General features: G+C 72.1%; 60 protein-coding genes and 1 pseudogene (2 of these 61 running past the window's edge). 32 read left to right on the forward strand and 29 right to left on the reverse strand.

Annotated features, from left to right (window positions below):
• A protein-coding gene (locus tag ACIBO8_RS07195) for a TlpA family protein disulfide reductase (protein ID WP_396114229.1) crosses the window boundary here: on the forward strand, positions 1-210 show its 3' portion. Its footprint begins 246 nt before the window's first position; 210 of the gene's 456 nt are visible here — the last part of the coding sequence; its start codon lies beyond the left edge, outside the window; the stop codon is at positions 208-210.
• Positions 211-285: 75 nt separating this feature from the next.
• Positions 286-702, forward strand: coding sequence for a DUF4395 domain-containing protein (locus ACIBO8_RS07200; protein WP_396114230.1), 417 nt, complete (start codon positions 286-288; stop codon positions 700-702).
• A gap of 163 nt (positions 703-865) precedes the next feature.
• Here the strand turns inward: ACIBO8_RS07200 and ACIBO8_RS07205 are convergent, their stop codons facing one another.
• Both ACIBO8_RS07205 and ACIBO8_RS07210 read right to left on the reverse strand, forming a co-directional pair.
• Complete coding sequence (locus ACIBO8_RS07205) at positions 866-1,534, reverse strand: response regulator (protein ID WP_023359837.1); 669 nt, start codon at positions 1,532-1,534, stop codon at positions 866-868.
• A gap of 7 nt (positions 1,535-1,541) precedes the next feature.
• On the reverse strand, positions 1,542-3,233 hold the full coding sequence (locus ACIBO8_RS07210; protein ID WP_396114231.1) for a GAF domain-containing sensor histidine kinase: 1,692 nt from the start codon (positions 3,231-3,233) through the stop codon (positions 1,542-1,544).
• A gap of 96 nt (positions 3,234-3,329) precedes the next feature.
• On the opposite strand from ACIBO8_RS07210, the gene ACIBO8_RS07215 reads away from it, so the two are divergent.
• From ACIBO8_RS07215 to ACIBO8_RS07250, 8 genes are read left to right on the forward strand one after another with little or no spacing between them, the layout of a single operon-like run.
• A complete protein-coding gene (locus tag ACIBO8_RS07215) occupies positions 3,330-3,782 on the forward strand; it encodes an SRPBCC family protein (protein ID WP_396114232.1) in 453 nt (150 codons plus the stop codon).
• A gap of 37 nt (positions 3,783-3,819) precedes the next feature.
• The gene (locus tag ACIBO8_RS07220; protein ID WP_396114233.1) at positions 3,820-4,695 is read left to right on the forward strand and encodes a hypothetical protein; all 876 of its coding nucleotides are present in this window, start codon (positions 3,820-3,822) and stop codon (positions 4,693-4,695) included.
• Between the two features lie 22 nt (positions 4,696-4,717).
• Positions 4,718-5,668, forward strand: coding sequence for an ROK family glucokinase (locus ACIBO8_RS07225; protein ID WP_396114234.1), 951 nt, complete (start codon positions 4,718-4,720; stop codon positions 5,666-5,668).
• 10 nt (positions 5,669-5,678) lie between these two features.
• Positions 5,679-6,362: an endonuclease/exonuclease/phosphatase family protein gene (locus ACIBO8_RS07230; RefSeq protein WP_396114235.1), complete on the forward strand. Its 684-nt coding sequence runs from the start codon at positions 5,679-5,681 to the stop codon at positions 6,360-6,362.
• A gap of 27 nt (positions 6,363-6,389) precedes the next feature.
• Positions 6,390-7,736, forward strand: a complete 1,347-nt coding sequence (locus tag ACIBO8_RS07235) for a flavin-containing monooxygenase (protein WP_396114236.1) — start codon at positions 6,390-6,392, stop codon at positions 7,734-7,736.
• Positions 7,733-8,509, forward strand: a complete 777-nt coding sequence (locus tag ACIBO8_RS07240) for an alpha/beta hydrolase (protein WP_396114237.1) — start codon at positions 7,733-7,735, stop codon at positions 8,507-8,509. The genes ACIBO8_RS07235 and ACIBO8_RS07240 overlap by 4 nt, the downstream gene beginning before the upstream one ends.
• Positions 8,510-8,554: 45 nt before the next feature.
• Positions 8,555-10,300, forward strand: a complete 1,746-nt coding sequence (locus ACIBO8_RS07245) for a hypothetical protein (protein WP_396114238.1) — start codon at positions 8,555-8,557, stop codon at positions 10,298-10,300.
• Positions 10,301-10,343: 43 nt separating this feature from the next.
• Positions 10,344-11,009, forward strand: a complete 666-nt coding sequence (locus ACIBO8_RS07250; protein WP_396114239.1) for a response regulator transcription factor — start codon at positions 10,344-10,346, stop codon at positions 11,007-11,009.
• On the opposite strand, the gene ACIBO8_RS07255 is transcribed toward ACIBO8_RS07250, so the two are convergent.
• On the reverse strand, positions 10,998-12,452 hold the full coding sequence (locus tag ACIBO8_RS07255) for a trehalose-6-phosphate synthase (RefSeq protein WP_396114240.1): 1,455 nt from the start codon (positions 12,450-12,452) through the stop codon (positions 10,998-11,000). The genes ACIBO8_RS07250 and ACIBO8_RS07255 overlap by 12 nt on opposite strands.
• A gap of 69 nt (positions 12,453-12,521) precedes the next feature.
• Entirely contained in the window at positions 12,522-13,355 is an 834-nt protein-coding gene (locus tag ACIBO8_RS07260) for a DUF308 domain-containing protein (protein WP_396114241.1), read from the reverse strand.
• Positions 13,356-13,504: 149 nt separating this feature from the next.
• Here ACIBO8_RS07260 and ACIBO8_RS07265 point away from each other — a divergent pair, with 149 nt between their 5' ends.
• Both ACIBO8_RS07265 and ACIBO8_RS07270 read left to right on the forward strand, forming a co-directional pair.
• The gene (locus tag ACIBO8_RS07265; protein ID WP_396114242.1) at positions 13,505-14,227 is read left to right on the forward strand and encodes a lysophospholipid acyltransferase family protein; all 723 of its coding nucleotides are present in this window, start codon (positions 13,505-13,507) and stop codon (positions 14,225-14,227) included.
• A gap of 28 nt (positions 14,228-14,255) precedes the next feature.
• Positions 14,256-14,666, forward strand: coding sequence for a ChaB family protein (locus ACIBO8_RS07270; RefSeq protein ID WP_396114243.1), 411 nt, complete (start codon positions 14,256-14,258; stop codon positions 14,664-14,666).
• 12 nt (positions 14,667-14,678) lie between these two features.
• Here the strand turns inward: ACIBO8_RS07270 and ACIBO8_RS07275 are convergent, their stop codons facing one another.
• The 3 genes from ACIBO8_RS07275 to ACIBO8_RS07285 are packed head-to-tail and all read right to left on the reverse strand — an operon-like array spanning position 14,679 to position 16,265.
• The gene (locus tag ACIBO8_RS07275) at positions 14,679-14,906 is read right to left on the reverse strand and encodes a PLD nuclease N-terminal domain-containing protein (RefSeq protein ID WP_396114244.1); all 228 of its coding nucleotides are present in this window, start codon (positions 14,904-14,906) and stop codon (positions 14,679-14,681) included.
• A gap of 5 nt (positions 14,907-14,911) precedes the next feature.
• Complete coding sequence (locus tag ACIBO8_RS07280; RefSeq protein WP_396114245.1) at positions 14,912-15,418, reverse strand: polyadenylate-specific 3'-exoribonuclease AS; 507 nt, start codon at positions 15,416-15,418, stop codon at positions 14,912-14,914.
• A 16-nt stretch (positions 15,419-15,434) separates the two neighbouring features.
• Entirely contained in the window at positions 15,435-16,265 is an 831-nt protein-coding gene (locus ACIBO8_RS07285; protein ID WP_396114246.1) for a phosphotransferase enzyme family protein, read from the reverse strand.
• Positions 16,266-16,637: 372 nt separating this feature from the next.
• Here ACIBO8_RS07285 and ACIBO8_RS07290 point away from each other — a divergent pair, with 372 nt between their 5' ends.
• From ACIBO8_RS07290 to proC, 4 genes are all read left to right on the forward strand, one after another.
• A complete protein-coding gene (locus ACIBO8_RS07290) occupies positions 16,638-17,330 on the forward strand; it encodes a Crp/Fnr family transcriptional regulator (RefSeq protein ID WP_015620001.1) in 693 nt (230 codons plus the stop codon).
• 67 nt (positions 17,331-17,397) lie between these two features.
• Entirely contained in the window at positions 17,398-17,898 is a 501-nt protein-coding gene (locus ACIBO8_RS07295; protein WP_396114247.1) for a pyridoxamine 5'-phosphate oxidase family protein, read from the forward strand.
• A 138-nt stretch (positions 17,899-18,036) separates the two neighbouring features.
• Positions 18,037-19,065, forward strand: coding sequence for a 6-phosphofructokinase (locus tag ACIBO8_RS07300; protein ID WP_396114248.1), 1,029 nt, complete (start codon positions 18,037-18,039; stop codon positions 19,063-19,065).
• Positions 19,066-19,128: 63 nt separating this feature from the next.
• The gene (proC, locus tag ACIBO8_RS07305; RefSeq protein WP_396114249.1) at positions 19,129-19,935 is read left to right on the forward strand and encodes a pyrroline-5-carboxylate reductase; all 807 of its coding nucleotides are present in this window, start codon (positions 19,129-19,131) and stop codon (positions 19,933-19,935) included.
• Positions 19,936-19,938: 3 nt separating this feature from the next.
• Here the strand turns inward: proC and ACIBO8_RS07310 are convergent, their stop codons facing one another.
• Both ACIBO8_RS07310 and ACIBO8_RS07315 read right to left on the reverse strand, forming a co-directional pair.
• A complete protein-coding gene (locus tag ACIBO8_RS07310) occupies positions 19,939-20,616 on the reverse strand; it encodes a DUF429 domain-containing protein (protein ID WP_396114250.1) in 678 nt (225 codons plus the stop codon).
• A 7-nt stretch (positions 20,617-20,623) separates the two neighbouring features.
• Entirely contained in the window at positions 20,624-21,094 is a 471-nt protein-coding gene (locus ACIBO8_RS07315) for a glutathione peroxidase (RefSeq protein WP_396114251.1), read from the reverse strand.
• A 170-nt stretch (positions 21,095-21,264) separates the two neighbouring features.
• Here ACIBO8_RS07315 and ACIBO8_RS07320 point away from each other — a divergent pair, with 170 nt between their 5' ends.
• The 4 genes from ACIBO8_RS07320 (at position 21,265) to ACIBO8_RS07335 (ending at position 25,695) form a co-directional block, all read left to right on the forward strand.
• On the forward strand, positions 21,265-22,740 hold the full coding sequence (locus ACIBO8_RS07320; protein WP_396114252.1) for a glycosyl hydrolase family 18 protein: 1,476 nt from the start codon (positions 21,265-21,267) through the stop codon (positions 22,738-22,740).
• A gap of 75 nt (positions 22,741-22,815) precedes the next feature.
• Positions 22,816-24,222: a class II 3-deoxy-7-phosphoheptulonate synthase gene (locus ACIBO8_RS07325; RefSeq protein ID WP_396114253.1), complete on the forward strand. Its 1,407-nt coding sequence runs from the start codon at positions 22,816-22,818 to the stop codon at positions 24,220-24,222.
• Positions 24,215-25,240 carry a threonine aldolase family protein gene (locus tag ACIBO8_RS07330; RefSeq protein WP_396114254.1) on the forward strand — a complete coding sequence of 342 codons (1,026 nt, stop codon included), beginning with the start codon at positions 24,215-24,217 and terminating at the stop codon, positions 25,238-25,240. The genes ACIBO8_RS07325 and ACIBO8_RS07330 overlap by 8 nt, the downstream gene beginning before the upstream one ends.
• Positions 25,241-25,305: 65 nt before the next feature.
• A complete protein-coding gene (locus ACIBO8_RS07335) occupies positions 25,306-25,695 on the forward strand; it encodes a DUF3224 domain-containing protein (protein ID WP_396114255.1) in 390 nt (129 codons plus the stop codon).
• Here the strand turns inward: ACIBO8_RS07335 and ACIBO8_RS07340 are convergent.
• The 3 genes from ACIBO8_RS07340 to ACIBO8_RS07350 all read right to left on the reverse strand — a co-directional run bounded on the left by ACIBO8_RS07340 (position 25,682) and on the right by ACIBO8_RS07350 (position 29,480).
• Entirely contained in the window at positions 25,682-26,533 is an 852-nt protein-coding gene (locus ACIBO8_RS07340) for a deoxyribonuclease IV (protein ID WP_396114741.1), read from the reverse strand. The two genes, ACIBO8_RS07335 and ACIBO8_RS07340, sit on opposite strands and share 14 nt — an antisense overlap.
• A gap of 53 nt (positions 26,534-26,586) precedes the next feature.
• On the reverse strand, positions 26,587-28,542 hold the full coding sequence (gene pknB, locus ACIBO8_RS07345; protein ID WP_396114256.1) for a Stk1 family PASTA domain-containing Ser/Thr kinase: 1,956 nt from the start codon (positions 28,540-28,542) through the stop codon (positions 26,587-26,589).
• A 152-nt stretch (positions 28,543-28,694) separates the two neighbouring features.
• Positions 28,695-29,480: a hypothetical protein gene (locus tag ACIBO8_RS07350; RefSeq protein WP_396114257.1), complete on the reverse strand. Its 786-nt coding sequence runs from the start codon at positions 29,478-29,480 to the stop codon at positions 28,695-28,697.
• A 96-nt stretch (positions 29,481-29,576) separates the two neighbouring features.
• Here ACIBO8_RS07350 and ACIBO8_RS07355 point away from each other — a divergent pair, with 96 nt between their 5' ends.
• From ACIBO8_RS07355 to ACIBO8_RS07370, 4 genes are read left to right on the forward strand one after another with little or no spacing between them, the layout of a single operon-like run.
• Entirely contained in the window at positions 29,577-29,939 is a 363-nt protein-coding gene (locus ACIBO8_RS07355; protein WP_396114258.1) for an Rv2175c family DNA-binding protein, read from the forward strand.
• 5 nt (positions 29,940-29,944) lie between these two features.
• Positions 29,945-30,277, forward strand: coding sequence for a lycopene cyclase domain-containing protein (locus tag ACIBO8_RS07360; RefSeq protein ID WP_396114259.1), 333 nt, complete (start codon positions 29,945-29,947; stop codon positions 30,275-30,277).
• A complete protein-coding gene (locus ACIBO8_RS07365) occupies positions 30,274-30,654 on the forward strand; it encodes a lycopene cyclase domain-containing protein (RefSeq protein ID WP_396114260.1) in 381 nt (126 codons plus the stop codon). The genes ACIBO8_RS07360 and ACIBO8_RS07365 overlap by 4 nt, the downstream gene beginning before the upstream one ends.
• A complete protein-coding gene (locus tag ACIBO8_RS07370; RefSeq protein WP_396114261.1) occupies positions 30,654-31,496 on the forward strand; it encodes a hypothetical protein in 843 nt (280 codons plus the stop codon). The genes ACIBO8_RS07365 and ACIBO8_RS07370 overlap by 1 nt, the downstream gene beginning before the upstream one ends.
• Here the strand turns inward: ACIBO8_RS07370 and ACIBO8_RS07375 are convergent.
• Positions 31,455-32,510, reverse strand: a complete 1,056-nt coding sequence (locus ACIBO8_RS07375; protein ID WP_396114742.1) for a polyprenyl synthetase family protein — start codon at positions 32,508-32,510, stop codon at positions 31,455-31,457. The genes ACIBO8_RS07370 and ACIBO8_RS07375 overlap by 42 nt on opposite strands.
• A 65-nt stretch (positions 32,511-32,575) precedes the next feature.
• On the opposite strand from ACIBO8_RS07375, the gene metF reads away from it, so the two are divergent.
• The 5 genes from metF to ACIBO8_RS07400 all read left to right on the forward strand — a co-directional run bounded on the left by metF (position 32,576) and on the right by ACIBO8_RS07400 (position 36,588).
• Positions 32,576-33,502, forward strand: coding sequence for a methylenetetrahydrofolate reductase [NAD(P)H] (metF, locus tag ACIBO8_RS07380; RefSeq protein WP_396114262.1), 927 nt, complete (start codon positions 32,576-32,578; stop codon positions 33,500-33,502).
• A 3-nt stretch (positions 33,503-33,505) separates the two neighbouring features.
• Complete coding sequence (locus ACIBO8_RS07385) at positions 33,506-34,156, forward strand: CDP-alcohol phosphatidyltransferase family protein (protein ID WP_396114263.1); 651 nt, start codon at positions 33,506-33,508, stop codon at positions 34,154-34,156.
• 214 nt (positions 34,157-34,370) lie between these two features.
• Positions 34,371-34,814, forward strand: a complete 444-nt coding sequence (locus ACIBO8_RS07390; protein WP_396114264.1) for an HNH endonuclease — start codon at positions 34,371-34,373, stop codon at positions 34,812-34,814.
• Positions 34,815-34,888: 74 nt separating this feature from the next.
• Positions 34,889-35,368, forward strand: a complete 480-nt coding sequence (locus ACIBO8_RS07395) for a hypothetical protein (protein ID WP_396114265.1) — start codon at positions 34,889-34,891, stop codon at positions 35,366-35,368.
• 41 nt (positions 35,369-35,409) lie between these two features.
• The gene (locus tag ACIBO8_RS07400) at positions 35,410-36,588 is read left to right on the forward strand and encodes an MFS transporter (protein WP_396114266.1); all 1,179 of its coding nucleotides are present in this window, start codon (positions 35,410-35,412) and stop codon (positions 36,586-36,588) included.
• On the opposite strand, the gene ACIBO8_RS07405 is transcribed toward ACIBO8_RS07400, so the two are convergent.
• The 7 genes and pseudogenes from ACIBO8_RS07405 to ACIBO8_RS07435 all read right to left on the reverse strand — a co-directional run bounded on the left by ACIBO8_RS07405 (position 36,533) and on the right by ACIBO8_RS07435 (position 41,840).
• A complete protein-coding gene (locus ACIBO8_RS07405) occupies positions 36,533-37,123 on the reverse strand; it encodes a cadmium resistance transporter (RefSeq protein WP_396114267.1) in 591 nt (196 codons plus the stop codon). The two genes, ACIBO8_RS07400 and ACIBO8_RS07405, sit on opposite strands and share 56 nt — an antisense overlap.
• Positions 37,116-37,769 (reverse strand): uridine kinase, encoded by a 654-nt coding sequence (locus ACIBO8_RS07410; protein ID WP_396114268.1) that lies wholly within the window; start codon positions 37,767-37,769, stop codon positions 37,116-37,118. The genes ACIBO8_RS07405 and ACIBO8_RS07410 overlap by 8 nt, the downstream gene beginning before the upstream one ends.
• Entirely contained in the window at positions 37,766-38,083 is a 318-nt protein-coding gene (locus ACIBO8_RS07415) for a helix-turn-helix domain-containing protein (RefSeq protein ID WP_396114269.1), read from the reverse strand. The genes ACIBO8_RS07410 and ACIBO8_RS07415 overlap by 4 nt, the downstream gene beginning before the upstream one ends.
• Positions 38,080-38,444 (reverse strand): annotated as a pseudogene (locus tag ACIBO8_RS07420) (type II toxin-antitoxin system RelE/ParE family toxin). Before ACIBO8_RS07420 ends, ACIBO8_RS07415 begins: the two are co-directional and overlap by 4 nt.
• An 81-nt stretch (positions 38,445-38,525) precedes the next feature.
• The gene (locus ACIBO8_RS07425; RefSeq protein ID WP_396114270.1) at positions 38,526-39,269 is read right to left on the reverse strand and encodes a succinate dehydrogenase/fumarate reductase iron-sulfur subunit; all 744 of its coding nucleotides are present in this window, start codon (positions 39,267-39,269) and stop codon (positions 38,526-38,528) included.
• Positions 39,269-41,206, reverse strand: coding sequence for a fumarate reductase/succinate dehydrogenase flavoprotein subunit (locus ACIBO8_RS07430; protein ID WP_396114271.1), 1,938 nt, complete (start codon positions 41,204-41,206; stop codon positions 39,269-39,271). Before ACIBO8_RS07430 ends, ACIBO8_RS07425 begins: the two co-directional genes overlap by 1 nt.
• Position 41,207: 1 nt before the next feature.
• Complete coding sequence (locus ACIBO8_RS07435; protein WP_396114743.1) at positions 41,208-41,840, reverse strand: succinate dehydrogenase cytochrome b subunit; 633 nt, start codon at positions 41,838-41,840, stop codon at positions 41,208-41,210.
• A gap of 200 nt (positions 41,841-42,040) precedes the next feature.
• Here ACIBO8_RS07435 and ACIBO8_RS07440 point away from each other — a divergent pair, with 200 nt between their 5' ends.
• Both ACIBO8_RS07440 and ACIBO8_RS07445 read left to right on the forward strand, forming a co-directional pair.
• Positions 42,041-42,964 carry a LysR family transcriptional regulator gene (locus ACIBO8_RS07440; RefSeq protein WP_396114272.1) on the forward strand — a complete coding sequence of 308 codons (924 nt, stop codon included), beginning with the start codon at positions 42,041-42,043 and terminating at the stop codon, positions 42,962-42,964.
• Positions 42,965-43,039: 75 nt separating this feature from the next.
• Positions 43,040-44,383 (forward strand): phosphatidylserine/phosphatidylglycerophosphate/cardiolipin synthase family protein, encoded by a 1,344-nt coding sequence (locus ACIBO8_RS07445; protein WP_396114273.1) that lies wholly within the window; start codon positions 43,040-43,042, stop codon positions 44,381-44,383.
• A gap of 61 nt (positions 44,384-44,444) precedes the next feature.
• On the opposite strand, the gene ACIBO8_RS07450 is transcribed toward ACIBO8_RS07445, so the two are convergent.
• The 8 genes from ACIBO8_RS07450 to ACIBO8_RS07485 are packed head-to-tail and all read right to left on the reverse strand — an operon-like array spanning position 44,445 to position 51,816.
• Positions 44,445-45,884: a phytoene desaturase family protein gene (locus tag ACIBO8_RS07450; RefSeq protein WP_396114274.1), complete on the reverse strand. Its 1,440-nt coding sequence runs from the start codon at positions 45,882-45,884 to the stop codon at positions 44,445-44,447.
• The gene (locus tag ACIBO8_RS07455; protein ID WP_396114275.1) at positions 45,881-46,975 is read right to left on the reverse strand and encodes a glycosyltransferase; all 1,095 of its coding nucleotides are present in this window, start codon (positions 46,973-46,975) and stop codon (positions 45,881-45,883) included. The genes ACIBO8_RS07450 and ACIBO8_RS07455 overlap by 4 nt, the downstream gene beginning before the upstream one ends.
• A complete protein-coding gene (locus tag ACIBO8_RS07460) occupies positions 46,972-47,715 on the reverse strand; it encodes a carotenoid biosynthesis protein (protein ID WP_396114276.1) in 744 nt (247 codons plus the stop codon). The genes ACIBO8_RS07455 and ACIBO8_RS07460 overlap by 4 nt, the downstream gene beginning before the upstream one ends.
• A 55-nt stretch (positions 47,716-47,770) precedes the next feature.
• On the reverse strand, positions 47,771-48,352 hold the full coding sequence (locus tag ACIBO8_RS07465) for a GNAT family N-acetyltransferase (RefSeq protein ID WP_396114277.1): 582 nt from the start codon (positions 48,350-48,352) through the stop codon (positions 47,771-47,773).
• A complete protein-coding gene (locus tag ACIBO8_RS07470; protein ID WP_396114278.1) occupies positions 48,349-49,059 on the reverse strand; it encodes a monooxygenase in 711 nt (236 codons plus the stop codon). Before ACIBO8_RS07470 ends, ACIBO8_RS07465 begins: the two co-directional genes overlap by 4 nt.
• 9 nt (positions 49,060-49,068) lie before the next feature.
• A complete protein-coding gene (locus ACIBO8_RS07475) occupies positions 49,069-50,508 on the reverse strand; it encodes a glycosyltransferase family 39 protein (protein WP_396114279.1) in 1,440 nt (479 codons plus the stop codon).
• Positions 50,509-50,522: 14 nt separating this feature from the next.
• Positions 50,523-50,987 carry a YbaK/EbsC family protein gene (locus ACIBO8_RS07480; RefSeq protein WP_396114280.1) on the reverse strand — a complete coding sequence of 155 codons (465 nt, stop codon included), beginning with the start codon at positions 50,985-50,987 and terminating at the stop codon, positions 50,523-50,525.
• A 19-nt stretch (positions 50,988-51,006) separates the two neighbouring features.
• Positions 51,007-51,816, reverse strand: a complete 810-nt coding sequence (locus ACIBO8_RS07485) for an SDR family NAD(P)-dependent oxidoreductase (RefSeq protein WP_396114281.1) — start codon at positions 51,814-51,816, stop codon at positions 51,007-51,009.
• A 60-nt stretch (positions 51,817-51,876) separates the two neighbouring features.
• Here ACIBO8_RS07485 and ACIBO8_RS07490 point away from each other — a divergent pair, with 60 nt between their 5' ends.
• Entirely contained in the window at positions 51,877-53,841 is a 1,965-nt protein-coding gene (locus ACIBO8_RS07490) for an amino acid transporter (protein WP_396114282.1), read from the forward strand.
• Here ACIBO8_RS07490 and ACIBO8_RS07495 read toward each other — a convergent pair.
• A protein-coding gene (locus ACIBO8_RS07495; protein ID WP_396114283.1) for an MDR family MFS transporter crosses the window boundary here: on the reverse strand, positions 53,786-54,324 show its 3' end. The gene runs 1,033 nt beyond the window's last position; 539 of the gene's 1,572 nt are visible here — the last part of the coding sequence; its start codon lies off the right edge, out of view; it ends in the stop codon at positions 53,786-53,788. The genes ACIBO8_RS07490 and ACIBO8_RS07495 overlap by 56 nt on opposite strands.

The raw sequence follows: 54,324 nt of genomic DNA on the forward strand, positions 1-54,324 counted from the left end.
AGCGGCGAGGTGGCCGCGATGCTCCCCGGAGTGCAGCACGTCGAGATCGACGCGGAGAGCCACCTCGACGCCGTACGCGCCCTCGGGATCTGGAAGACACCGACGCTGCTCGTGCTCGACGAGGAAGGCCGGGTGGCGAAGCGGGCGACGGGCGTTCCCGCCAAGCCTCAGCTCATCGCCGCGCTCGGCGACGTCCTGCCGGCGCGCTGACCAGGGAATCCGCACTTGGCCGCCGGTGATGCACGACACCGTGGCGAGCGGGCCGCGGCGTGCCACAGTCCAAGGATGCAGCTCGACCCCCGCGGCCCGCGCTTCGCCGCAGCGCTGACCAGCGTCGTCCTCGTCGCCGTCCTGGCGACCGGTTGGGGCTGGCTCGCGCTCGCGCAGGCCGTCGTCTTCGCCGTCACCGCCGCCGACCCCCGCCGGGGGCCGTACCCGCTGATCTACCGTGCGCTGGTGGCCCCGCGCATCGGACCGCCCGCCGAGCGCGAGGAGGCCGCGCCGGTGCGCTTCGCCCAGCTGGTCGGCTTCGCCTTCCTGGCGGTCGCGTCGGCCGGCTACCTGAGCGGCGCGGCGACCCTCGGCCTGATCTTCACGGCCTTCGGTCTGCTCGCGGCCTTCCTGAACGCCGCCTTCGGCCTGTGCCTGGGCTGCGAGGCGTACCTCGCGTCCCGCCGCCTGGCCGCCCGCCGCGCCGCTTGACCGGGCGCTACTGCGCTTCGGTCGACGCGGAACGGGGCGAGTCAGAAATGTTGATTCCAGAAACGCCGAAATTGCCAGTTCGGTGACGGTAAGACGGAAAGCGCCCGCCGGAAAGACGACCGCCCGCCACCCCGGGTGGGGCGACGGGCGGGAGCGAGGACGCTCAGAACTTCGGCGCGTCCGGCGCTTCGAGCAGCCCGAGCCGCAGCGCCGTCATCAGCGCCTGGGCGCGGTTCGCCGCTCCGAGCTTCTCGTAGAGCTTCGAGATGTGGGTCTTCGCCGTGGACTCCGACACGAACAGCTGCTTGGCGATGCCCGCCACGCTCATCCCGTCGGCGAGCAGGCGCAACACCTGTCCCTCCCGCGGCGAGAGCTGCGGCCCGGACGGCGCGAGGCGCCGCTTCATCGCCTCGGCCAGGTCCGCCGCGGTGAAGGCGCTGGGGGCCGACGCCGCGTGCCGGGCGGCCGCCACCACCTCGTCTGCCGGGGCCGTCTTGGGCACGAATGCGCTGGCCCCGGCCTCCAGGGCGCCGAAGAGCTGGTCGTCGCCCGCGTACATGGTGAGGACCACGATGCCCATGTTGGCGTTGTTCTTGCGCAGCGCGCGGGTCGCCTCGAGGCCGCTGCCGTCGGGCAGGCGCAGGTCCATGATGACCACGTCGGGCTGCAGCGCGCCGGCCTGGCGGACGGCCTCGGCGGCCGTGGCGGCCTCGCCGACCACCTCGAACTGCCGGTCCCGCTCGAACGCGTGCCGCAGCCCCTTACGGATCAGGTCGTGATCGTCGACGAGGAGCACCTTGGTGCGGGTCGTCGGCATCGGACTGGTCGACATGCTCGGGTTACTCCCCTTCTGGTGCGGAAACGCTATCCCGCACGCTATCGCGCCGAGCGGAGGTTCCGAGCACTACCGCAACGGTTGTCCCGCTGGGGTGTCGTGGTCTGATCTCCAGCCGGCCTCGGATACGTTCCGCCCTCTCGGCCATGATCGCAAGGCCGTAGCGCCCGTCCGGGCGGTCGTCGGCAAAGCCCTTGCCGTCGTCGGAGACCTCGATCTCCGCGTACGGCGGGTCGACGGTGCACGTGACCCACAGGTTGGACGCGCCGGCGTGTTTACGGGCGTTGGTGATCGCCTCCTGGGCGATGCGGAGCAGCTCCGCCTCGGTCGCCGCGGGGAGGCGGGCGGTCGATTCGTCGAAGGTGAAGTGCACCCGCAGGCCCGCGGACGTGCCGAGGGTGCGGGCGTACTCGGCGATCGCCGCCGCGAGGCCGCCGTTGCGGTCCACCTCGGAGCGCAGCTCGAACAGGCTCAGCCGCAGCTCGGTGATGACCCGGGTGACCTCGCCGCGCAGGGTGCGCAGCTCCTCGGCGGTCTCGTCGGCGCCCTCCGGCAGGGTCGCCTGGGCGTTGTCGATGCCGTACCCGACCATCACGAGCTCCTGCGCGACGCCGTCGTGGATCTCGCGGGCCAGGCGCTGGCGTTCCTCATTGGTCGCCAGCGAACGCACCTCGTCGAAGAGCAGGGCGGCCTCCAGCCGCAGCGCCGCCGGGCCGGTCACCTCGGTCACCCTGGCGATCACCGCCGACGGGTACGCGTTGGGCACGTCGGCCTCCAGGATCACGAGCCCGATCGTGCGTACGCCCGCGACCAGCGGCACGACCAGCGACGAGGCCTCGCCGCCCTGGTGCGAGCGGGCCTGGGAGCGTGACGCGGTCTGCGGCTGCTGGGTGGCCCACGCGTCCGCGATCGCCGAGTCGGCGTCGAGCGTGACCTCCCAGTCGACCCGGTCGGCGCCGGTCTGGGCGAGCACGACGAGGCGCCCGCCGCCGCTGGCCGAGAGCACGGCCGCGCGGTGCCCGGGCGCGACCACGCGCAGCTCCTCGAGGAGGTGCTCGGAGATGCCGCCGGGGTCGAGAGTGGCGCCCGGCAGCGACCGGGCGACGCTGCGCAGCTGGGTGAGCAGGCGGGTGGCCTCCGCGTACGGCTGGGGCTTGTTCTGGGCGGGAGCCATCAGCTGCCGCATGGTGTCGGCGGCGAAAGTGACGATCGCGCCGAGCACGAGCCACTGACCCCCGGCGGCGAGGTAGCCCGGCTGGGTGATGATCGACTCCCCGTCCTCCGCGGCCACGCCGCCGATGACCATCGCCACGGCCGCGACGCCGAGCAGCGCGGCGCCCTCGGTCGGACGCCGGCGCAGCGCCGCGGTCAGCAGCGGTACGGCCAGGTAAGGCAGCACCGCCTCCGCGCCGAACCCGGCCTGGACGGTCCCGGAGATGTTCGCCGCGGCCGCGACCGACCCGGCGGCCAGCCCGGTGACGGCGACCTCGGCGAACCGGCCCAGCGGCGCGGCGATCCGGTGGTCCTGCGCGAACAGCGCGGGCAGGGCCGCGACCAGCAGCAACGCGATCCAGCGCAGCTCCCCGGCGTCCTGCGTGGCGATCAGGGTGAGCGCCGCGACGAGCGCGAGCATGACGAGGCGGGCGGCCACCGCGAGCGGGTGGACGCGCACGGGAGCGCTGGCTGAGGCGGGCACGTGACGGATCGTAGCCGGAGCCCCGGGAATCGGCCCATCGTCCGACGCGGCGGGGAGTCGTCCGGTTCCGGCCCGCCAGGGGGTAGCCTGCCAGCCATGGCGGACACCTCGACGCAGTCGATCCAGGTCCAGGCGCCCCTCGACCAGGTCGCCGCGGTGATCTGCGACTTCCCCCGCTATCCCGAGTGGGCGGACGCGATGAAACGGGTCGAGGTCGTCGAGGAGTACGAGGACGGCTATGCGGCCCAGGTCCGATTCGTCCTCGACGCCGGACCGCTCGCCGACGACTACACGCTGGAATACGCATATGCCGACGACCTGTCGCGCATCGAGTGGCATCTGGTGGCACCGTCGAAGATGCAGAAGACGCTGAACGGCGCGTACGACCTCACCGACGCGGGCGACGGCACGACGACGGTGACGTACACGCTCGAGGTGGAGCTCAACATCGGCATGCTCGGCATGTTCAAGCGCAAGGCCGAGAAAATGATCATGGACACGGCGCTGAAGGAGCTGAAGCGCCGGGTCGAGAGCCTCGCCCGCGCGTGACGGCCGTTCGCGCCACGGCGTGGGAAGGGCTCGGACGATGACAGGCACCACGGGATCGGCACGCCAGGAGGCGGAACGGCTCGTCGCCGCCCTGCTCGCGATGGCGTCGCAAGGACGCGGAGAAGGCGGCCTCGGCGACATGCTCACCGGAGTCGCGGGTCAATTCTTCTCCGGTACGGGGTCACAGCAGCACAAGAGCAGCACCGGCTGGGCGACCGGCACGGCCGAGTGCTGCGTGTGCCCGATCTGCCGGGCCATAGCCGCCCTGCGCGATCCGACGCCGGAGACCGCCGAACGCCTGGCCACCGGCGCGGGAGACCTCGCCGCCGGAGTGGCCAGCATGATGCGGGCCTTCTCGACGATCGCGGGCGCCTCCGGCTCGCGCCCGAAGCCGAAGACCGCGCCGCGTCCCGAGCCGACCCCCGACCAGGCCTGGTCCACCGCCACCCGGGCGGGAGAAGGACCGGTCGCCCCGGCGCAACCGGACGAGACCGCCGACCCGTGGGGAGCCGCGACCCGCAGCCCGGCCCCGACCCGAGGTCCGGCCGGTGCCGGGCACGAAGCCGGGGCGCGTGCCGGAGGGCGGGCCGCCGCGGAGGCCGCGTCCACGGGAGGCCGCCGGCCCGCCGCTGCGTCCGGCGGCCCTCTGTCGCGTACCGAAAAAGCGGACTCCGTAAATGGCGGCCCTCTGCCGCGTGCCGAAGAATCGGATGTGGCAAAGCACACCCGCCGCCGAGACGCGGATCCTTGGGCCGCAGCCGTCGCGAACTACGCGAAGGAGGATTCGCCGGGCGAAACCGGCGTGGTGGGATCCCGCAGCGTAGATCATGATGTGTCGGCACGAGGGACACCGGCCGCGGCCGAGGACCACGGCAGCCGGCCGGGCGACGACGCCCCCGGCGACGTGGTGTGACACAACAGAGGGGACGGGCAGCGTGACGCTGACCATCGGAGTCGACGTGGGCGGCACGAAGGTGGCCGGCGGGGTGGTGGACGACCAGGGTGCCGTCATCGCGCAGACGCGGCGGGAGACCCCGGCGGACGACCCGGCCGGCACGCGCGACACCATCGTGGCGGTCGCCGCCGAGCTTGCGGCCCGGCACCCCGAGGCGAAGGCGATCGGCATCGGCGCGGCCGCGTGGATCGACGCGGCCGGCGCGACGGTGCTCTTCGCACCCAATCTGGCCTGGCGGGACGAGCCGGTGCGCGACTACGTCGCCAAGGCGGTCGGGCTGCCGACCGTGCTCGAGAACGACGCCAACGTGGCCGCCTGGGCCGAGTTCCGTTTCGGCGCCGCGCGGCAGGCCGACGACTCCATGGTGATGATCACCGTGGGGACCGGGATCGGCGGCGGCATCGTGCTCAACGGCGCCCTGTGGCGCGGCGCCAACGGCACCGCCGGCGAGCTCGGCCACATCCAGTCCGTCAACGGCGGCCATCCCTGCGGCTGCGGCCGGCTGGGCTGCCTCGAGCAGTACGCGAGCGGCAACGCGCTGGTCCGCTTCGCCCGCGCGGGCGCGCGGCAGGAACCGGAGCGCGCCCGGCAGCTGCTGGAGCTGGCCGGCGGCGACCCGGATCAGGTCAGCGGCCGGATGATCACCGAGGCGGCGCAGGCCGGCGACGGCGTCGCCCGCGACGCGTTCGCGCAGATCGGCTACTGGCTGGGCGTGGCGATGGCCGACCTGGCCCAGGCCTTCGACCCGCAGGTGCTGGTCGTCGGCGGCGGTGTCATCGACGCGGGCGACCTCTTGATGGGGCCGACCGAACGCACCTACCGCGACCAGCTCGCCCAGCGCGGCCGCTTCCCGGTCGCGGAGATCAGAGCCGCGGAGACCGGCAACACGGCCGGCGTGCTCGGCGCGGCCGACCTCGCCCGCCGGATCTGAGGGGGAGGACATGTCCGGGGTCCGGCTGCGGGTGCTCAGCTACAACGTGCACGGGCTGCGTGACGACCGCTCGGCCCTGATCGGGCTGGTCCGTGAGCTGGCCCCGGACGTCCTCATCGTCCAGGAGGCGCCGCGGCGGTTCCGGTGGCGGCAGAAGTGCGCCTCCCTGGCCGACGACTTCGGCATGGTGGTCGCCGCGGGCGGCATGCCGTCGCTGGGCAACCTGCTGCTGGTCAGCCTCCGGGTGCGGGTGCACGAGACGTGGTGCCTGCGCTATCCGCTCACCCCCGGCCGCCACCTGCGCGGGGCGGCCTTCGCGCGCTGTTCGGTGCCCGGCGGCGAGGTCACCGTCTCGGGCTCGCACCTCGCGACGGATCCGGCGGAACGCCCCGACCAGGCGGCGCTGTGGAAGGAGGCGCTGTCCTCCGTGGAGGGTCCGCTGGTGGCCGGCGGCGACCTGAACGAGGGGCCGGGCGGGGGAGCGTGGCGTACGGTCGCCGACGGCCTGATCGACACCGCGTCCCACGGCGGCGGCGCGACATTGACCTACCCGGCGACCCTGCCGCGGCAGCGCCTCGACGCGCTGTTCGTCTCGCCGGACATCGGGATCGAGCGGTACGAGGTGGTCGACAACGAGGCGGCCCGCCGGGCCAGCGACCACCTTCCCGTGCTCGCGGAGCTGGCCCTGTCGTAGCGGCCCGCGTTCTGCGAGGATTCCCCGGTGCCCGACACCCCTGACATCGCGGACCGGCACGACGCGGTCTGCGTGATCGGCGCCGGCGGCAGCGGCCTGGCGGCGGTCAAGAACCTGCGTGAGCAGGGCTTCTCCGTCGACTGCTACGAGCGGGAGACGTCGGTCGGCGGTGCCTGGAACTGGCGCCACGACCGCAGCCCGGTCTACGCGAGCACCCACCTGATCTCGTCCCGGCCGCTGACCGAGTTCCCCGACTTCCCGATGCCGGACGACTGGCCCGACTACCCGCACCACAGCCAGCTCCTGGCGTACCTCGAGCGGTACGCCGAGCACTTCGGCCTGGGCGACAGCATCTGGTTCGGCACCGAGGTGGTGGCGGTGACCCCGGTCGGCGACGGCCGCTGGGACGTGACGACCCGCAGCACCGGTGGCGGCGCCGAACGGGTCCAGCGCTACGCGGCGGTCGTGGTGGCCAACGGGCACAACTGGTCGCCCAAGCCGCTGTCGGTGGACACATCGGCGTTCCGGGGGCGGGTGATGCACGCGTCCGCGTACAAGGATGCCGCGCAGCTCCGTGGCCGGAAGGTGCTGGTGATCGGCGGTGGCAACACCGGCTGCGACATCGCGGTCGAGGCGGCGCAGCAGGCCACCACGGTGTGGCACTCGACCCGCCGCGGCTACTGGTACGCCCCCAAGTACGTCTTCGGCCGCCCCGCCGACCAGGTCAACGCCGGCCTGCTGCGGCTGCGCCTGCCGTTGCGGCTGCGCCAGTGGCTCTATCACCGTACGGTCCGTCTGACCGTCGGCGACGTCACCCGGTTCGGCATGCCGGCGCCGGACCACCGCCCGTACGAGAGTCACCCGGTCGTCAACAGCCAGCTGGCCTACTACGTGGGCCACGGGCGGATCACCCCGGTGCCGGACGTCGTCCGGCTCGAGGGCTCCACGGTGGAGTTCGCCGACGGCCGGCGCGCCGAACCGGACTTGGTCGTCACGGCCACCGGCTACCTGCCGCGCTTCGAGTTCCTCGCCCCGGAGCTGCTGGAGGTCGACGAGGACGGCAAGCCCGACCTGCATCTGCACGCGTTCGCCCGGCGGCACCCGACGTTGGCGGTGGTGGGGCTGGTGCAGGCCGACGCGGGGCTGTTCCCGATCGCCCATTGGCAGAGCGTGGCGGTCGCCCGGTGGCTGCGGCTGCGCGCGGGCGATCCAGACCGCGCTGTCTCGGTGCAGCAGCGGGAGTCGACGCGGCCGCTGCGCTCCTGGACCCGCCTGCGGGTCGTCCCGTCGTCGCGGCACTGGTTCGAGGTCAGCCACACCCACTACCTGCGCGCGCTGGAGGATCTCCTGAAGCAGATGGAGCCCGCCTCATGACGTCCCGGGTGTTGCGGTTCGAGGACTGGACGAACCCCGTTCCTCCGGTGCGCCGGGAGGTGCTGAGCGCCCTCCCGCATCCCGACGAGGGGCAGCCGCCGGTCCTGTTCGTACCGGGGCTGGGCCACGGCGCCTGGGCTTTCCGCGAGCACTGGCTCGGCCACGTGGCCTCGCGCGGGTTCGCCGGGTATGCGCTCAGCCACCGCAAGCAGGGCTCGCTCCGCGCGTACGTGCACGACGTGGTGCAGGTGGCCGCCGGGCTGCCCCGGCAGACCGTGCTGGTCGGCCACGGCGTCGGTGCGCTCGTCGTGGCGCACGCGCTGGCGCGCTACCCGGCCCGGGCCGCCGTCCTGGTGGCACCGGTGCTGCACGGCTGGTCAGCGCTCGGAGCCGCACTGCGCGCCAACCCGCGCGGCACCCTCCCGGCCTTCTTCGGCGGCGGGCTGAGGCTGAGCCGCGAGCAGCTGTTCCGCGCCGACCTCCCGGCGGCGGACGGGTACGTCGGGCGGCTGGTCCGGGCGCCGTCCGCGGTCTACCGGTCGCTGCTCGCCGCGCCGGAACCGGCCGACCCGGTGGGCGACCCGCCGATGCTGGTGGTCGGCAGCCCCGACGACCGGGTGGTCACCCGCAAGGCGCTGGACCGCGCGGCGGCCCGCTACGGCGGCGCGCCGCTGCTGTTCCCCGGCATGGGGCACGACCTCATGCTGGACGGCGGCTGGCAGGAACCCATGGACGCGATTCTGGACTGGCTCGTCAAGCAGCTGGCTGTTTAGCACCTTTACTTCAGCCTTACCCCGGCGTCCGTACGGTCGCCGCCCATGGTCAACTCGCTCACCCTCGCTCCGGCGCAGCCGGCCGCACCGGTCGCCGCCCCGGCTCCGTCGCGCTGGCGCCGCGCCCGGCCGCACCTGGTCGTGGCGGGCGTCTACATCGGACTCGGCCTGCTCGTCATGGCCGGCTACGTGGTGGACCCCGGTGGGCGGATCTCGGGGCATCTGGCCGGGGACAACACGTGGTTCCAGTGGCTGCTGTCGCACGGGGCGTACTCGGTGCGGCACCTGTCGAACCCGCTGTTCTCGACGCAGCAGAACGCCCCCGAGGGCGTGAACATGATCGCCAACACCTCGGTGCTGGGCGTCACGCTGCCGATGGCGCCGGTGACGATGCTGCTCGGGCCGCGGGTCGCCTATCTGATCTGGATGGTCGGTGCGGCCGCCGGCACGGCGTTCAGCGCGTACTGGGTGCTGCAGCGTTACCTGGTCCGGTCCCGGGTGGCGGCGTTCGCCGCGGGCGCCTTCGCGGGCTTCGCGCCGGGCATCATCCACCACGCGAACGGCCAGCCGAACTTCGTCTCCAACTTCGCCCTGCCGCTGATCGTCGCGCGGATCGCCCGGTTGGGCGTCGACGGCCGCTGGCGGCGGGACGGGCTGATCCTCGGGGCGCTGGTCACGTACCAGCTCTTCATCAACGAGGAGCTGCTGCTCATCACGGCCGTCGGCGGCCTGGTCCTCACCGCCGTGCACGCGGCGATGCGACCGGCCGAGGCGCGGCGGCGGGCGGGGGCGTTCCTGCGGGCGCTCGGGCTCACCGCCGTCGTGGCGGGGGTGCTGTGCGCGTACCCGATCTGGTTCCAGTTCCACGGGCCGCAGTCGTTCTCGAGCATGCCGTACTTCACCGACTGGGGAGAGGACCCGCTCGCGTACCTGACGTTCGCCCGGGACACCCTCGCGGGCACCCCGGCGTCCGAGGCGACGGTCGGGCGCAGTGAGCAGAACAGCTACTGGGGCTGGCCGCTGACGCTGGTGGCGGTGCTGCTCGCGGTCATGCTGTGGAAGCGGTCGGTGCCCGCACGGGTGGCGGCCGTGACCGCGGTCGTCGGCGGGGTGCTCTCGCTCGGGCCGGTGCTGCGCCTCGGCGGGCTCGTGACCGACACACCGGGCCCGCTGGCCTCGATGCCCGAAGGGCTGCCGGTGCTCGGCCTGCTGATGCCCAGCCGGCTGACGTTCGTGGTGATCGGCGCGATCGTGGTGCTGATCGCGGTCGGCTGGGATCGGCTGCGGGGACCGGCCTGGCGGGTGCTGATCGCGGGGGCGCTGCTGCCGCTCGTACCCACACCGGTGCCCGCCATCGCGGACGCGCCGCCGCCGGTGTTCATCACCTCGGGCACCTGGCGCCACTACGTCGCTCCGGGACACACGCTCGTCCCCGTACCGCTGCCGGACTCCTCGCGCGGGCGCGACGCGCTGAGCTGGGGCGCCGCGGCCCGCAACGAGTTCGCGATGCCGGAGGGATACTTCCTCGGCCCGAGCGTCGAGGGCGTCGGCCGGATGGGCCCGGCCCGCGGCAGTACGCTCAGCCGGCTCGTCAGCGAGACCACCAAGACCGGCACCGCCCCGCTCGTGACCGCCGCCGACCAGCAGGCGGTACGCGCGGAGGTCACCCGCTGGCAGGGCGACGTCCTGGTGCTGCGCGCCGACGCCGGCCACGAGCCGCTGCGGGCCCTGGTGGAGCAGATCTTCGGGCCCGGCCGGCCGGATCAGGACGTGTGGGTCTGGACGCCGTGATCTTTTACTGCGGTTTTATGGCCCGGCTTGAGATAGTGGCGGCGTGCGGATCCTGGTAGCCGATGACGAACGCCTGCTCGCGGACACCATCGCGGTCGGGCTGCGGCGGGCGGCCATGGCGGTCGACGTCTGTTACGACGGGGACGCCGCCCACGAGCGGCTCAGCGTCAACCGCTACGACGTGGCGGTCCTGGACCGGGACATGCCCGGGCGTACGGGCGACGACGTGTGCCGCTGGGTGGTCCGCGAGAACATCGGCACCCGCGTGCTGCTGCTCACCGCCGCGTGCGGGATCTACGACCGGGTCGAGGGGCTGGGGCTGGGCGCCGAGGACTACCTCACCAAGCCCTTCGCCTTCGCCGAGCTGCTGGCGCGGGTGCAGGTGCTGGCCCGGCGTACGGCCCCCGCGCTGCCGCCGGTGCTGAAGCGCGACGGCGTGGTGGTCGACGTGGCGGCCCGTACGGCGACCCGCGACGGCCGCCCGCTCAACCTCACCGTCAAGGAGTTCGGGGTGCTGCACGCGCTGATGCGCGGCCAGGGCCAGGCCGTCACCACCGAGGACCTGCTCGAGCAGGTGTGGGACGAGCACACCGACCCGTTCAGCAACGTCGTGCGGGTCACGGTGATGAACCTGCGCCGCAAGCTCGGCGAGCCGATGATCGTGCAGACCGTGCCCCGGGCCGGCTACCGGATCGGCTCAACGGCGTAGCCCGGCGGCACGTCCGCGCGCCCGCACGGAGCGGCCCAGCCCCGCGGCGACGCGGCCGGTGCCGTCCAGCGCGGTCAGGTACGCCCGCGCCCACGCGATGATGTCGTGGCTGCTCAGGTGGGCCCGCATGGCCGCCATCCGGCGTGCCAGGTCCGCCGGGTCGGCCTCCATCGCCTGCAGCAGCGTCTCCTTGAGCCCGTCGACGTCGTGCGGGTTCACCAGGAAGGCGTCCTCGAACTCGGCGGCCGCGCCGGCGAACTCGCTGAGCACCAGCGCGCCGGAGGCGTCCGCGCGGGCGGCGACGTACTCCTTGGCGACGAGGTTCATGCCGTCGCGCAGCGGCGTCACCACCATCACGTCCGCGGTCTGGTAGAGCGCCGCCAGGTCCGCGCGGTCGAACGGCTGGTTGAGGTAGTGGATGGCGGTCTCGCCGACCCGCCCGTACTCGCCGTTGATCCGGCCGACCTCGCCCTCGATCCGGTCGCGCAGCACGCGGTAGCTGTCCACCCGTTCCCGGCTCGGCACCGCCACCTGCACCATCACCGTGTCGCGGACCTTCACCCGGCCGTCGCGCAGCAGCTCGTCGTACGCCGTCAGCCGGTGCTCGATGCCCTTGGTGTAGTCGAGCCGGTCGACGCTGAGCAGGACCCGCCGGGGCCGGCCGAGGTCGGCACGCAGCTGCTCGGCGTGGTGCCGGACGTCGGGGCGGGCGGCCAGCGCCTGCATCTCGGCCACGTCGATCGAGACCGGGAACGCGCCGGTGCGCACCGTACGGCCGTCGACGGTGATCTGGTCGTTGGCCGTCACCTCCGCGCCGAGCAGCTTCACCGCGAGCTGTGCCACGTTGTGGGCGGCCTGCGGGCGCTGGAAGCCGACGAGGTCCGCGCCGAGCATGCCGCGCACCAGCTCGATGCGGCGGGGGAGCTGCATGAACAGCTCCGGCGGCGGGAACGGCACGTGCAGGAAGAAGCCGATCAGCACGTCCGGGCGCAGCTCGCGCAGCAGGCCGGGGACGAGCTGGAGGTGGTAGTCCTGGACCCAGATCGCGCCGCCGGGCTCGACCACCTCGGCCGCGGCCTCGGCGAAGCGGCGGTTCACGTCCCGGTAGGCCTCCCACCAGCCGCGGTCGAAGACGGGCTGCTCGACCGCGTCGTGGTAGAGCGGCCACAGCGTCGAGTTGGCGAAGCCCTCGTAGTAGCCGCGGAGCTCCGGCTCCGACAGGGCCACGGGCCGCAGGCGCAGGCTGCCGATGTCGGGCAGGCTCGGTGCCGGGCCCACCCGGCCGCCCCAGCCGACCCAGGTGGCCGGGGTCTTCTGCAGGATGGCGTGCAGGGCGCTGGCGAGGCCGCCGGGGCTGCGTCGCCACTCGCAGGCCCCGTCCGGTGCGGCGTTGTCGTCCAGGGGGAGCCGGTTGGCGACGACCACGAGCGAGCTCTGGCGCATCCACGAGAGGTTAGTGGATGACTACCGAGCGAAACAATGCTGGAGATCTATGGATGGATTTGTGGCGTGTCAGACGACCGCGCCGTCATCGAACTCGTCGTCGTCATCACCCGAGCGCAGCCGCCACACCAGCGTCACCGCGCCACCGACGATCGCCGTGAAGCCGATCAGCGTGACGAAGGTGCGCTCGATCGGCAGCAGCCACGGGAACAGGAACAGCACGAAGCCGAGGACGACGCCCAGGACGCCGGCGATCGCGTACTTGGAGATGTGGGGGAGCGGCGGCGGGGGCGGCGGCACGTAGCGCTCGTCATCGTCGTCGTCCAGCCCCGTGCCGAAGGCCTCCAGGCCGTCCAGCATCGAGGGCTCGTCCACGCGGTCGGTGCGGCGCCGGTTGAGCTGGATGCCGGTCAGGTCGGTGGCGGACGTCAGCTTGTCGCCGGGCTGCGGGCCGGGCTTGGGCGGCTCCGGCGCCCGCGTCGGGTCGATGCCCTCGGCGGCGGGCCACGGGGGCGCGGTCGGGTCGACGGCGGTGTGGAAGCCTGCGACGATCTTGGCCCACTCGGCGTCGACGTCGCCCTGGTCGCCGCCCGGGCGGTTCTCCGGGCGCGACGCCGGCGGGAACGGGCCGGTGCCGCCGGTGAGCTTGTGCAGGTGCTCGCGGGCGGTGGCGAGGTGGGTGCGGTCGACGTAGAGCCGGTCGGTCGGACGGGCGGGGAACGTGGTGGCCCGCAGGATCGGGTTGAGGTCGGCGGAGGGCTGCAGATAGGCCGCGATGCCGCCGGCCGCCAGCACGTCGAGCAGGTGCTCGCCGACACGCGGATCCACGTCGCCCGCGGCCGCGTAGTCGGCCGCGTCGAGCCCGTTGTCCCGCCGCCCGCGACGGGCGCCACCCGCAGACACCCTGCACACTCCTCGCCCCGCGCTGCTCGCGCGCGTGCCTTGAATGGTGACACGACAGGCACCGCTTGCGGGAGTGCGTTGTGGCGTGCCGCTCCCGCTTCGTACGCTTTCCCTGCCCCACGGTCTGCGGTGAGCGGGAAAGGACATCGGTGTTCTACTGGCTGCTGAAGTACGTGGTTCTCGGACCCGTCCTGAAATGCCTCTTCCGCCCCGACGTGGAGGGATTGCACCACGTCCCCGCGACCGGTCCGGTGATCCTCGCCTGCAACCACCTCTCGTTCTCGGACTCGATCTTCACACCCCTGATCGTGAAGCGGAAGGTGACATTCGTCGCCAAAGCGGAGTACTTCACGGGTAAGGGGATCAAAGGCTGGCTGATGCGGCAGTTCTTCGTCGGCACCGGGACGATCCCGGTCGACCGATCGGGCGGCAAGGCGGCCCGCGCGGCCCTCGACACCCAGCTGCGGGTGCTCCGCTCCGGCAACATCGCCGGGATCTACCCGGAGGGCACCCGCTCGCCGGACGGCCGGCTCTACCGCGGCAAGACCGGCGTCGCCCGGCTGGCCCTGGAGAGCGGCGCCCCGGTCGTCCCCGTCGCCCTGCTCAACACCGACGAGATCCAGCCCACGGGCAAGCTCATTCCCAAGATCAAGCGGGTCCGCCTGCGCTTCGGGGCACCCCTCGACTTCTCCCGGTACGCGGGTTCGGTCGGCGACCGCTTCGTCGAGCGCGCGGTCACCGACGAGATCATGTACGAGCTCATGACCCTCACCGGCCGCGAGTACGTCGACGTCTACGCCGCCACCCTCAAGACCGCCGTCGTGGCACCGACCCCGGCGGCGTTTGAGCCGGTGAAGGACCGGGCACGGTGATCTCGACACCGACGTGAGGAGGTTCGCAGTGCCGGCACGAAAGGATCTGCCCGGGACCCTGAAGCGGTCACCGAAGAAGGCGCAGAACACGTACCTCAAGGCGCACGACAGCGCGGTGGAGGAGTACGGCGAGGGCGAACGGGCGCACCGCACCGCCCTGGCCGCGGTCAAGCACTCGTTCGAGAAGGTCGGCGACCACTGGGAGCCCAAGGCGAAGAAGGGCCCCAGCGACAAGAAGGCCGCCGGCGGCCGGGACACCAAGGCCGCCACCAAGGGCGGGGTCGACGCGAACGCCAGCAAGGAACACCTGCTCGGGATCGCCAAGAAGCTCGACATCAGCGGCCGGTCTTCGATGAAGAAGCCGGAGCTGGTCGACGCCATCCAGAAGGCGAACGCCAAGAGCACCCGCAAGGCGAGCGCGAAGAGCGCGAAGAAGTAGCGTGCGGCTCGGTCAGGCCCCGGGCTTGGCCGAGCGGCCCCACTTCAGGTAGGCGATCGGGCCCAGCGGCTGGACGAAGATGCCCGCCCACCACAGGGCCTTGGGCCCGCGGACCTGCGCGGAGGGACGCCGGATCAGGTCGATCACGGCCAGCGTGGTCAGCACGACCTCCGCCGGGGCGACGACCAGCGCGCCGGCCTTCTGCCAGCGGGGCAGGTCACTCCAGTGCTGATGCGCCACGCCGATCACCCTACCGGGCGGCCCTGCTCTTCCATCGCCTTCCAGCGGGCGAGGTTGTGTTTCGCGTCCACCAGCGCGTCGTGGCGGCCCTGCGCGGTCGGCAGTGCCGGCCGGCCGAGATCGTCCCAGCGCTGCCGCAGATCCTTGGTGAAGCGGGGAATCTCCCGGGGCAGCGCCGGCATCGCACCCCAGAGCTGCGCCAGCGCGACATGGTCGTACGCCGCGTACCAGGCCCAGAGCTCCATCTGCTCGTCGCGGCCCCGCAGCGGCTCGACCAGGAACGCGTAGAGGTCGTCGCGGATGCGCTCCCGCGAACGCCACGCCGGATCCGCGGGGGACGGCAGCTTGTCCAGTACGTTGCGGCGCACCCAGGGCACGGCCCGGGAGTCGTCGAACTGGGTCGACACCGCGTAGAACTCGCGGCCGAACTCGTCGACGACGCCGATGGACACGAGGTCGACCGTGCGGCCGTCCTCGATGAATTCACAGTCGTAGAAATAGCGGTAGACCATCGCCGCCCATCCTCGCCTACTCCGGGTCGGCGGCCGCCATCAGGGCCGCCTGCGCCCGGCGCAGGGCCTCCCGGTTGCCGTCACCCTCGCCGGTCACCAGCCGACGGGCCGCCCAGTCGGCCTGGACGGCCCACCGGAAACGGAGCAGCACCGGCAGGGCGGCGTGCAGCTCGTCCTCGTCCACCGGTCCGGCCGCCAGATAGCCGTCGAGCAGCTCGGCCGCGGTCTCCGGGCCGCCGGCGTACACCACGGCGGCGGCGACGTCGTAGAGGAGCGGGCCGGTGCCGCTCGCACCGCAGTCCAGCAGCCCCGCGCGGCCGGTGGCCGGGTCCACCAGGAAGATCTCCGGGGCCGGGTCGCCGTGCAGGACCCCGTACGTGAGCCGATCGGTGACCGTCAGCCGGGTCATGGCGGTGATCGCGCCGGCGACCGCCGCCCGCAGCCAGCCCTCCACGGCCAGGTGCGGCGCGTCCGGGTCGAGCAGGTTCCAGCGGCGCAGCCCCGGATGGTGGAACGTCTGCAGGGTGCGGTGCACGGCACCCAGCCGGTCGCCCCAGAACTGCTGATCGATGGGATCCCGCCCGTCGAGCGTACGGCCGGGTGCGCGCCGCAGAACCGCCATCGCCCCGTACGGCGTCTCGGCCGTCAGGCCCCCGGAGAGGGTCCGGACCGGCTGGCCCGCCTCGATCCCGGTGTTGCGCAGATGCTCGGCCGCCGCCAGCCCGGCCTCGACAGGCTGCCGCGCATCGGGTTCGGCGAGCCGCGCGACGAAGCGTTCGCCGCCCGCGGTCACGTCCCAGCCGTGCGACAGCAGCCCACCCGGCAGCGCCGAAATCTCAGCAGGCACAAGGTGCCACTGCTCGCGCAGTGTCGATCGAAGAAGGTCGTGGTCCGGCACGGCCGCGATTATGCCGACACAGAACGTGACCGCAACGGACACGAAGGGCGATATTCACGAGATCCCTCTCGGAGCGCCACCAAAGTCGCACTGCGCCCGCCGGAGCGAGCGGAGGCCGGAAGCCCAGTTAACAATGCATCGTGACTGACCGCGCTTAGGGGGTGTACAGGCAGCGACATACGCGAAATGATCGAAAGGCAGGCGCTCGAGGTATCAAATGGCGTTGATGACGCTCTTCATGCTAAGAGTGATCGTTCGCGTCCAGGGGCCGACGTCGGACAGGGGTGTCGGCGGTGGTCCCGACCGGGGGAAGGACTGACCGTGGATCATCGGCTGCCGGAGCCGGGTGACGCGCTCACGGGCGTGGAGATGTTCGCCGGGCTGGAGCCCGACGTGCGGCAGAGGGTGATCGCGGCAGCGGTTCCCCGGACGTACCGCAAGGGGCAGATCCTCTTCGTCGAGCACGACCCGGGTGACTCCCTCATCGTGCTGCGCCGGGGCGCGATCGCGGTGTTCCGCACCGCGCCGACCGGCGAGCGGGCGGTCCTGACGGTGGTACGGCCGCCGGACGTCCTCGGTGAGGTCTCGCTGCTGGACGCCTCCACCCGCTCGGCGAGCGCGGAGGCGATCGAGGACAGCCAGGCGCTGGCGCTGTCCCGGGTCGCGTTCATGGACCTGGTGCATTCCAACCCGCGCATCCTCGACGCGGTGATGCGCTCGGTCGGTGGCCTGATCCGGCGCCTCACCGAGCAGAACGCCGACCACGTCTTCCTCGACCTGCCGGGCCGGGTGGCCAAGACCCTGGTCCGCCTCGCGGGTGACAGCCAGGCTCCGATGATCACCATCGAGCTGAACCAGAGCCAGCTCGCGGAGATGGCCGGTGGCTCGCGGCAGAGCGTCAACCAGGCCATCGGATCGTTCGCGACGCGCGGCTGGCTGCGTACCGAAGGACGCCGGATCGTGGTCACGGACGTCTCCGCGCTGCGCCGCCGGGCCGGCATGGCCGAAAGGTAGGAGCCGTCCGTTTCGCCGGTGGGGCCCCGGGAAGTTCTCCGGGGACACCGGAGGAAGGGAGCGCGCCATGACGGAGCACACCGAGCAGGAGAAGCGCGAGAAGCTGAAGGAGCTCGTGAAGGACGCCCGGATCGGGATGCTCACCACGATGACCGCGGAGGGTAGTCACGTCAGCCGTCCGATGGCCCTGCAGGACGTCGAGTTCGACGGCGATCTGTGGTTCTTCACGTACGCGGATTCCGACCTGGTCGCGCAGATCCGGGCCAATCCGCAGGTGAACGTCTCGTTCAGCGACGCCAAGCAGCACGCGTGGACGTCGGTGTCCGGTGCGGCGGTGCAGACCGACGACCGGGCCAAGGCCGAGGAGCTGTGGAACCCCATGCTCAAGGCCTGGTTCCCGGACGGGCTGGAGACGCCCAACCTGACGCTGGTCAAGGTTCATGCCCAGTCCGCCGAGTACTGGGAGGCCGCGCACAGCTCGCGCGTCGTCACGTTGCTCGGGTACGCCAAGGCGGCGGTGACCGGCAAGACCCCGGACGCGGGCGAGAACGAAACCGTCCGTTTGTAGCGGGGCGCTTTGGTCCGGGGTGGCCGCGGCGACTACAGTGCGCATGCGGCCCGCCCCCGGACCCGGCAGTGACGCCGGACGACGGAATCCCAGGGGAGCCGGGCAATCTCGCAACCCGATAAGGGAGGACGAGCAATCATGCGTATCGGCGTGCTCACCGGCGGCGGCGACTGCCCCGGTCTCAACGCCGTGATCCGGGCGGTGGTGCGCAAGGGCGTCGCCGTCTACGGTCACGAGTTCGTCGGCTTCCGGGACGGCTGGAAGGGTCCGCTGGAGGGCCTGACGAAGCCGCTCGGCATCGCCGAGGTCCGCGGCATCCTGCCCCGCGGCGGCACCATCCTGGGCTCCTCCCGGACCAACCCGTTCAAGATCGACGGCGGCGTCGAGAAGATCAAGGCCAACCTGGCCGAGCAGGGCGTCGACGCGCTGGTGGCGATCGGCGGCGAGGACACCCTCGGCGTCGCCACCAAGCTCACCGACCTCGGCGTCAAGGTCGTCGGCGTGCCGAAGACCATCGACAACGACCTCAACGCGACCGACTTCACGTTCGGCTTCGACACCGCGGTCAACATCGCGATGGAGGCCATCGACCGGCTGCACACCACCGCCGAGTCCCACCACCGCACCCTCGTGGTCGAGGTCATGGGCCGGCACGCCGGCTGGATCGCGCTGCACGCCGGCCTCGCCGGCGGCGCCAACGTCATCCTGCTGCCGGAGCGCAACTTCGACGTGGAGCAGGTCGCCACGTACGTCACCAAGCGTTTCCAGGTGGAGTACGCGCCCATCGTGGTCGTCGCCGAGGGCGCCCAGCCGCTCGAGGGCCAGATGGTGCTGCACAACCAGGAGCTCGACGCGTTCGGCCACGTCCGCCTCGGCGGCATCGGCCAGTGGCTCGCCGAGCAGCTCGAGGAGAAGACCGGCAAGGAGGCCCGTACGGTCGTCCTCGGTCACATCCAGCGCGGTGGCACCCCGACCGCCTTCGACCGCGTGCTCGCGACCCGCTTCGGCCTGCAGGCCATCGACGCGGTGCACGAGGGCGACTTCGGCAAGATGATGGCACTGCGCGGCACCGACATCATCCGGGTGCCGCTGATCGAGGGCACCGGCGAGCTGAAGACCGTGCCGATCTCGCGGTACGACGAGGCCGAGGTCTTCTTCGGCAGCTGAGTCGTGGTTCGGTGAAGGGGCGGGCGCAGGACGTCCGCCCCTTCTTCGTCGTTGGGAGGACGTATGACTGTCGTCGCGGTGCTGGGCGCCGGCAAGATCGGCGAGCTGGTGCTCTCCGGCCTGCTCCGGGCGGGCTGGCCGGCGGGGAAGCTGCTGGTCACCACCCGCCGCTCCGCGCGGGGTGACGAGCTGCGCGAGCGTTACGGCATCCGGGTGGTCGACAACGCGACCGCCGTGGCCGAGGCGGAGGTGCTGGCCATCGCCGTCAAGCCGCAGGACGCCGACGCCCTGCTCGCCGAGATCGGCCCCAAGATTCCGGCCGACAAGCTCATCATCTCGCTCTGCGCCGGCCTGCCGACGGGCTTCTTCGCCGCCCGGCTGCCGGAGGGCACGCCGGTGGTCCGGGTCATGACGAACACCCCCGCGCTGGTGGACGAGGCGATGACGGCAATCTCGGCGGGCCCGCACGCCACCGGGGAGCACCTCGCGGTCGCGGAGGAGATGTTCAAGCCGCTCGGTGCCACGATCCGGGTGCCGGAGTCGCAGCAGGACGCGGTCACCGCCCTGTCCGGCTCGGGTCCGGCGTACTTCTACCTGCTGGTCGAGGCGATGATCGACGCCGGGATCCTGCTCGGGCTGCCGCGGCAGGTGGCCCACGAGCTGATCGTGCAGACGGCGATCGGCTCGGCGGTCATGCTGCGTGACTCGGGGGAGCACCCGGTGAAGCTGCGGGAGGCGGTGACGTCCCCGGCGGGCACGACGATCTCGGCGATCCGCGAGCTCGAGAACCACGGGGTGCGGGCCGCCCTGCTGGCCGCCCTCGAGGCGGCCCGGGACCGGGCGCGGGAGATCGCGGAGCAGAGCTCCTAGGCCTCAGTACCAGATGGCGATGCGGGCGCCGTTGTTCTCCTCGGGAGGACTGGGGTGGCTCAGCGCGGCGCCCGTCGCCATCCGGTGAGCGCTCCAGGCCACGGCCGCCGCGTCGAGGATGTCGTCCGGCGGCGCCTGGCCCGCGGGTCCGAGCTGATCGGGCAGGACGATGCCGTGCCGGGCCAGCAGCTCCCGGCGCCGGGCCTGACCGGTCCAGGTCTTCTTCGCGTACGCGAGAGGCTCGCCGGCCATCTCCCGGAACGACACCTCGGGGTGGGCCTCGAAGAGCAGGCCGGGATGGCGTTCCCAGATGGCGTTCGCCTCGAGCAGCTTGGGCCGCAGGGCCCACGACTGGCGGCTGAGCCCGGCGCCGGTGAGCTCGCGGCAGAGCCGGTTGGCCGCCGCGAAGTCCGACTCCTGCCAGACCGCGCGCGGCGGCACCCGGAAGACGCTGCTGCGGCGCGGGCCGAGGTGGTCCGCGGCGACGGTGTCGGCCGCACGCCAGCGGTCCGGGAGCATGCCGAGGGGGATGTCGACGCCGATGACGGCGGCGCCGGAACTGCCGGCGACGATCTCGTAGAGGGTGGACGCGAGCATGGCCCGTCCGAAGTGGCCGTCGCGCAGCTCGACGCCGACCCAGCCGAGGGCGTACGCGTCTACCCCGATCACGTGGAGGCTCATGGGACGCTCAGCGGGTCAGGAACTTCTCGATGGTGGCGATGAGGCGTTCGTCCTGCGGCTCGGTGTCCGGGTCGAAGCGGGCCTCCACCGTGCCGTCCGGCCCCACCAGGAACTTCTCGAAGTTCCACTGGATGTCGGCCTGGTCGCCGACGAGCTCACGGTAGAGCGGGTGCCGGTCGGGCCCGTTGACGTCCACCTTCTCCGTGAGCGGGAACGTGACGCCGTAGTTGACCTGGCAGAACTGCTCGATGTCGTCGGCGGTGCCGGGTTCCTGGGCGCCGAACTGGTTGCACGGCACGCCGAGCACGACCAGGCCGCGGTCACGGTACGTGCGGTGGAGCTCCTCGAGGCCGGCGTACTGCGGGGTGTAACCGCACTGGGAGGCGACGTTGACCACCAGGACGGCAGAGCCGCGGTAGCGCCCTAGATCGGCCGATCCGCCCTGGAGTGCGTCGATGTCGACGTCGAAGATGGTCATGACGGCAGACTACGCGTAGTGCCTGTACGAGTGCACGCTGTGGCACCCAGGACGGAAAAGTTAAGCGGTCTGTTAAACCGAAGCGACCTTCTTGACTGAAGTTCATAGATGTGACTACCGTCTCTTCAACTTCCCTTTGGAAAGTTTCCTAACTGTTCTGAGGAGACGCAGTGAAGAAATCCCTCCGCCGCGCCCTGTGGGCCGGGGCGATCGTGGCGATGGCCTCCGCCGCGGTCCCCATGGTCCAGGCGTCCGCTGCCGCCGCCTGTGCTCCCGCCTGGAGCTCCACTGCGGTTTACACCAAGGACATGACCGCTTCGCAGAACGGACACAACTACACCGCCAAGTGGTGGACCCAGAACGAATCCCCGGCCACGCACAGCGGCCAGTGGGACGTCTGGGCCGACGGCGGCGCCTGCAGCGGCGGGGGAACGGACCCCACCACGCCTCCCACGACTCCTCCGGTGACTCCTTCGGACACGCCCCCCACCCCGCCGACGACTCCGCCGACCCAGCCCCCGGGGAGTAGCGGCAAGAACGTCGTCGGCTACTTCGCCGAGTGGGGTGTCTACGGCCGCAACTACCACGTCAAGAACATCGTGACGAGCGGCTCGGCCTCGAAGCTGACCCACATCCTGTACGCGTTCGGCAACACCACCGGCGGCCAGTGCTCGATCGGTGACTCGTACGCCGACTACGACCGCGCGTACACCGCCGCGGAGAGCGTCGACGGCGTCGCGGACACCTGGGACAACGGCGCGCTGCGCGGCTCGTTCAACCAGCTGCGCAAGCTCAAGAAGGCGTACCCGAACATCAAGGTGATCTGGTCGTTCGGCGGCTGGACCTGGTCCGGCGGCTTCACCCAGGCCGCGGCCAACCCGACCGGCTTCGCGAACTCCTGCTACAACCTGATCAAGGACTCCCGCTGGGCGGACGTCTTCGACGGCATCGACATCGACTGGGAGTACCCGAACGCCTGCGGCCTCTCCTGCGACACCAGCGGCCCGGACGCGTACAACAAGGTGATCTCGGCGCTGCGGACGAAGTTCGGCAACAACTTCCTCATCACCTCGGCGATCTCGGCCGACGGCTCCAACGGCGGCAAGCTCGACGCGGCGGACTACGCCTCCGGCATCGCGAAGCTCAACCTGGTCTTCCCGATGACGTACGACTACTACGGCGCCTTCAGCCCGCAGGGCCCGACCGCCCCGCACTCGCCGCTGACCTCGTACTCCGGTATCCCGACCCAGGGCTTCTGGTCCGACGCGGCGATCCAGAAGCTCAAGAGCAAGGGCGTCCCGTCCAGCAAGATGCTGCTCGGCATCGGCTTCTACGGCCGCGGCTGGACCGGCGTCACCCAGACCGCTCCGGGCGGCACGGCGACCGGCGCGGCGCCCGGCACCTACGAGGCCGGCATCGAGGACTACAAGGTCCTCAAGAACAGTTGCCCGGCCACCGGCACCGTCGGCGGCACTGCCTACGCCAAGTGCGGCAGCAACTGGTGGGGCTACGACACCCCGGCGACCATCGGCGGCAAGATGACGTACGCCAAGCAGCAGGGTCTCGGCGGCGCCTTCTTCTGGGAGTTCTCCGGCGACACCAGCAACGGCGAGCTCATCACCGCGATCAAGAACGGTCTCGGCTGACAGCTCAGTCCTAGCAAGTGGGGCGCCGGGGATCCTCCCGGCGCCCCTTCGCCGTCCCTGGTTAGGCTTCCTGACATGCGCCGAGAGTGGCATCAGCTCAGTCATCCCGGGGTCGGTGCGACCGCCCTGCAGACCTCCCGTCCGTCCACCGACTCCGCCGAGGACTCGGCGCTGGGGCTGGACCGCTGGCGCGAGCTCCCGCGGGTGCAGATGCCGCCGTGGGCCGACCTGGACGAGGTCGGCGAGGTCTGCCAGGTCCTCGAGAACGTGCCGTCGATCGTCGCGCCGTACGAGGTCGACCAGCTGCGGCACAAGCTCGCCGACGTGTGCGAGGGCCGGGCGTTCCTGCTGCAGGGCGGCGACTGCGCCGAGACCTTCGCCGACAACACCGAGAGTCACCTGCTCGCCAACGCGCGCACGCTGCTGCAGATGGCGGTCGTGCTGACGTACGGCGCGTCGATGCCCGTGGTCAAGGTGGCGCGGGTGGCCGGGCAGTACACCAAGCCCCGGTCCTCGGCGACGGACTCGCTCGGGCTGCCCGCGTACCGCGGCGACCTGATCAACTCGCTGGAGGCGGACGAGGCCGCCCGGGTCGCCGACCCGCAGCGCATGATCCGGGCGTACGCGAACAGTGCCGCGGCGATGAACATGCTGCGGGCGTACCTTGCGGGTGGTCTTGCCGATCTTGCGGGTCTGCACGACTGGAACAAGGACTTCGTCCGGGCCTCGCCCGCGGGCGAGCGCTACGAGGCCATCGCACGGGAGATCGACCGGGCGCTCGACTTCATCCGCGCCTGCGGCATGACCGACGACGAGGCGCTGCGCACCGTCAGCCTGTACTGCTCGCACGAGGCTCTCGCGCTGGAGTACGACCGCGCGCTCACCCGCGTCTCGGACGGCCGGGCGTACGGGCTCTCCGGCCACTTCCTGTGGGTCGGCGAGCGCACCCGCCAGCTGGACCACGCGCACATCGACTTCGTCAGCCGCATCGCCAACCCGATCGGCGTGAAGCTGGGCCCCGGCACGTCCCCGGAGACCGCCATCGAGCTGTGCGAGAAGCTCAACCCGGAGAACGTCCCCGGCCGGCTCACCCTGATCAGCCGGATGGGCAACGGCAAGGTCCGCGACGCGCTCCCGCCGATCGTCGAGAAGGTGACCGCCGCCGGCGCCAAGGTCGTGTGGCAGTGCGACCCGATGCACGGCAACACCCACGAGTCGTCGAACGGCTACAAGACCCGCCACTTCGACCGGATCGTCGACGAGGTCCTCGGCTACTTCGAGGTTCACCGCGGCCTCGGCACCCACCCCGGCGGCATCCACGTCGAGCTGACCGGCGAGGACGTGACCGAGTGCCTCGGCGGCGCGCAGGGCATCGAGGACCTCGACCTGCCGGACCGCTACGAGACCGCGTGCGACCCGCGGCTGAACACCCAGCAGAGCCTCGAACTGGCCTTCCTGGTGGCGGAGATGCTCCGTGGTTGACCTGCGGTCGGACACCGTCACCCGGCCGACCGCGGCGATGCGCGAGGCGATGGCCGCGGCGGAGGTCGGCGACGACGTGTTCGGCGACGACCCCACGGTCAACGCGCTCGAGGCCCACGTCGCGGCCCTGTTCGGCCACGAGGCGGCCCTGTTCGCCCCCTCGGGCACGATGGCGAACCAGATCGCGCTCCAGCTGCTCGTGCCGCCTGGTGAGGAGCTGCTGGCGGGGGCGGATGCGCACGTCGTCACGTACGAGGTGGGTGCCGCCGCCGCGCTCGGGGGCATCTCGACGCGTACCTGGCCGTCGGTGGGTGCGGCCCTGGACGCCGAGGCGATCGCGGCGATGATCCGGCCCGCGGGCTACCCGTCACTGCCGACGCGCGCGGTCGCGGTCGAGCAGACGCACAACCTCGGTGGCGGCGGGGTCGTCCCCTTGGCGGCGCTGCACCGCCTGCGCGAGGTGACCCTTTCGGCCGGAGTGGCCCTGCACTGCGACGGCGCCCGCATCTGGCACGCCCATGTCGCGGCAGGAGTGCCCCTCTTCACCTACGGCCAGCTGTTCGACACGCTGTCCGTCTGCCTCTCCAAGGGACTGGGCGCACCGGTCGGATCGCTCGTCGTGGGTTCCGCCGAGCGCATCGCCCGGGCCCGCGCGATCCGCAAGCGGATGGGCGGCGGCATGCGCCAGGCGGGCATCCTCGCGGCGGCCGGGCTGCACGCCCTCGAGCACCACGTCCAGCGGCTCGCCGACGACCACGCCCGGGCCCGTCGCCTCGCCGCGGCCCTGGAGCCGTTCGGCGTGGTCGAAGCGGCCGCGGTGCGGACCAACGTCGTGCTGCTCGACCTCGCGAAGACGTCCCTGGACGCGCCGACGCTGGTGAAGCGGGCGGCGGAGCGCGACGTCCTCATCGTGCCGATGCTGCCCCGGACGGCCCGGGTGATCACCCACCTCGACGTCGACGACGACGGCATCGACCGGGCGGCCGAGGTGTTGTCGGATCTCCTGCGCGCCGCCTGAGCCGCGGGCCCGCCGTCTGGTTACATCGGACTGCAAGGCCGCCTGCGAACCGCTGAGGAGCTCCGATGACCCGCCGCGCCACCGGCACCTTCACCACCGTCTTCGAGCCGCTGCCGATCGACGACGACGCGCTGAGCCGGATGCGGGTCGACAAGACGATCGAGGGAGATCTGACCGGCACGGGCCGCGCGGAGATGCTCTCGGTCGGCACCCCGATCGACGGCTCGGCGGGCTACGTGGCGATCGACCGCATCACCGGCACGCTGCACGGCCGCACCGGCAGTTTCGTCCTGCAGCACTACGGGCTGATGGACCGCGGCGCGGGAACGCTGATCGTCCAGGTCGTGCCCGATTCCGGCACGGACGACCTCACCGGCCTCGTCGGGACGTTCCAGATCGACCACGGCTCAGAAGAGCACCGCTACGTCTTCGACTACGACCTCAAGGTGCACTGACGCGCAGGCCCTTGAGCAGGGCGATGTCGGCGGCGTGACCCTCGTGCTCCTTGGTCGGGGTCTCCACGATCACCGGTACGCCCTCGGTCGCCGGATGGGCCAGCAGCTCCGCGAACGCCGCCGCGCCGATGCGGCCCGCGCCGATCGTCTCGTGGCGGTCGCGGGTGGAGCCGCAGTCGTCCTTCGAGTCGTTGGCGTGGATGAGCATCAGGCGGTCGCGGCCCACGGTCGCCACCAGCGCGTCCAGGGTCTCGGTCATGCCACCCGGGCGGGCCAGGTCGTGGCCCGCGGCCCAGGCATGGCAGGTGTCGAAGCAGACGCCCAGCCACGGGTGGTGCTCCACCGCCTCCAGGTACGGGCCCAGGTCCTGCATCTTCGACGCGAGGCTGCGCCCGCCGCCCGCGCTGGGCTCCACCAGCAGCTTCGGCAGGCCCTGCGCGGCCGCCACGTCGAGCAGCGGCAGCAACGCCTCGCGGAGCTGGTGGAGGGCCTTGTCGTCGTGGGCCGGGTCGACCGAGCTGCCGGCGTGGTAGACCACCGCCGTCGCCCCGATGGCCGCGCCCCGGCGCAGGGCGTGCTCGAGGGTTTCCACCGAGCGCGCCACGGTCAGCTCGGTGGGGGAGCCGAGGTTCACCAGCAGCGAGGCATGGATGTACGCCGGCAGCCCCCGCTCGCCGCACCCGTCCCGGAAGAGCGTGTCCTGCTTGGGGTCACCCGGCGGCAGCGCCCAGCCGCGCGAGTTGGACACGTACACCTGGACCGCCTCGGAGCCCGCCGCGTCCGCGTAGGGGAGGGCGGCCTTGGCCAGCCCGCCCGACGTCTTCGTGTGGGACCCGATCGGACGGCCTTCAGTCCGTTTTTGGGTGGCGGCGGGGTGGTTGGACTGGGGGCTCACAGACAATTGAGCACGACCTCCGTCTGCGGCGGCACGGGTGTGTTGGGGCCGGGGTTCTGCTGGCGTACCAGCCCGTTGGGGTTGAAGTTGATCCGCGCTTGCAGGCCCGAGCTCTGCAGGGTCTGCGCCGCCTGCTGGCAGGGCTGGTTGGTCAGGTCGGGCACGTTGACCTGCGGCGGACCCTTGCTGACGTCGAGCTTGATCTCGTCGTCCTTCTCCGCGCCGGACTCCGGGCCGGGGGACTGGCCGATGACCGTGTCGGCGGGCTGGTCGCTGTCCTTGTACTGCTCCACGACCACCAGGCCGAGGCCCTGGAGCTGGTTGCGGGCGTCGTTGATGTTCTTGCCCTTGACGTCCGGCACGGTGATCGGGGCTTTGCCCTTGCTGATCACGACGGTGACGGTGGCACCCGGCTTGAGCAGGTCGCCGACGTTCGGCGTGACGGAGATGACCACGCCCTGCGGCACGTCGTCGCTGTACTTGCCGTCGCCTTCCTTGAACTTGAGCTTGGTGCCTTCGATCTCGCCCTTGGCGGCGGCCTTCTCCACGCCGACCACGTCCGGCACCGGATAGCGCTCCTGCCCCAGGGACAGGGTGAGGGTGAGCTGGCCGCCCTTGACAAGTCGTTCCCGCGCCGGCGGGTCCTGGGCCAGCACCACGTCCTTGGGGATGTTCTCGTCGTAGCGGCCGTCGTCGAAGCTGACCGAGAATCCCTTCGCCTTGGCCTCCTGCTCGGCCTGGCTGCGGGTCATGTTCACGAACTGCGGAGCGTCGGTGTAGCGGCCCGCCGTGACCCACCAGGTGCTGAAGACGACGGTGAGCACCATGAGCGAGACCGCGGCGATGATGAAGATGCGGCGGCGGTCGCCGAAGCGGTCGGCCGGGCCGTCGGGGAACGGCGCCGGGGCGCCGCGGCGGCGCTGGCCTCGCGGATTCTGCTCCGGCAGCCGCGCCCAGGTGGGGCGGTCGGAGGCGGCCGGGAAGACGGAGGTGACCGTCGGCACCAGCGCGGTGGCGTCCGCCGCCGGCGGGCGGGCCGGCACCTGGCGCAGCAGCGCGGTCTCCACGTTGGCGGCGCCGAGGTCGTCCCGGACCACCTGGACCTCGGCGAGCAGCGCGCCGGCATCGGTGGGGCGCGCGCCGGCGTCGCGGCGGGTGGCCCGCGCGACGAGGTCGTCGAGGACCGACGGCAACCCCTTGACGATGCTCGACGGCGCCGGCACGTCGTTGTCGACGTGCTGCCAGGCCACCTCGACGGGTTCGCCACCGTCGTACGGCACCCGGCCGGTGAGCATCTCGAAGAGCACGATGCCGGCCGAGTAGACGTCGGTGCGGGCGTCGGCGTGCCCGTCGGTGACCAGCTCGGGTGCCACGTACGCCACCGTGGCCATCAGCTGGCCCGACTCGTCCGTGCTGCTGGCCTCGACGGCGCGCGCGAGCCCGAAGTCGGCCACCTTGACCACGCTGTCGACGAGGTTGGCGATGCCGCCGCTGGGCGCCTCGGCGACCAGGACGTTCTCCGGCTTCACGTCGCGGTGGACCAGTCCGGCGCGGTGCGCGGCGGCGATCGCGGCGAGCATCTGCTCGAGGATGGCCAGCGCCTCCACCGGGTTCAGCCGGCGGCGCTGGCTGAGCAGGTCGCGCAAGGTGCGGCCCTGGACGTACTCCATGACGAGGTAGGGCAGGCCCTGGTGGCGGCCCTGGTCGTAGACGGCCACGACGTTGGGGTGGGTGAGCCGGGCGATCGTCTTGGCCTCGTCGGTGAACCGGTCGACGAAATGGACGTTGGTGGCCTGCGACGGGTGAATGATCTTCAATGCGACCGTACGCTCGAGACGGTCGTCCACGGCGGTGTAGACGGTCGCCATGCCACCACGGGCGACGCGCCCGGTGATCCGGTAGCGCCCGTCAATCGTCGTGCCGATCAACGTGTCGGCGACAGTCGTGTCCATCGGCGTGAAGTGTATGTGCCCTTCCGGGAAAGGCCGACCAGGATGTCTCAGCTGAGACCTAACGGGTACAGCGCGACGTGCTGACCTGCGCATAAAGAAGAAATGGGCCCGCGGTGCCGAGCACCGCGGGCGCTATATGGTGACAAATCGGATCAGCGCCCGCCAGTCTGGCGCGCCCTTTCCGTCCGTCCGCCGCTCTCGCCACTGCCGCCGCCGCTGGACCCGTCGGACGCGGGCGAGGTCGGGTCGTCGCTCGGCTCCGGCTCGGCCGAGTCGTCCGTGGACGCGCTGGGCGAGGGAGTGGGCGACGGGTCGTGCGGCGGGGACGGCACCGCCGTCGGCGTCGGCACGGGCGGGTTCAGGCAGTCGCAAGCGGTCGGCCCGGCAGCCGGCCCGGCGTGGCCCACCGTCGTCCGGTGCTGCTGCGGGGCGATGCGGGTCACGGGCGGCCGGGCCGTGGTGCCTGCCGGGTTCGGCAGTACCCTGATCGTGCCGCCGGTGGCCGCCGGCGCGGGTGCGTCGTCGCGCGCCGAGCCCTGGCCGAGACCCTGGTGGGAGAGATCGCCGTGCGCACCGCCGGGCGCCGCGGCGGCCAGCGGGTACGGCTCCGCGCCGCCCGGGTCGCTCAGCAGCGCGCCGAGCCCGTTCACGACGGCGAAGTAGCTGCCCGTGGCCCCCGCGACCGCGAGCACGCCGAACGCCGTGACGGCGACCAGGCGACGGGGATGACGGGCCTGCTCCACGCCGTACGCCGTCCGCAGCCCGTCGGTGATCCCCGCGCCGCCGAAGGTGCTGAATCCGGTCGCCGTCACGTCGGGGAAGGCGGGCGCGGCGCCGGCCTGGGCGGTTCCGGGCTCCGGATGGTGCCGGCCCAGGTCGTAGCGCAGCGACCGCCACGCGCCGGCCACCTCGTTGCGGGTTCTCCGCCACAGGGTCATCGGGTCAACTCTCCGCTCTCGTCGGACCGGGCCGGTCCCGGTTCGGTCAGGGGTTCCGCGTGGTTGCGTGGAAGCGCGGCGTGGCACGCTGGTCGGGTGACCGATTCCGTGACAACGAGCCCGTCGACCGGCCCGGCCGAGTGGATCAACCTGCCCGACGTGGCGGACCGGCTCGGTGTGTCGATCAGCAAGGTGCACCAGATGATCCGCGACGGCGCGCTGCTGGCCGTCAAGCGCGACGGCATCCGGGTGGTGCCCGCCGAGCTGGTGGCCAACAGCACCGTGCTCAAGCACCTCCCCGGCGTCCTCACGCTGCTCCACGACGCTGGGTACAACGACGAAGAGGCCCTCGGGTGGCTCTACGAGCCCGACGAGACCCTCGGCGGCTCGGGCGCGGTGGCGCTCGGCGGCGACCGCGCCCGCGAGGTCAAGCGGCGCGCCCAGGCGCTCGGTTTCTGAGCCGGATGCGGCACCTCGCCTATCTCGGCGTCCTCGCCGGCTGCCTGGTGTGCGCGCTGTGGCTGGAACCGGTGCTCAAGGTCAACGTCCTGCGCCGGTGGCGGCGCCTGCTGCTGACCCTGCTGCCCGTCGTGGTCGTCTTCGTGCTCTGGGACCTCGCGGCGATCGCGGCCGGGCACTGGACGTTCGACCCGCACCAGACCACCGGGATCGTGTTCCCCGGCGGGCTGCCCCTGGACGAGGTGCTGTTCTTCGTCGTCGTACCGGTCTGCGCGGTGCTCGGCTTCGAGGCCGTGCGGGCGGTGCTCGGCCGGCCGGCCGGGGACGGTGACGAGTGACGTACACGGCGGCGGCGCTGCTCGGCGTGGCCGGCGCGCTGGCGGTGGACCTGGTCGTGCTGCGTACGCGGCTCGTCCGGCGGGTGGTCTTCTGGGCGACGTACCCGATCGTCATCGTCTTCCAGCTGTTGTCCAACGGCATCCTGACGGGGCGGGACATCGTGGTCTACGACCCGGCCGCGATCGTGGGATGGCGGATCGCGTACGCGCCGGTCGAGGACCTGTTCTTCGGCTTCGCGATGGTGCTGCTGACGCTGTCCGTCTGGGTCTGGCTCGGCCGGCGCGGCGTGCAGCGCGAACCGCGGGCGGGGGAAGGCAGCGCGCTGCTGCGCCGTCTCGGGGAGAAGATGGGACGGCGGAAATCCATCGATATGTGATGACCGTCTCGGCGGGCCTGGCGCTCCTCCACATCTTCGGTGTGTTGATCGCCGCTCCGGTGCTGCCCTGGGCGGCCACGGCCTCGTTCGCCCTACTGCTGATCTACGTCGCCATGCCGGCCGGACCCGCCATCGACGGCGACAGCCGGAGCCTGCCGCTCCTCGTGGCCACGGCGGTGCTCGTCGTCCACGCGGCCGCGACGATGCCGCCGGCGTCGCACGGCGCTCGTGCGCTGCAATGGACGCCGATGCTGGGCAACGGTGAGCCTGAGCCGCTCGGCGTGATCGGTGAACGGGTCTTCCGTGACGCCTGCCTCGCCCTGCTGGTGGTGACGCTGCTGCTCGCCGCGGTCGCCGGCCGCGGCGGAGCACCACGGCGCCGTGCCCTGATGGCCGGCGGCACGGCGGTCCTCCTTCTGACGGGGTACGCCGCTGTCCGGATCGTAGACGTCTCCGTGCGGACCGCCGAGGAAGCAGCGCGGTCGCCGGCACGCCTCGGCGCCACGGTCGCCCTTGTCGTGGCCGTACCGCTGGCCGCTGGCCTCGTGGCGGTGACCGTGGGCATGCTGAGCGCGCAGTGGTCGCGGACCGCGATGACCGGCGCCGCGCTGCTCGCCGTGGCGAGCGTGGGACGCATGGACGCCGCGCTCTCGTCGCTGCCGCTGCCCTACGGCGTCGTGGCCGGCAATCCCCTCTTCTCCTGGACGGCGGTGCCCTTCACCTCGCCGGTGCCGGGCGTCGTGGATGCCGTGCGCACCGGCCTGGAATTCGCCGGCATTCTGCTCGTCGCGGCCGGTGTGTCACACCGTGCGGCGAACGGCCGCGTCGGCGAGGTCCAGTAGGACGGATCGGGCCTCCGGCTCCACGTCCGCGGCCTGCAGCGCCGCCAGCGCCTCCTCGGTCAGCGCGGCGATCCGGGCCTCGGTGCGGGCGAGCGCGCCGCTCTCCGTGATGATCGCGCGCAGCCGGCCGACGCCCGCCTCGTCCAGCGCCGGGTCGCCCAGCCCGCGTTCGATCTCCGCACGGCTCGCGCCCGACACGGTCTCGTACGCCGCCGCGACCAGATAGGTCCGCTTGCCCTCCCGCAGGTCGTCACCGGCGGGCTTACCCGTGACGGCCGGGTCGCCGAAGACGCCGAGCACGTCGTCGCGGAGCTGGAACGCCTCGCCCAGCGGCAGCCCGAAGGCGGAGTAGGCGGCGATCAGGGCCGGCGGGGCGGCGGCCAGCGCGGCGCCCAGCAGCAGCGGGCGCTCGACGGTGTACTTCGCCGACTTGTAGCGGGCGACCTTGCCGGCCCGGTCCAGCGACGTGTCCCGGGTGACCGCGGTGAGCACGTCCAGATACTGGCCGGCGGTCACCTCTGTCCGCATTCCGTCAAAGACCGGCCGGGCCCTCGCGAGGTCCGCGGGATCCACGCCGGAGGCGTGCAGCAGCTCGTCCGACCAGACCAGGACGAGGTCGCCGAGGAGCACGGCGGCGTTGTCGCCGAAGGCCTCCGACGGGCCGCGCCCGGCCGTGGCGGCGTGCCGGGCCGCGAACCGCTTGTGCACCGACGGCTCGCCGCGCCGGGTGTCGGAGCGGTCCATCAGATCGTCGTGGATCAGGGCGCTGGCCTGCACCAACTCCAGCGCCGCCACCGCGGCCACCACATGGTCCGAGTCGATGCCGCCGGCCCCGCGGTAGCCCCAGTAGGCGAACGCGGGACGCAGCCTCTTCCCGCCGCGCAGCACGAACGCCTCCAGCGCGTCCGCCACCTCGGCGAGCGCTTCGTCGATCGACAGCAGCCGGGAACGCTGCATGGCCAGGAATGCGGTCAGGGCCTTGTCGACGCGGGGCCGGAGACCGGCGCGTTCCAGCGGGGAGGTCACGGCGCCAAACCTAGTCCGTCGGTTCTCGAGCGCCAGCCGGTAGAGTCTTCGGTGTGTCTCTCGGCCTTCCCTCCCGTCTCCCGGCATCCCCGGCGATCGGCGACCTGATCCGTCGCCCGGCGCCGACGTTCTCGTTCGAGTTCATGCCGCCGAAGACCCGCGAGGCCGAGCAGCTGCTCTGGCGCACCATCCGCGAGCTCGAGCCGCTGCGGCCCGACTTCGTGTCGATCACGTACGGCGCCGGCGGTAGCACCCGCGACACCACCGTCGACGTGACCGAGCGGGTCGCGACGGAGACCACCCTGCTGCCCATGGCCCACCTGACGGCGGTCAACCACTCGGTCGCCGAGCTGCGCAACGTCGTCGGGCGGCTGGCCGGCGCCGGCATCCGCAACGTGCTCGCCGTGCGTGGCGACCCGCCCGGCGACCCGACCGGCGAGTGGGTGCGGCACCCCGAGGGCGTGCTCTACGCCGAGGACCTGGTGCGACTCCTGCGCGAGGCGGGTGACTTCAGCGTCGGGGTGGCCGCCTTCCCGTACAAGCACCCCCGCTCGGCCGACATCGAGAGCGATACCCGCAACTTCGTCCGCAAATGCCGGGCCGGTGCCGACTTCGCGATCACTCAGATGTTCTTCGAGGCCGACGAGTATCTGCGCCTGCGTGACCGGGTCGCGGCCGCGGGCTGCGACACCCCGATCGTGCCGGGCGTGATGCCGGTGCTGCGGATGGCGACGATCGCGCGCTCCGCCCAGCTCTCCGGCGCGCCGTTCCCGCCCGCGCTGCTGGCGCGGTTCGAGCGGATCGCCGACGACGAGGCGGGCGTCCGCAAGCTGGGCATCGAGCTGTGCAGCGAGATGTGCCGCAAGCTCCTCGACGAGGGCGTCCCGGGCATCCACTTCATCACCATGAACCGCTCGCCCGCGACCCGCGAGGTGTGGCAGCAGCTCGCCGGCGCCGCAGCCGCGCCCGCCGCTGCCTGAGCGGTGACCTGGGAGCAGTACGCCGCGGCCTGGTCGGCGCTGCACGGCGGTTTCGACCCCCGCACGGCCTCCCCGGTCGTCCGCGGCTGGGTGCGCCTGGCCTACCGCGGCGGCAGCCTGCTCGGCCGGCTGCGCGTCGGCCCCGCCGCGGTGACCGCTTTCGGTCTGCTGCTCTGCGCCGGCGTGCCGTTCGTACCGTTGCTCGCCGGCGCGGTGCTGGTGCTGCTGGCCGGGTTCGCCGACGCCCTCGACGGGGCGGTGGCCGTGGTGACCGGGCGCACCACCCGGCTGGGCTTCGTGTACGACTCGGTGGCCGACCGGCTCGGCGAGCTGGCGTGGCTGGCCGCGTTCTGGGTGGCGGGGGCGCCGGGCTGGCTGGCGGTCGCCGGTCTCGCGGTGAGCTGGCTGCACGAGTACGTCCGGGCCCGGGCCGCCGCGGCCGGCATGGAGGGGCTGGGCGTGGTCACCGTGGGCGAGCGGCCGACCCGGGTGTCGGTGGCGGTCACCGGGCTGGTCGTCGGTGGCATCGCGGAGCTCGTTCATCCGGGCTGGGACCGGACGGTGGTGGTGGGGGCGGTGCTCGTCTGGGTGGCGCTCGGCCTGATCGGCCTCGGCCAGTTGCTGGTCGCCGTCCGCCGCGCACTGATCGATTAATTGCGTTGTCCGGTTCGGCCGGTCCGCCTACCTTGTGTCTCGACGACGTGGCCCGGATCACCGGGCCTGAGGAGATGACATGACGGCTTTCCGGCACGGAAGCAGGGGTCACCGACGCGGTTGATCGCATCAGCGACGACCGTCGCCGCTCACCCCGTGCTGTCCGGGGCCGGGCGGCTTTTTCATGCGTGGAGCACAGAGGAGGTGGCCCGCGATGAGCGTGGTCCTCGTTCTCAACGCCGACTACGGGCCGCTGCACCGGGTCAGCGTCCGGCACGCCATCCGCATGCTTTTCCGCGAGGTGGCGGTCGTGCAGGAGGCGCAGCCCGATGCGCGCATCGGCGTCTTCCCGATCCCGACCGTCGTCCGCCTGGTCAGCTACGTGGTCACGCGCTGGCGGCACAGCCGCGGCCCGGGCTGGTCCCGCGGCGGCGTGCTGACCCGTGACGGGCGCCGCTGCGGCTACTGCGGCCAGGCGGCCTCCACGATCGACCACGTCCTGCCGCGCTCGCGGGGCGGGGGCAACACCTGGGAGAACACCGTCGCCGCGTGCGGGCGCTGCAATCAGCGCAAGGGGGACCGTACGCCTGCGGAGGCGCGGATGCCGCTGCGCTGGACGCCGACGGCGCCCAGCTGGCTGGAGTCGGCCGCGCGGTGAGGACGGCGGCCGGTGGGAGAACACGGGGGCCCGCCGGTCGTCCACCTCAGGAGCTGTCAACGTACCGTTGACACATGGCGATCCTGGAGCAGCTCGCTGAGATCGGACCCGCCCGGGCCCGTCTGGACGAGCGCGAACTGGAGCTGATCGACCGCGCCCGGCAGGCCGGCGCCACGTGGACGCAGATCGCCGGTGCGCTCGGGCTGGCCAGCCGGCAGGCCGCCGAGCAGCGCCGGCAGCGGCTGATGGCGGCGGCCCGGTCCCGCCTGCGCGACGGCGACCTCCGGTACGCCCACAGCATCGTGGTCCTCCGCGAAGCCGTCTCCGACCTGCACCGCAGCATCGCGGCGGACGGACGCTGGGCCGGCCGCTTCACCCGCGCGCCGCTGGTGCGGGACACCGTCGGGACCGCCGTGGACGCACCGCCCGGCGGCCTCTACGCGCTCGCTGAGCAGGCCGTGCAGGACCTCACGCGAGCCGGTGGCTCCGCACTGCCGGGCCACGTACGTCTGGCAGTGCAAAGGGTCAGAGAGGCGTTGTCAACAGATCATTGACAGCCTTGCCATGACGAGACGCAACTCCGGAGGATACGGAGGTGCGTCGTAACGCAATCTTGTTCGTCGGCATCTCGCTGCTCTCCGGCTTCGGCAGCAGCGCGATGTCGCTCGTCGCGGGCATCTGGATCCTGGACCTGACCGGTTCCCCGAGCCTCGCGGGCCTCGCGGGGCTTTGCGTCTACGCGCCCGCTATCGCCGGTCCTTGGCTGGGCGGGCTCGTCGACCGCGTCCCCCGGCGAGCCCTGCTCATCACGACGAACGTGGTGCTGGCGGCCGTGCTCCTGACGCTGCTCGCCGGCCGGGCGTGGCTGATCTACACCGTCTCTTTCGCGTACGGGCTGAGCTACGTCCTGCTGGATGCGGGCGAGTCGGCGCTGCTGCCGTCGGCGCTGGCCCCGGAGGAGCTCGGTGCCGTCAACGGCTGGCGCTCCAGCGCGCAGGAGGGCATGAAGCTGGTCTCTCCGGCGGCCGGAGCCGCCGTCTACGCCTGGCACGGCGGACCGGCGGTGGCCGTCCTCAGCGCGCTGATGCCGCTGGTCGTCGCGGTCCTGTACGCCCTGCTCCGCTTCCCCGGCGCACTCGTCCCCCCGCCGCGGACCACCGAGCGGGGGTTCCGAGCCGGCCTCGCCGTCCTCCGAGGACGCCGGATCCTGCGCGTCACCGTCCTGCTGGCCGCGGTCTCCATCGCCCTCTCCGGCTTCGCGACGGCCGCCGTGTACGCGGTGGTCACCGACGACCTGAACCTGCCGAGTACGTTCCTCGGCGTCCTGATGAGCGCCCAGGGCGCCGGCTCGATCGTCGCCGGGCTGGTCGCCGGCCGCGTCATCGGGAGGTGGGGCGCCGTCGCGACCGCCGTCGCCGGTGCGGTGCTGTTCGCGGCCGGGCTCCTGGCCCGCTGCGTGCCGTGGTGGCCGGCGCTCGTGACGGGCGCCGTGGTCGGCGGGGTCGGCCTGCCCTGGACGCTGGTCGCGGCGGTCACCGCGATCCAGCTCCACACGCCCGCCCACCTGCTCGGCCGGGTCTCGGCGACGGCGAACACGGCGATGTTCGGCCCGATCGCCCTGGCGAACCCGCTCGGCTCCGCCGCGGTGGTGCTCGGCGGACGCCCGAGCTTGCTGGCGGCCGCCGTGCTCGGGCTGGCCGTGGCCGGCGTCGCGGCGATCAGACCATCCGCGCCAGCACACCGGACTGGGCCACGATCACCACGCCGATCGTGACGAAGACCAGCGGGACGAGCCAGTGGCCGTACCGCTCGGCGACCGCGATGACCCGCCGGTGCGAGCCCAGCCAGGATGCCGCACCGCACCAGACCGCTACCAGCACCGCGAAGACGGCCACGGTGGTCACGCTGCCGCTCACGCCCAGCGTGCGGAAGACCGGCGTGTACACCGCGATGTTGTCGGCCCCGTTCGCCACGGTCACGCCGGCGACCGCGAACGCGTTCCCGGCGGTCACCGTATCGGTGGCGTCTCCGTCGCTGCGCAGCGCGCCGATGAGACCCCGTACGCCCAGCGCGATCGGCACGAGGCCCAGGAGCCCGGTCCACGGGTCGGGCACGATCGTCAGCCCGAGCGCGGCCAGCGCCGACACCGCGACGAGGGCGGCGATGCCCGCGTACTGACCCACCCAGACCTGCCAGGGTTTCGGCTTCCCGGTGGCGCGGGCGGCGAGGAACAGCACGGTGAGCACGATGATGTCGTCGACGTTGGTGCCGGCGAAGATGCCGGCGGCGGCGAGAACGATGTCACCCATCGGCACCGGCCAGGCGCGGACGGGACAGGTCGGTGTTGTCGACGACCACGGATGCCCGCTTCCACGGCTCGCACGCTGCGAAGTAGAGGCGCTGGCCCTGCACGTACCGCGCCTGCGAGGGATGGCCCGGATCGGGATGCGAGCCGTCCCGGGCCGCCATGCGCGGCACGGTCACGTCGAACGGGGCGGCGAGGAACACGGAGAAGTCCCAGAACCCCGCCAGTTCGTCCCGGTGAAGGAACAAGCCGTCGACCACGAGCACCGCATCAGGTGGCGCGACGAGCCAGGGGGAATCGAGCACCTCGTCCGTCGCGACGTCGTGCACGGCCGGGCGGTATCTGCGGCTGCCGCCCGTACCGAAAGGGATCAGAACATTGTCGATCAGCGCAGCGTAGTCATAGGAATCCAGCCAGAAACCCTCGGGTGACCGGCGTCCGCGCCGATGACGTACTGCCGCGGGGTGATGGAAACCGTCCGCCGAGACGTGCACCGCGGGGCGACCGGCGGCCGCGAGCTCGGCGGCCAGGCGCCGGGCGAAGGTGCTCTTCCCGACGCCGTCCACCCCGTCCACCGCGACCCGGACCGCCCCACCGGGAAGGAGCGCCGCAACCGCACCCGGCGACCCGTCCAGTGACGCATCCGTCATGCGATGGCGGCGATGTTGCCGTCGTCGAAATGGATTGCTTGGTGCAGACGGCCTCCGAGGGCCGTGGCGTAGCGGGCAAGCACCTCCTGGCCGGAGATCTTTCCTTGTTCGATCTGGGACACGCGTCCCTTGCTGACGCCCATCCGGTCGGCGACCTGCTGCTGCGTCAGTCCGCGGGCCCGGCGTACCTCGGCCAGGCGGTGCCCGATGACCGCGCTCAGCAGCTCCTGCTTGCCGGCTTCCACGGCATGCTCGCCCCCGGCCCGCTCGACCTGCCCCGAACGAATGTCACTCCAGCGCACGTAGTCGCTCATGGCTGCCGGCCCTCCTCTTCGGCGCGTTCCTTCAGGTGCGTCTCGTAGCGCTGCTCTGCCAAGGGGATGGCTTCGGTGTACCACTCGTTCCAACGGCCGCTCTTGTCCCCGGCAACGAGCAGAATGCTGGAGCGCCATGGGTCGAAGGCGAACAAGATGCGCACGTTCCCCGGGCGGAGTTCCTCGACGTTCGCGATGGAGGAGTCGCGGATGGTGTCGACCAAGGGGCGCCCGAGCCCGGGGCCGATGTCGGCGAGGAGGTCGATGGCCTGCACTACCCGGGCGTGGGAAGCCGGGTCCAGGCTCTCGAGCCATCCCGAACCTCGTGGACGAGGTAGATATCCCACCCTTCGGCTGCCACGGCCCAAGTATAGCTAACGGTATACCTTGGGAGGCTGCGGCGGCGGCCCGCCGGGGTGGCGGGCCGCCGGTCGCGGTGGGATCAGTTCTTGCGGACGGCCTTGCGGTAGTCGTTGTTGAGGCGGCCGATCAGGGTGAGCGGGATGCCCTTCGGGCAGACGGTCGTGCATTCGCCCATGTTGGTGCAGCCGCCGAAGCCCGCCTCGTCCTGAGCCTCCAGCATGTCCACCACGCGGCTGTCCCGCTCCGGCTGGCCCTGCGGCAGCAGGCCCAGGTGCGCCACCTTCGCGGCGGTGAAGAGCATGGAGGAGCCGTTCCGGCACGCCGCCACGCAGGCGCCGCAGCCGATGCAGGTGGCCGCCTCGAAGGCCGCGTCCGCGTCCGCCTTCGGGACCGGGGTGGCGTGCGCGTCGGGGGCTGTACCCGTGGGGGCCGTGATGTAGCCGCCCGCCTGGATGATCCGGTCGAAGGCGCCGCGGTTGACGACGAGGTCCTTGATGACCGGGAAGGCGGAGGCGCGCCACGGTTCGACGTCGATGACGTCGCCGTCCGCGAAGTGGCGCATGTGCAGCTGGCAGGTCGTCGTCGCCCGCTCGGGTCCGTGCGCCACGCCGTTGATCATCATGCCGCACATGCCGCAGATGCCCTCGCGGCAGTCGTGGTCGAAGGCGATCGGGTCGTCGCCGTCGAGGATCAGCTTCTCGTTGAGGACGTCCAGCATCTCGAGGAAGCTGGCGTCGGGCGAGATGTCCTTCACGTCGTACGTGACCATCCGGCCCTTGTCGTCGGGACCGGCCTGGCGCCACACGCGTACCTGAATGTCCATTACTTGTAGCTCCGCGTGCTCGGGTGGACGTACTCGAAGTCCAGCTGTTCCTTGTGCAGGGTGGGGGTCTGGCCGTACTCCCAGGCCGCGACGTAGCCGAACTGGTCGTCGTGGCGCAGGGCCTCGCCGTCCGGGGTCTGGCTCTCGGCGCGGAAGTGGCCGCCGGCCGACTCGGCGCGGTGCAGCGCGTCGATGCACATCAGCTCGCCGAGCTCGAGGAAGTCGGCGACGCGGCCGGCCTTCTCCAGGTTCTGGTTGAGCTGCTCGCCGGTGCCGGGCACCTTGACGCGGGTCCAGAACTCCTCGCGCAGTCCGCGGATCAGGCCGATGGCCTTGGTCAGGCCCTCCTCGGTGCGCTCCATGCCGCAGTACTCCCACATGATGTGGCCGAGCTCGCGGTGGAAGGAGTCCACGGTCCGGTCGCCGTCGACGGAAAGCAGCTTCTGGATGCGCTCCTCGACCTGGGTGCGGGCCGCGACGACCTGCTCGTGGTCCGGCGAGATCTTCTCGTACGGGCCGGAGGCGAGGTAGTTGGCCAGCGTGTGCGGCAGCACGAAGTAGCCGTCCGCGAGGCCCTGCATGAGCGCCGACGCGCCCAGCCGGTTGGCGCCGTGGTCGGAGAAGTTGGCCTCGCCGATCACGAACAGGCCGGGGATCGTCGACTGGAGGTCGTAGTCGACCCAGAGGCCACCCATCGTGTAGTGCACGGCGGGGTAGATGCGCATCGGGACCTGGTACGGGTCCTCGCCGGTGATGCGCTGGTACATCTCGAACAGGTTGCCGTACTTGGCCTCGACGGCGTCGCGGCCCAGCCGGGAGATGGCGTCGGCGAAGTCGAGGTAGACGCCGAGGCCGCCGGGGCCGACGCCGCGGCCCTCGTCGCAGACGTTCTTCGCCGCGCGCGAGGCGATGTCGCGGGGGACCAGGTTGCCGAAGGAGGGGTAGATCCGCTCGAGGTAGTAGTCGCGGTCCTCCTCGGCGATCTCGGCGGCGGGCTTGCCGCAGTCCTCGCGGCGCTTCGGAACCCACACCCGGCCGTCGTTGCGCAGCGACTCGCTCATCAGGGTGAGCTTGCTCTGGTGCGAGCCGGACTCGGGGATGCACGTCGGGTGGATCTGGGTGTAGCAGGGGTTCGCGAACAGCGCGCCCTTGCGGTGCGCCCGCCAGCTCGCCGTGACGTTGCAGCCCTTGGCGTTGGTGGACAGGAAGAACACGTTGCCGTAGCCGCCGGAGGCGAGCACGACCGCGTCGGCCAGGTCGGTGGTGATCTCGCCGGTGACCATGTCACGCACGACGATGCCGCGGGCCTTGCCGTCGACCACGATGAGCTCGAGCATCTCGTGCCGGGCGAACATCTCGATGTTGCCGAGGCCGATCTGCCGCTCCATCGCCTGGTACGCCCCGAGCAGCAGCTGCTGACCCGTCTGGCCGCGGGCGTAGAACGTGCGGGAGACCTGCGTACCGCCGAACGAGCGGTTGTCGAGCAGGCCGCCGTACTCGCGGGCGAACGGCACGCCCTGGGCCACGCACTGGTCGATGATGTTCACGCTGACCTGGGCGAGCCGGTACACGTTGGACTCGCGGGCGCGGAAGTCGCCGCCCTTGACGGTGTCGTAGAACAGCCGGTAGATCGAGTCGCCGTCGTTGCGGTAGTTCTTCGCGGCGTTGATGCCGCCCTGCGCGGCGATCGAGTGCGCGCGCCGGGGGCTGTCCTGGTAGCAGTACGAGCGGACCTTGTAGCCGGCCTCGGCCAGGGTCGCGGCCGCGGAGCCGCCGGCCAGGCCCGTGCCCACGACGATGACGCTCAGCTTGCGCCGGTTGGCCGGGTTGACCAGCTTGGCGGAGAACTTGCGGCGGTCCCAGCGGGTCTCGATCGGGCCGTCGGGCGCCGCCGCGTCGGCGATCGGGTCGCCCTCGGTCCAGAAGGATTCGGTCATGTCAGTCCACCAATCCGGTGAGCACGGCGAACGGCACCGAGAGGTAGCCGGCGACGAGGACGACGGAGAGCACGAGGGCCACGGCCCGGGCGATGCGCTCGCCGCGCAGCGTGCGCTGGCCCAGGGTGCGGACGGCGCTGAACAGGCCGTGCCGCAGGTGGAAGCCGACGCTCACGATGGCCAGCGCGTAGAAGAGCGTGACGTACCAACGGCCGGGCGCGAAGTCGGCGACGACATTGGCGTACGGGTGCTGCGCGTCGGCGTTCGGGTTCAGCGTGCCGGTGGTCAGGTCGAGGATGTGGTAGATCACGAACAGCAGGATGATGACGCCGCCCCAGCGCATGGTCCGCGCCGCGTAGCTGCCCTGCACCTTGGTACGGCGTACATATCGCACGGGCCGGGCCTTGCGAGCCCGCCGGGCGAGGATGGTGGCCGCGACGATGTGCCCGACGACCGCCACCGTGAGGGCGAAGCGCTGGATCCACAGGTACCAGGTCTCCGGCAGCAGCGGTACGCCGATCGTCCGCAGCCAGTGCGCGTAATGGTCGAAGCTCTCGGCGCCCAGGAAGATCTTCAGGTTGCCGATCATGTGCGCGTACAGGAACGCCACCAGGAGCAGGCCGGTGACCGCCATGAAGAGCTTGAGCGCCACGGACGAGCGCATGCCCCGCGGCCGCCGCTTCGCAGGGGCCTTCTTGTCGAGGGCCTTGCGTGCGGGCTGAGCCGTCGCCTTGGGGGGAGGAGTTCTGGTATCTACCGCCACACCCTGGACGGTAGGAACCGCGGAGCGATTCGTCTAATGCATGATCGAGGTAGTGCTCATAGACGTAGGCTATGCATGTGCAGCTCCAACAGCTCAGATACTTCCTAGCAGTGGTAGAAACACGGCATTTCACCCAAGCGGCCGACTCGCTGGGCGTCTCACAGCCGACTTTAAGTAAGCAGATTCACACCCTCGAAGAGACGCTCGGCGCCCCCCTGTTCGAGCGTGCCCGCGGCGCTGTCGCCCTGACCGCGGCCGGCGACACCCTCCTGCCCTTGGCACGCCGGATGATCGCCGACGCCGACGCGGCCCGCGACGCGGTCCAGGAGATCGTCGGGCTCCGCCGCGGCCGCGTCCGGGTAGGTGCCACCCCCAGCCTCTGCTCGTCACTGGTGCCCACCGTGCTGCGCCGGTTCCGCGCCGAACACCCCGACATCGAGCTGCACGTCAACGAGGGCAGCTCCCAGGACCTCATCGCCGACCTGCTCGCCCGCGACCTCGACCTCGCCCTGATCGTCCAGCCCGAGCAGGGCGTCGACCCGTCGCTGCACGCCGCGCCGGTGCTGCGCGAGAGCCTCGTGGTCGCCTCCGTCGCCTCCGGGCCGCCGCCGACCGCCGGGGCCGAGCTCGCCCTCACCGACCTGCGGGACACCCCGTTGGTGATGTTCCGCCCCGGCTACGACCTGCGGGACGTGACCCTGGAGGCGTGCCGGCGCGCGGGCTTCGCCCCGCGGTTCTCGGTCGAGGGCGGGGAGATGGATGCCGTGCTCGCGTTCGTCGAGGCGGGCCTGGGGGTGGCGCTCGTACCGAGCATGGTGCTGGTGAACCGGCCGTTGCTGCGGGCGACCCCGCTCGCGCCGCCGGGGATGCGCCGGACGATCGCGCTCGCCCACCGCCGCCGGGCCGTGCTGCCGCATGCGGCCGAGGCGCTGCGCGCCACCCTGCTCGACCACATCGCCACGGGCGAGCTCCCGATCGGCGTCCAGCCCCTGTAGACAGCTGTTGAGGCGGGGCTGCGGTGAATGCGCCGGTTCGCTAAGGTCGGCACCCTTCGAACCGGGAGATCAACAGTGAAGCGTGCAGTCAAAATTCTCTTTGCGGCGACGGTGAGCGCGTTGCTCGCCGTCGGTGGCGCCGTGGTGGCAACCGGCGCCGAGGCAGCCGAGCCGGACCCGGTCTTCGGGGTTCCGGTCTTCAACGACCCGGTCGGCAGCGAAGCCGCCCAGTACGCCATCTTCCAGCAGCTGGCCCGCCTGATCGATCGGGTACCGGCCGGCGAGACCATCGAGATGTCCTGGTTCGAGTTCAAGACGCCGGACTACGCGGACACCGCGGCGCGGCCCAACATCACCGACCGGTTGATCAAGGCACACCGGCGCGGCGTCAACGTGCGGATCCTGCTGGACGGCAAGGTCACTGACGGCAGCTCCAACGCGACGCAGCCGCCGTACCTGAGGTTGAAGCCGGAGCTCGGCACCAACGAGACCGCCTCGTCCTACATCCTGCTGTGCGCCAAGAACAAGGGCTGCATCGGCAAGCGCAAGATCGGCGACGCCGATGCGTACAACCACAACAAGTTCCTCACCGCGACGAAGGTGGTGCTGAACAACGGCGCGGTGAAGACCGGCGTGGTGTTCCAGTCGTCCGGCAACCTCGGCACCTGGGACGCCGACACCGCCTACAACAACGCGATCACCTGGACCGAGGCGTCCTCGTACGCCAACTACAAGGCGTACTTCAACGACCTGAAGAAGTACCGGACCAGCAGCACCGGTGACGACAACTACTACCGCGTGGGCGCCTCCGCGGATCAGTACAAGACGCACTTCTTTCCCCGCAAGGAAACCAACGAGGACGTCAACCAGGCCTCCACCGACACGATCGTCAACATCCTCGACTCGGTGAAGTGCTCGTACGTGGGCCAGACCGACGGCAAGCCGCACCAGACCGACATCCGCATCGTGATGTGGGCGCTGACCCGCACCGCCGTGACGAAGAAGCTCGCCGACCTGGTGAAGGACGGTTGCTGGGTCGACGTCGTCTACTCCACGACCAGCACCTCGGCGCTGCACGCCCTGCAGGACGTGGGCAACAGGGAGATCGGCATCACCTCGTGCGGGGTGCAGTACGACAACCGGACCATCAAGGCGCACAGCAAGTACATGCTGATCGACGGGGCGTACGACGACGACCAGATCCCGCGCGTCTTCATGGGCAGCCACAACTACTCGATCACCGCGCTGCGCAACGCCGACGAGTCGATGGTGCGGATCCGCGACGCGAGCGTGCACGGGGCCTACCTGCACTCCAACTTCTACAAGGTGCGGGACTTCTGCCGCACGAACACGAGCGCGGCCGCCGCGGCGACGACGGTGCTGAGTGATGAGGCAGCGCTCCGGTTCGACGAGGGCTGACAGCACCCGGACCGCCTGCGGCCGGCTCTCGGCGGCCGGCTCTCGGCGGGCGTTGCAACCGTCAGGCCGGGCCGACCCTGTCCGCGACGATCGTCGCGGACAGGGTGACCATCGGCAGGCCGCCGCCCGGGTGCGCCGACCCGCCCACCAGGTACAGCCCGTCGACCGGCCCGCGGTTCGCCGGGCGCAGCAGCCCGCCGACCGTGCCGTAGATCGCCCCGCCCGGCGCCGCCGTCGCCTCCGCCAGGTCGGCCGGCGTACGCGTCTCCATGAACACCAGCCGGTCGCGCACGTCCAGCCCGCGACGGGCGAGGACGTTCAGGATGTGCGAGCCGTACGCCGAGGCCAGCCCCGGCCGGCGCCAGTCGATCGCGCCGAAGTCCGTGCCGTGCCGGGGGGCGTTCACCAGCACGAACCAGGCTTCCGTGCCCGGCGGGTGCACCTCCGGGTCGGTGGCCCGGGTGACGAAGACCGCCGGATCCGACGGCGGGCGGGCGCGGCGGCCGCGGGCCGGGTCGCCGAAGACCGCGTCGAACTCGGCGTCGTAGCCGCGGGGGAAGAAGACCGTGTGGTGGGCGAGTTCCGGCGTCGAACCCCGGACGCCGAGCAGCAGCACGAAGCCGGCGAGGCTGCGGTCCGCCAGGCCGGCGAGGCGGCGAGGGGAGGGCAGCAGGTCGCGGTACAGGGTGGCGGCGTCCACATCGGAGACGACCACATCCGCCGGGACGAGACCCTCCGGGGCGAGGACGCCGGTGACGCGGCCCTCGGCCGTGCGGATGGCGGTCACGGGCGATGACGTGCGGATGGTGACGCCGAGCGCCGCGCAGCGGTCGAGCAGGGCGGATGCCAGGACGCCGAGACCGCCTCGGAGGTACCAGCCGCCGAAGGCCAGTTCCGCGTACGGGATCGCGGCGAGCGCGGCCGGGGCGCGCCGGGGATCGGTGCCGGTGTAGGTCGCGTACCGGTCGAGCAGCATCCGCAGCCGCCGGTCCCGCAGGTAGCGCCGGCCGAGGGCGCGCAGCGAGCGGCCCGGCGCGATCGCGGCGAGGTCGCCGACGCGCCAGGACAGCCGGGCCAGCGTCGCGGGGGAGACCTCGCGTTGCAGCACCGAGCGCCACGACGCGGTCCAGATGCGTTCCGCGCGCCGCCAGAAACGGGCCCAGTCCGCGGCCGCCGTCGCCCCGAACGCGTCCGCGATCCGTTGCGTGAAGACCGCCGGATCGGACGACGAGTCGAGGGTGCTGCCGTCCGGGAACACGTGCCGCACCACCGGGTCCAGCGGTTCCGGGTCCAGGTCGAGGCCCAGGCCGGTGAAGACCTGCGGCAGCGTCAGCAGGCTCGGGCCGGTGTCGAACCGGAAACCGTCGCGCTCGTAGCGGCCGAGCTTGCCGCCGACGGTCGCCGCTCGCTCGTGGACGGTGACCTCGTGTCCCGCGCCGGCCAGCCGGACCGCTGCGGCGAGGCCGCCCACTCCGGCACCGATGATCACGACCCGGCTCATACCGGCCGCCCCCGCCAGCTCAGGCGGCCCTGCCGGCGCCGTGCGAACGACCGCGCCACCAGGGCCGCGAAGACCAGGATCGAGATCGGCTGGGCCAGCGGGTCGGGCCAGGTCCGCCCGCCCGTCGCGGCCGCGGCGATCACCCTGCCCAGAACACCTGTCAGGTACGCACACACACTCACCAACGCAAGATCCACCGTTGCGGACGTCAGGGCGAGTGCCGCGGTCACGGGCGGCGCCACGTACAGAAGCATCAGCAGGAGCACGACGGCGGCCGCACCCCCGGGCGACCCGAACGATGCCCACAGCGACTTGGCGTAACCGTCGGCCAGCTCCCGCCACGACGCGTACATATGGCACGTCGCCAACCGGGACCCGTCCGCGAGGGCGATCCGGCCGCCGGAGCGCTTGACCGCCCGCGCCAGCCCGATGTCCTCGAGGATGTCGTCGCGCACCGCCGCGTGCCCGCCCGCCCGCTGGTAGCCTGCCCGGTCCACGACCAGCCACTGACCGCCGGCGGCGGCCAGCGACGGCCGCGGCGAGCGTTCCATGCGCCGCAACGGCAGGAACGTCAGCCATGACCACTGCAGCAGCGGCTGCACGAGCCGGCCCGCCCCGGTGATCCGCGGGTACGGCGACAGCAGCGTGACCTGCGCCGACCGCAGCAGCGCCACACCGCCGGCCACCGCGTCGGGCGCGAGCACCACGTCGGCGTCGACGAAGACGAGCACGTCGCGGTCGCCGGCCGCCTCGGCCAGCTGCGCGCAGGCGTACGGTTTGCCGAGCCATCCCGGCGCCGGCGGTGCCCCGGTCGGCAGCCGTACCTTGTCGCCGGCAAGCTCTCGCACCAGCTCGGCCGTGCCGTCCGTGGAGCCGTCGTCGAGCACGATGATCTCCAGGTCGGCGACGCCGCGCTGGCCGAGCAGCGATTCCAGGCAGGGCGTCACCCGCGCCGCCTCGTCACGCAGCGGCAGCAGGACGGCAACCCGCTCGGTGACCGTCGCGCCGCGCGGCGGACGCCGCAGCAGGGCCGCGTTGACGAGGGTGTGCCCGGTCAGCGCCACCCACGGCAGCAGGGCGAGCCACATCATGCCGGTCGTCGCAGCGCGGGGAGCAGCGGCAGCACCGCCGCGCCCATGAGGACCCCGCCCCAGAGCGCGGACCAGGGCAGACCCAGGAAGACCGCGTGGGCGAGCACGGACGAAGCGTACGTCCACAGCCACAACGCGAGCATCGGGGCGTCCCGGTCGCCGGGGCGGTTGCCGGGCGCCCCGGCCGCGACCGCCAGCACGGCCATCAGCACCAGCGCGAATCCCAGCCAGCCCAGGTAGTTGCCGACCGGGATGCCGGGCACGCCGGGCAGCGCCGGGGTGGGGGAGTGCCAGCGCCAGTACCCCTCCGCGACCATCTGCGGGTCGAGGAAGAGATCCCAGGCGGCCAGCCCGGCCGCCGCCAGCGCGATCCGGGCCGGCCGGGACCGGGCCAGGCGCAGCGCGGCCAGCCATGCCGGCCAGGCCATCCAGGTCCAGGCCAGCGGGATGATCAGGGGTACGCCGAGCACCTGCGGGCCGAGCCGGCCGGTGTAGTCGTACGTGCCGAACGGGAAGCCGGTGGCCACGCCGACCGCCTCCACCGCGAACCCGCCCAGCGTGGCGGTCGCGACCAGCGCCACGGCCGCGCGGGCTCCCCGGCTGAGCCCTGCGTGGGCGACCGAGAGCGCGTACCCGATGACGACCGTGGTGACCGTCAACCCGGCGCGTGCCCCGCCGTGGGTGAGCGGATAGCAGATCTGCACCAGCACCAGGGCGCCGAGCAGGACCCAGAGCGCCATGGGCTGGTCTTCAGTCCGTTTGTGGGTGGCGGCGGCGGGGTGGTCGGACGGGCGGTCAGATGCCGACAATGCCGGGAGCGCCCTCCGCCGGGGCGCGCTCGGTCAGCGGCAGGCTCCGGCCCAGGATCGCGAAGGCCCGCTCGTCGCCCGGGAAGTAGAAGTCGCGCAGCACGTCCTCGAAGCCGAAGCGCCTGTACAGCCGCCAGGCGCGGGAACGCTGCTCGTCGGCCTCCGGCGTGGACAGCAGCACGGTCGAGCCGTCCGCCATCGACAGCAGGGCCCGCAGCTGGCGGGCGCCGATGCCGTGCCCCTGCGCGCTCGGCCGGACGTGCAGCTCGACCACCTCGAAACAGTCCTGCAGCCAGCGCCGCCGGGCGGTGTCGTCCAGCGAAGACCGGACCTGGTCATGCCACCACTGGCCGGGACCCGAGGCGTAGCCGTACCCGAAACCGGCGAGTTGCCCGTCGGTCGTCAGCGTCGCGACGGCACGGAAGCCGGCCCGGCGTACGTGCGCGCCGATGTAGCCGCGGCGGGTCTGCAGCAGCTCGGCGCGGTAACCCATCGCCTCGCCGTACACGCTCACCACGTCGTCCAGCCGCCGGAGCATGTCGTCCGGCTGCCAGGGGACGAGCCTCATCGCTCTCCTTCCCGCCAGCCCAGCACGGCCCTGTCGCCGCTGATGCCGAGCACCGCGAACCGGGCGAACAGGTCCTCGGCGTACCAGTCGACCGCCGCCGTCCGCGCGATCACCGCGCGGTGCTCCGGCTGACGGTACGCGAAACGGGTGAGGTCCGTCGCGTCGCGCCACACACTGACGGTGCCCTGCCAGCCGACCGGGGCCTCCCCGAGGCCGAAGCGGGCGAGCAGCCCGGGCGCGGCGGCGAGTTCCCGGGCCACCGGCGGCACGGCCGTCCAGAAGGTCAGCGCCTTCGCCGGGCGCAGCCGGGCCCGGGTCAGCGCGAGCACCGGGCCGTCGCCGCGGCTGGGCTTCTGGGTGGAGGGGTCGCCGAACGGCGCGGCTCCGGACCAGCGGCCGCGGCTGGTCAGCGGCCGCAGGTCGGCACGGGCGGCGGAGGCCGCGATCGCGTCCCAGGCGGCCCCGACCCGGCCCAGGTCGCCACCGCCGGCGTCGTCCCAGGCGACCAGGGCCGCATAGCGGGTGAGGTCGGCGTCGCCCGGTCCGAAGCCCTTGCCGGTCCCGGTGCCGAGCAGCTTGCCGAAGCGCACCCCGGGCAGCCGGCGCAGCCGGCGCGGGTCGGCCGCCATCCGGACGAAGGCCCGCCCGACCGCCCGCCGCGGCACCCGCCAGACGTGCAACGTGACCAGCGGGGGGACGGGAGTCATCCCGCCACGCTACTTCGCGGGCCGGCGGACCAGCTCGGAGACCCACAGCCGGTGGAACACGGTCTGCGAGACGAGCTGGTAGCGCTGCTCGACGGCGGGCTGCTGGGTGGAGGGCAGCGGGCTCAGCGGAAGGCCCTTCGGGTCCGACGAGACGACCCAGATGCGGGGGGTGTCGCCGAGGCAGGCGGCGGTGTCGGGGCACGGCGGGTGCACCCAGGACCAGGCCGTGCCGGGCGGCTGGGCCACCAGCACCTCCCGGGGCTGCCGCGCCGCCGGCTGGTGCCGCCATTCGTAGCGGAAGCCGCGGTGCAGGTAGGGGTAGCCGGTGAAGACGATGCCGTCGCCCGGCTGCTCGCGCTCGGCGATGAAGCGGGCCGCCGCCCGGAAGGCGTACTCGTTCTCGGGGTCGCTGCGGACGACCGCCTGGCGGTGCCAGCCCCCGACGGCCAGGACGGCCCCCGCGGCGAGAGCGGCCACCAGGAGCTTGGGCTCACTGCCGGCGAGGCGGCGGATCGCGTACGCGCCGAGCAGGACCCACGCCGGAACCGTGAAGAGCAGGTAGCGCGGCAGGAAGAAGTGGAACTCGTGGAACGTGTAATACGCCAGCGCCGGCGGCAGCAGCGTCCAGAGCGCCAGGAATGCGGCGATCCAGCGCTGCTCGCGGCCGCCCGCGACGACCAGCAGGGCCAGCGCGGCCCCTCCGAGGAAGAGGAACAGGTCGGCGGCCGCTCCGCTGAGGAACATCTCGCGCGGGAATCCCTGCACCCGCGCCCAGGTGGGATCCGCGATCCAGCTGATCTGGGCGTGTTGCCGCTGCCCGGCGAGGACCAGCGGCAACACCGCCAGCAGCGCGGCCAGCACGGCCGCGGACCAGCCGGCGAGGATCCGGCGCCGGTCTCGGGCGGCCGGCAGGACGACCACCAGGTGCGCGGCCAGGGCCATCAGCGCAACGATGTGGCTGTATCCGACCCAGACGACCGCGAGGGCATAAGCGGCCCAGCGCCAGACCGTCGGCCGCTCGAGCGCACGCAGCAGCAGGAACACGGCCGAGACCGAGGCGAGCATCGCCATCGCGTACGGGCGGGCCTCCTGGCCGTACCGGCTGATCGCCGGGACGGCCGGCAGCAGCAGGCCAGCCACCAGGCCGGTCGGCGCGTCGAAGAGGCGCCGGCCGAGCAGGGCGAGCACCGCGGCGGCGAGCGCCATGAAGATCGCCGACGGCAACCGCAGGGTGGCCTCGGCATCGCCGAACAGCCGGATCCACCCGTGCATGAACAGGTAGTACGGGTACAGCACCGCGTCCACGGTCCCGGTGAGCCGGCCCAGGTCGCGCACCGGCTGCGAGGCCGCCCACCAGGTCGCGTGCTCGTCGCGCCACAGCTCCCGGTGGCCGATGCCGATCAGCGTCACGGTGAGCGTGACACCGAACGGCGCGGCCGCCAGGGCCACGGTCTCCCGGGTTCTCAGGCGACGTCCATCGGTGTGCCGCCGGTGACCCTCAGCAGTTCGTCGTACGTGATCGGGAAGACGGCTCGGGGCACCCCGCCGGCCGCCCAGATCTTGTCGTACCGCGCGAGGGCGGTGTCGACGATCGTGCGTACCGGCTTGGGGTGGCCCAGGGGAGCGACCCCGCCGATGGCCTGCCCGGTGTGCTCCCGGACGAACTCCGGCGTGGCCCTGCCGAGCTTCGCCAGGCCCAGGGCGGCGGCGAGCTTCGCCGTGTCGACGCGGTGCGCCCCGGACGTGAGCACGAGCAGCGGTTCGCCGTCCGCGTCGAAGATCAGGGAGTTGGCGATCTGCCCCACCTCGACCGACAGCGCGGCGGCGGCCGCGGCGGCGGTGTGCACGCCCTCGTCGAAGATGACCATCTCCGGCGCGGACCCGCCCAGCGCGGCTCGCACCGCGAGGACGTTGGGATGATTCTGCATCAGCCCATTGTCCACGGCCTCAGATCCCGACCGCCGTGGCGCTCGAGTCCCACAGCCGGGCGGCGAGCGCCGGGTCCGCGAGCCGCCGGTCCGGCTCGGTCACCTTGTGGCCGACGTAGTAGGCGCCGTTGCGCAGCTCCTCGGCGGGCGCGGTCGCGAGCCAGGTCAGCAGGTCACCCGCCTTCTCCGTGCTCGTCAGGAACGGCGCCACCTTGTAGAAGAGGCGCGTCACCGGGCCCGCACCGAAGTTGCTGCGCACCACACCGGGATGGAACGCGACCGACAGGATGTCCGGCCAGCGCCGCGCCGCCTCCTGGGTGAACAGGATGTTCGCGGCCTTGCCGGCGCCGTAGGACCGCCACCCGTTCCACGACGCCGGATCGCCGGTGAAGTCGTCCGGGTCGACCCGGGCCCGCTGGTGCGCGCGGGAGGAGGTGTTCACCACCCGGCCGCCCCGCAGCGCCTCGCGCAGGAGATTCGTCAGGAGAAAGGGCGCGAGGTGGTTGCTCGCCACGGTCGCCTCGAAGCCGTCCTCGGTCTTCCGGTACGCGCCCAGCATCCCGCCGGCGTTGTTCGCGAGGACGTCGACGGCGGGGTACCTCGCCAGCACGTGGTCCGCGAGCCGGCGTACCTGGTCGAAGGATTCGAAGTCAGCCCGGAACTCGTCCGGCGCGGGGCCGGTGGCCACCGCCCGGATCGCCGCCATGGCCGCGCCCAGCCGGCCGGGATCACGCCCCACGACGACGACCTGGTCGCCGCGGGCCGCGAGATCCTGCGCCGCCGCCAGGCCAACTCCGGAACTCGCACCGGTCACCACGATTGTTCGCATGCGCGCATCTTTCCGCTCCGCCGGTACGGGTGTCGTACCCATGGTGCATCCTGGCAAGCGATGAGCACCGAGATCAACGTTCCGGCGTGCGTGGACAATCCGGCGCCGACGCCCGCGCCCCGCCACCGGGTGACCCGCTGGCTGCTGGCCAACCGGGTGCAGCCGGTCGGCCCCGAGGCGGCGGAGAACCAGGCCCACCAGCAGGCGTGGTGGAAGGTCATGGCGCTGACCGGCGTCGACTACTTCTCCACGCTGTCCTACCTGCCGGCCATCGCCGCGCTGGCCGCCGGCGCCCTGTCGCCGCTGGCCACGCTGCTGATCGTCGCACTCACCCTGCTCGGGATGCTCCCGATGTACCGGCGCGTCGCCAAGGAGAGCCCGCACGGCCAGGGCTCGGTCGCCATGCTCGAGGACCTGCTGCCCTTCTGGCGGGGCAAACTGTTCGTCCTCGTGCTGCTCGGCTTCGTCGCCACCTCGTGGATCATCACCATCACGCTCTCTGCGGCCGACGCGACGGTGCACATGTCGGAGAACCCGTACCTGCCGGGATTCCTGCACGGGCACGCGGTGCCGATCACCGTGGCGCTGCTGCTCATCCTCGGCTTCGTGTTCCTGCTCGGCTTCAGCGAGGCCGTGCAGGTCGCCATCCCGCTGGTGGCGGTCTTCCTCGGGCTCAACGCGGTGGTCACGATCGTCGGCCTGGTCGACGTCTTCACCGTCCCGCAGGCCTTCTCCACGTGGCTGGACGGGATATCCGCGGGCGGCTTCGGCACGGTGTCGTCGGCGTTCCTCGCCTTCCCCGCGCTGGTGCTCGGCCTGTCCGGCTTCGAGACCGGCGTCAGCATGATGCCGCTGATCGCCGCCGGCGGCGCGTCCCCGGCCGAGCGGCTCGAGGCGCGGATCCGCAACACCCGCAAGCTGCTCACCGTCGCCGCGCTCATCATGAGCGTCTACCTGCTGCTGACCAGCTTCGTCACGACCGTGCTGATCCCGCACGAGCAGTTCCAGCCGGGCGGCGCGGCCAACGGGCGGGCGCTGGCCTACCTGGCCCACGAGAAGCTGGGCGAGGCCTTCGGCACGGTGTACGACATCAGCAGCATCCTCATCCTGTGGTTCGCGGGCGCCTCCGCGATGGCCGGCCTGATCAACATCGTGCCGCGCTACCTGCCCGGCTACGGCATGGCCCCGGACTGGGCCCGCGCCGTACGCCCGGTCGTGCTGGTCTACACCGTCATCAGCGTCGGGATCACCATCGCCTTCGGCGCGGACGTCAACGCGCAGGCGGGCGCATACGCGACCGGCATCCTGGCCATGATGGTCTCGGGCGCGGTCGCCGTCGCCATCTCCGCGGCCCGGCGCCGGCAGCGCGGTGGCGCCATCGGCTTCACGGTGCTCACCCTGATCCTGCTGTACGCCCTCGGCGACAACATCATCGAGAAGCCGGACGGCATCGCCATCTCGGCGGTGTTCGTCGCCGGCATGATCGTCGTCTCCCTCGTCTCCCGGGTGAGCCGCACGACCGAGCTGCGGGCCGACCGCATCGAGTTCGACGAGCCGGCCCGCCGCTTCATCGCCGACTCGATCGCGTACGACGGCGAGCTCAACCTCATCGCCAACCGCCGGCAGGCCGGCGACGAGGGGGAGTACTCGGCCAAGGAGGGCGAGCAGCGCGGGATGAACCCGGTTCCGGGCACGGCCGACCTGCTGTTCCTCGAGATCGACGTGGCCGATCCGTCGGAGTTCAGCAACGTGCTGACGGTGCACGGTGTGGAGGTCGGCCCGTACCGGATCCTGCGCGTCCAGAGCCCGGCCGCCCCCAATGCGATCGCCGCCGTCCTGCTCGCCCTCCGCGACGCCACGGGCGTGCGGCCGCACTGCTACTTCGAGTGGGCCGAGGGCAGCCCGCTGGTCCACCTGTTCCGCTACCTGCTGCTGGGCCGGGGCGACACCGCCCCGGTGGTCCGCGAGATCATCCGCAAGAGCGAACCGGATCCGGCTCGCCGCCCGGGGGTCCATGTGGGCTGACGACGGCGGCCTCCTCCTGCGCACGGCGCTCGTCGCCGCTCAGCGTGTGCAGCGGCTTCTCCCGGATGAACAGGACCGCGACGACGGCGAGCAGCGCGATCGGGGAGCCCACCAGGAACAGGTCGGCGGTCGCCTCGCCGTAGACATCGCGGACCACGGTCAGCACCTGCGGCGGCAGCGTGGCCAGATCGGGCACCTTCGCGGTGCCGCCGCCCGTCGCGGTGGTGCCCAAGCGCTCGGCCAGCAGCGAGGTCACCCGGTCGGCCAGCAGGGCGCCCAGCGCGCTGACGCCGATCGCACCACCCATGCTGCGGAAGAACGTCAGCGATGACGTGGTGGCGCCCAGTTCCTGCGCCGGCACGTCGTTCTGGGCCGCCAGCACCAGGTTCTGGATCAGCATGCCGACGCCGACACCCAGCACCGCCATGAACACCGCCAGCGTCGGTACGCCGGTGTGCGCGTCGATCGTGCTCAGCAGGAGCA

Source organism: Actinoplanes sp. NPDC049681, assembly GCF_044465265.1.
GTDB lineage: Bacteria > Actinomycetota > Actinomycetes > Mycobacteriales > Micromonosporaceae > Actinoplanes.

Bases quoted from the DNA above. Each gene is read 5' to 3' on its own strand.
- ACIBO8_RS07325 (WP_396114253.1), top strand. From the start codon at position 22,816: ATGCGCCGAGAGTGGCATCAGCTCAGTCATCCCGGGGTCGGTGCGACC.
- ACIBO8_RS07240 (WP_396114237.1), top strand. From the start codon at position 7,733: ATGACGTCCCGGGTGTTGCGGTTCGAGGACTGGACGAACCCCGTTCCT.
- ACIBO8_RS07350 (WP_396114257.1), bottom strand. From the start codon at position 29,480: ATGACCCTGTGGCGGAGAACCCGCAACGAGGTGGCCGGCGCGTGGCGG.
- ACIBO8_RS07200 (WP_396114230.1), top strand. From the start codon at position 286: ATGCAGCTCGACCCCCGCGGCCCGCGCTTCGCCGCAGCGCTGACCAGC.
- ACIBO8_RS07300 (WP_396114248.1), top strand. From the start codon at position 18,037: ATGCGTATCGGCGTGCTCACCGGCGGCGGCGACTGCCCCGGTCTCAAC.
- ACIBO8_RS07465 (WP_396114277.1), bottom strand. From the start codon at position 48,352: ATGAGGCTCGTCCCCTGGCAGCCGGACGACATGCTCCGGCGGCTGGAC.
- ACIBO8_RS07395 (WP_396114265.1), top strand. From the start codon at position 34,889: ATGGCGATCCTGGAGCAGCTCGCTGAGATCGGACCCGCCCGGGCCCGT.
- ACIBO8_RS07205 (WP_023359837.1), bottom strand. From the start codon at position 1,534: ATGTCGACCAGTCCGATGCCGACGACCCGCACCAAGGTGCTCCTCGTC.
- ACIBO8_RS07490 (WP_396114282.1), top strand. From the start codon at position 51,877: ATGAGCACCGAGATCAACGTTCCGGCGTGCGTGGACAATCCGGCGCCG.
- ACIBO8_RS07415 (WP_396114269.1), bottom strand. From the start codon at position 38,083: ATGAGCGACTACGTGCGCTGGAGTGACATTCGTTCGGGGCAGGTCGAG.
- pknB (WP_396114256.1), bottom strand. From the start codon at position 28,542: ATGGACACGACTGTCGCCGACACGTTGATCGGCACGACGATTGACGGG.
- ACIBO8_RS07410 (WP_396114268.1), bottom strand. From the start codon at position 37,769: ATGACGGATGCGTCACTGGACGGGTCGCCGGGTGCGGTTGCGGCGCTC.
- ACIBO8_RS07255 (WP_396114240.1), bottom strand. From the start codon at position 12,452: ATGCGCCAGAGCTCGCTCGTGGTCGTCGCCAACCGGCTCCCCCTGGAC.
- ACIBO8_RS07440 (WP_396114272.1), top strand. From the start codon at position 42,041: ATGCATGTGCAGCTCCAACAGCTCAGATACTTCCTAGCAGTGGTAGAA.
- ACIBO8_RS07460 (WP_396114276.1), bottom strand. From the start codon at position 47,715: ATGGCGCTCTGGGTCCTGCTCGGCGCCCTGGTGCTGGTGCAGATCTGC.
- ACIBO8_RS07315 (WP_396114251.1), bottom strand. From the start codon at position 21,094: ATGACCATCTTCGACGTCGACATCGACGCACTCCAGGGCGGATCGGCC.
- ACIBO8_RS07370 (WP_396114261.1), top strand. From the start codon at position 30,654: ATGACCGTCTCGGCGGGCCTGGCGCTCCTCCACATCTTCGGTGTGTTG.
- ACIBO8_RS07230 (WP_396114235.1), top strand. From the start codon at position 5,679: ATGTCCGGGGTCCGGCTGCGGGTGCTCAGCTACAACGTGCACGGGCTG.
- ACIBO8_RS07450 (WP_396114274.1), bottom strand. From the start codon at position 45,884: ATGAGCCGGGTCGTGATCATCGGTGCCGGAGTGGGCGGCCTCGCCGCA.
- ACIBO8_RS07220 (WP_396114233.1), top strand. From the start codon at position 3,820: ATGACAGGCACCACGGGATCGGCACGCCAGGAGGCGGAACGGCTCGTC.
- ACIBO8_RS07405 (WP_396114267.1), bottom strand. From the start codon at position 37,123: ATGGGTGACATCGTTCTCGCCGCCGCCGGCATCTTCGCCGGCACCAAC.
- ACIBO8_RS07435 (WP_396114743.1), bottom strand. From the start codon at position 41,840: ATGGCGGTCACCGGCCTGCTCCTGGTGGCGTTCCTGTACGCGCACATG.
- ACIBO8_RS07425 (WP_396114270.1), bottom strand. From the start codon at position 39,269: ATGGACATTCAGGTACGCGTGTGGCGCCAGGCCGGTCCCGACGACAAG.
- ACIBO8_RS07245 (WP_396114238.1), top strand. From the start codon at position 8,555: ATGGTCAACTCGCTCACCCTCGCTCCGGCGCAGCCGGCCGCACCGGTC.
- ACIBO8_RS07390 (WP_396114264.1), top strand. From the start codon at position 34,371: ATGAGCGTGGTCCTCGTTCTCAACGCCGACTACGGGCCGCTGCACCGG.
- ACIBO8_RS07455 (WP_396114275.1), bottom strand. From the start codon at position 46,975: ATGATGTGGCTCGCCCTGCTGCCGTGGGTGGCGCTGACCGGGCACACC.
- ACIBO8_RS07430 (WP_396114271.1), bottom strand. From the start codon at position 41,206: ATGACCGAATCCTTCTGGACCGAGGGCGACCCGATCGCCGACGCGGCG.
- ACIBO8_RS07310 (WP_396114250.1), bottom strand. From the start codon at position 20,616: ATGAGCCTCCACGTGATCGGGGTAGACGCGTACGCCCTCGGCTGGGTC.
- ACIBO8_RS07215 (WP_396114232.1), top strand. From the start codon at position 3,330: ATGGCGGACACCTCGACGCAGTCGATCCAGGTCCAGGCGCCCCTCGAC.
- ACIBO8_RS07280 (WP_396114245.1), bottom strand. From the start codon at position 15,418: ATGGTCTACCGCTATTTCTACGACTGTGAATTCATCGAGGACGGCCGC.
- ACIBO8_RS07295 (WP_396114247.1), top strand. From the start codon at position 17,398: ATGACGGAGCACACCGAGCAGGAGAAGCGCGAGAAGCTGAAGGAGCTC.
- ACIBO8_RS07470 (WP_396114278.1), bottom strand. From the start codon at position 49,059: ATGACTCCCGTCCCCCCGCTGGTCACGTTGCACGTCTGGCGGGTGCCG.
- ACIBO8_RS07335 (WP_396114255.1), top strand. From the start codon at position 25,306: ATGACCCGCCGCGCCACCGGCACCTTCACCACCGTCTTCGAGCCGCTG.
- ACIBO8_RS07480 (WP_396114280.1), bottom strand. From the start codon at position 50,987: ATGCAGAATCATCCCAACGTCCTCGCGGTGCGAGCCGCGCTGGGCGGG.
- ACIBO8_RS07360 (WP_396114259.1), top strand. From the start codon at position 29,945: ATGCGGCACCTCGCCTATCTCGGCGTCCTCGCCGGCTGCCTGGTGTGC.
- ACIBO8_RS07485 (WP_396114281.1), bottom strand. From the start codon at position 51,816: ATGCGAACAATCGTGGTGACCGGTGCGAGTTCCGGAGTTGGCCTGGCG.
- proC (WP_396114249.1), top strand. From the start codon at position 19,129: ATGACTGTCGTCGCGGTGCTGGGCGCCGGCAAGATCGGCGAGCTGGTG.